This window comes from Nocardia sp. NPDC004123, from assembly GCF_053603795.1.
In genome coordinates this window covers 395,180-452,215 of record NZ_JBSGGG010000001.1, presented here as the reverse complement: position 1 = coordinate 452,215, position 57,036 = coordinate 395,180, and the positions used below count along the sequence as shown (strand labels likewise).

The window sequence follows — 57,036 nt, the reverse complement described above, 5'->3', positions numbered from 1 at the left end:
TGGCCGCGGCCTGGCTGGTCCGCTACTGGCGTACGGCGACAGTGCTCGCGGGCTCGCTGGTGACCGTCGCGATCGGCGCGGGCCTCTACTGGCTGCTGCCCACCGACCCCTCGGGCTCGGTGACCCCGTTCATCGTCGGCTTCCTGCTGATCGGCCTGGGTGAGGGTGTGGCCCTGACGGTCTCGGCCGACATGATCGTCAGCACCGCGCCCGAGGCGCGCGCCGGTAATGCCGCCGCCATCTCGGAGACGGCCATGGAGATGGGCATCGCCCTCGGTGTCGCCGTGCTGGGCAGCGCCGTCATGGCGGCCTTCCGCCACGGTCTGGACCTGACGCACGTCCCGTCCGGCCAGGCGGACGCGGCCCGCGAGTCGCTCGGCGGCGCGATCGAAACCGCCCGCGCCCTACCGCAACCCGCGGCCGGGGAACTGCTGAACTCGGCGCACTCCGCCTTCGTCAGCGGCATCCACCTGGCGGCCACCTCCACGGCGGCCATCCTGGTTCTGACCGCTGTCGTCGCCTACCGCTCGGCGACGCGGAAATCGCCGGCGGCGTGATCGAAAGGCGGTGGCATCGAACAGGCGGTGGCATCGAACAGGCTGTGGCCCGGATGTTTCCGTGTTCAACGTGAAACATTCCGGGCCACAGTGGGTTTCGGAAGGCTACTCCCGGCCCCTGCCCGGCGGCAGTTCGCGCGGGCTGCGGTAGTCGAGTTCGGGGTTGCGGCGTGCCGCCAGCGCATCGTGCTGCGCACCCGAGGGCAGGGGATAGCCGGGGTCCACCACCTGGCCCTGGGGGAGGGCCGAGTAGGAGGGGTACTGGGCGTAGGGCTGATCCACCACGCTCGCGGCCACCCGCTGGGCATGCACCTGCTGCGGGGCGCCCTGCGGGAGGTAGCCGTACTGCGGCTGGGCATAGGCCTGCTGGTGCTGCTGCTGCGCCGAATCCTGGGAATCCACCGTCACCTTGCGCGTGCGGCGCAGCGTGAAGGTGATCTCCTCCGCCTCCTCGAACGCCTGACGCACGGTGCGCAGCGGGTGGGTGGCGGTATCGATGGCATTGGCCACGAAGGACGGCACCAGCGGACGGATCCAGCGGGCGGCGGTGTCGGTGAACGGCACCGTCCCGATGATCGGAAGTTCCAGGCCTCCGCCCTTGTTAGCGGGCTGCGCGACCGGCACGGCGGGCACGAGTGCCCCGCCCTGCGGTGCGGGGGCCAGGGCCCCGGAGGTGAGCTGGGCGGGCAGGTTCGGCGACTGTGTCACGATCCCCTCCTGGGACACGGTGCTGTCCTTTCGATCCCCGGCCGGGCCGGCGGGGAGTTCATGTCTGGTGGCATTGTCGAATTCGGCGATCGCGCGCTGGGTGGGTTCGGTGATGCCGATCTCGAAATTGCCGATGGCGGCGATGATGCGGGTGCGCTGCCGTTCCCGGTCGATGGCGGTGTCGGCATGTGCGGCCAGCCGCGCGGCGGTGAGTTGTTGTTCGGCGCGCAGGCTCTCGGTCTCCACGCGCACCTCGGCCTGTTTGACGGCGATGGCGGTGGCGGCGGCCTGGTCGATGCGGTCGGTGGCGGTACGGACCGCGACGGTGCGGTCGAACGCCGTCTCACCCCGCCACCACCGCAGCAGCAGCGGCAGCAGGGCCAGCACGATCATGAGCACGGACACGGCGAGCCGCAAGACGAACGGCCCGAAATGTCCGGTGGTGTAGTCGTTCATGGCCACCCAGCGCGCCCCGAGCCCGCGGTCGCCGTCGGTGTAGGCGGCCTTGCGGGCCGTCGCGAGGGCCCTGTCCTGCTCGGTGACCTTGGCGTCGAGCCCGTCGACCTTGCCCTGCGCCGCGCTGAGCTGGTTGCGGGCGTCGTCGAGCATCTGGTTGGCGGTGCGCTCCTCGGGACCGCGCCCCGGCACGCGGGTGATCATGTTCTGCGGGCAGTCCGCCCCCGGGTTGAATTCGCAGCGCGCGATGATCAGCGCATTGGTGACGTCGTTTTGCGCCTTGGTGATCTGCTGGTCCAGCGCGGTGCGATCGGTCCTGGCCTGCTCCAGCTCGGTGCGCGCGGTGACCACGGCGGGCGCGGATTCCACTGCGTGCTGGGCGGATTCGTCGAGCAACCGGTTCACGGTGCCGGAGAACAGAATGGTGCAGGCCAATTCGGCGATCACCACCCCGGCGATCACCGCCACCGCGATGCGACCGCCGAATTCGGCTACCGCCCGGCGATTCTCCCGGCGATCGGGTGTGGCGGCGGTGGCCAGCGCCCGGGCGATGGCCCCCATCAGGACCGTCGCGATGAGCGCGACCGCCACGATGGCGATGACCGGCCAGCGCGCCGCTCCCGTCGCGGCGGCCGTGACGGCGCCCGCGGTGCCCGCGAACAGCGCCACCACGGCGCCGGTGACGGTGTAGCCGCCGCGCTCGGGCCCGTCGGTGAGCTGCGGTTGTGCGCCGCCCAGCCAGACCAGCAAGGCGCCGAGTCCGGCGGACCTGGGGACATGGTGAACGGTCATGGGAGTTCACATCCTCTGAGTCCCGGGTGATTCGGCTTCTCGAAACCGTCGCTGATTCGTTGTCTCAGCGTGACAGGCGTACACCTGTTCCATCGACCGCGGCGGCCGGGATGTGGCCAGGCTCACAATGCCACGTTTCGGGCGGGTGACGTGGTGTTGATCACGCGCGGACCGGCTCGGATGGCGCGGAAAACGTGGCCAGGAGGCGGATTTACGGTTTGCTGAACGTGTGCTGAATCCCACATTCAGGAAAAATTCCGTACGGTCCGCAGGTTACCTGCCCATGTCTCCCGGGCGGCCGCCGCGACGACGGAACTTGTCCGGAAAGTTAGCCCGCCAACGCCCGGTTTGCCGGATCCCATTGTGGGGAAATCTGATTCATTGCAGGTGAGAGGCAGTCTGGAGCTGCGCTGGACCGCCCGGCCGGAGCCCTCGCGCGCGTGCGATGCAGTGGTGAACTCAACTGAAACGCACGTGCACCCCTGCCTTACACTGGAGAACGCGCGTGTGTTGGAGGACCGATGAAGAAGCCCAGCTAGAACCTGGAATTAGTACAACCTAAGTTGGTTGGGCTCAAGTCCTGACTTATCGTTTGCTCTTACGCCGAACTACACATTTCGGCATTCTCCCCATACGGTCAGAGGCCCGATCGGTGCTCAGCCTAGCGGGCGAGACCTGCGCGGTGTGTAGCGAAGACGTAAGGGTTCCGTTACCACCGAGCACCCGACTAGGTAATCGAAGCGGGTGGACAACTGCAAAGTTGACTGCACGGAATGACCATCAGCGCCGCTGGTCTCCGAACGTCCGGACGCAGTCCAGACCGGAGGCGTTCGACGAAGGCCGCATTCTTCGAAGGCCTGTTTTTTGTGAAGGCAGAGGCATGACGCAACTTCCTGGCCACAGGTCCCCTGGACCCATCGGGCTCTATGACCCGGCGAATGAACACGACGCGTGTGGTGTCGCATTCGTCGTCGACATGCACGGCCGCCGCAGCCGCGACATCGTCGACAAGGCTATTACGGCATTGCTGAACCTGGAGCACCGTGGTGCCGCCGGTGCCGAACCCAACTCGGGTGACGGCGCGGGCATCCTGATCCAGCTCCCGGACAAGTACTTCCGTGCTGTCGTCGACTTCGAGCTCCCCGCCGAAGGTTCGTACGCCACCGGTATCGCTTTCCTGCCGCAGGCTCGCCGCGAGGCCGCCCGCGCCGGGTACGGCGTCGAGAAGATCGTGCGCGAGGAGGGCCTCGAGGTCCTCGGCTGGCGCGAGGTCCCGATCGACGGGTCGTCGCTGGGCGCGCTGTCGCGTGACGCCATGCCGACCTTCCGGCAGATCTTCATCGCCTCGCCCAAGGGTGGCGCCGAGCAGCTGTCCGGCATGGACCTGGAACGTCGCGCCTACGTCATCCGCAAGCGCATCGAGCACGAGCTCGGCAGGTCGGGTGCCGGCGAGGGCGCGACCGGCAAGGAGTCGGTCTACTTCCCGAGTCTGTCCGGCGAGACCTTCGTCTACAAGGGCATGTTCACCACCCCGCAGCTGCGGGCGTTCTACCTGGACCTGCAGGACGACCGGGTCGAGTCGGCGCTGGGCATCGTGCACTCGCGCTTCTCCACCAACACCTTCCCGTCGTGGCCGCTGGCGCACCCGTTCCGGCGCGTCGCCCACAACGGTGAGATCAACACCGTCTCCGGCAACGAGAACTGGATGCGGGCGCGTGAGGCGCTGCTGAACTCCAACGTGTTCGGCACCGACCACGCCGGCAACAACCGCCTGGAGAAGATCTTCCCGGTCTGCACCCCCGGCGCCTCGGACACCGCGCGCTTCGACGAGGTGCTCGAACTGCTGCACCTGGGCGGCCGCAGCCTGCCGCACGCCGTGCTCATGATGATTCCGGAGGCGTGGGAGCGCCACGAGTCCATGACCCCGGATCAGCGCGCCTTCTACCGCTACCACTCCTTCCTCATGGAGCCCTGGGACGGCCCGGCCTCGGTGTGCTTCACCGACGGCACGGTCGTCGGCGCGGTGCTGGACCGCAACGGTCTGCGCCCCGGCCGCATCTGGGTCACCGAGGACGGCCTGGTCGTGCTGGCTTCCGAGGTCGGCGTGCTCGACATCGACCCGGCCAAGGTCGTCTACAAGAAGCGCCTGCAGCCCGGCCACATGTTCCTGGTCGACACCTCGCAGGGCCGCATCATCAGCGACGACGAGGTCAAGTCCTCGCTGGCCGCCGAGTTCCCGTACCAGCAGTGGCTGGACGAGGGCCCGACCAAGCTGAGCGACCTGCCCGACCGCCCGCACGTGCACATGTCGCACGACCGCGTGCTGATCCGTCAGCAGATCTTCGGCTACACCACCGAGGAACTGAACCTGCTGGTCTCGCCGATGGCGCAGACCGGTGGCGAGGCGCTCGGCTCGATGGGCACCGACACCCCGATCGCGGTGCTGTCGGCGCGGCCGCGCCTGCTGTTCGACTACTTCTCGCAGCTGTTCGCGCAGGTCACCAACCCGCCGCTGGACGCCATCCGCGAAGAGGTCGTGACCTCGCTGCGCAGCATGATCGGCCCGGAGGCCGACCTGCTGAACCCGGGACCGGAGTCCTGTCGTCAGATCACCCTGACCCAGCCGATCCTGGACAACGACGAGCTCAACAAGCTCATCCACATCAACGACGACGGCTCCCGTCCCGACCTGCGGTCCGTGGTGGTCCACGGCCTGTACCCGGTCAAGAAGGGCGGCAAGGGGCTGCGCAAGGCCCTCGAGGCCGTGCAGCGTCAGGTCTCGGCGGCCATCGACGGCGGCGCGCGCATCATCGTGCTGTCCGACCGCGAGTCCAACGAGAAGCTGGCCCCGATCCCGTCGCTGCTGCTGACCGCCGCGGTGCACCACCACCTGGTCCGGGAGCGCACCCGCACCAAGGTCGGCCTGGTCATCGAGGCCGGTGACGCCCGCGAGGTGCACCACATGGCCATGCTGGTCGGTTTCGGCGCGGCGGCCATCAACCCGTACATGGCCTTCGAGTCCATCGAGGACATGCTCGAGCGCGGCGCGCTGCAGATGCCGGGCAGCACCGGCGATCTCGCGGCCGACTACAACAAGGCCGTCTACAACTACAACAAGGCGGCCGGCAAGGGCGTGCTGAAGGTGATGTCCAAGATGGGCATCTCCACCATCGCCTCCTACCGTGGCGCGCAGCTGTTCCAGGTCGTCGGCCTGGGGCAGGAGCTGGTGAACGAGTACTTCACCGGTCTGAAGTCGCCGCTGGACGGCATCGGCCTGGACGACATCGCGGACGAGGTCGCGCAGCGGCACCGGGTCGCGTTCCTGGAGAACCGCAACGAGCGCGCGCACCGCGAGCTCGAGGTCGGCGGCGAGTACCAGTGGCGTCGTGAGGGCGAGTACCACCTGTTCAACCCGGACACGGTGTTCAAGCTGCAGCACGCCACCCGCTCGGGCCAGTACAAGGTCTTCAAGGAGTACACGAAGCTGGTCGACGACCAGTCGGAGCGTCTCGCCTCGCTGCGTGGTCTGTTCAAGTTCAAGTCCGAGCACCGGCACCCGATCTCGATCGACGAGGTCGAGCCGGCGTCGGAGATCGTGAAGCGCTTCTCGACCGGTGCGATGAGCTACGGCTCCATCTCGGCCGAGGCCCACGAGACCCTGGCCATCGCCATGAACCGCCTCGGCGGCCGCTCCAACTCCGGTGAGGGCGGCGAGCACCCGGCGCGCTTCGAGCCGGAGGAGGGCGGCGACTGGCGCCGGTCCGCGATCAAGCAGGTGGCCTCGGGTCGCTTCGGTGTGACCGCGCACTACCTGACCAACTGCACCGACATCCAGATCAAGATGGCGCAGGGTGCGAAGCCCGGTGAGGGCGGCCAGCTGCCGGCCCACAAGGTGTACCCGTGGGTCGCCGAGGTCCGGCACTCGACGCCGGGCGTCGGCCTGATCTCGCCGCCGCCGCACCACGACATCTACTCGATCGAGGATCTGGCGCAGCTGATCCACGACCTGAAGAACGCGAACCCGCAGGCGCGGATTCACGTGAAGCTCGTCGCGGAGCCGGGCGTCGGCACCGTCGCCGCGGGTGTCTCCAAGGCGCACGCCGACGTGGTGCTCATCTCCGGCCACGACGGTGGTACCGGTGCCTCGCCGCTGACCTCGCTGAAGCACGCGGGTGGCCCCTGGGAGCTCGGCCTGGCCGAGACCCAGCAGACGCTGCTGCTCAACGGTCTGCGCGACCGCATCGTGGTGCAGGTGGACGGTCAGATGAAGACCGGCCGCGACGTCATGATCGCCGCGCTGCTGGGCGCCGAGGAGTACGGTTTCGCGACCGCTCCGCTGGTGGTCTCGGGCTGCATCATGATGCGCGTCTGCCACCTCGACACCTGCCCGGTCGGCGTCGCCACCCAGAACCCGGTTCTCCGTGAGCGTTTCACCGGCAAGCCGGAGTTCGTCGAGAACTTCATGCTCTACATCGCCGAAGAGGTGCGGGAGCTGCTGGCGTCGCTGGGTCTGCGGACCCTGGACGAGGCCATCGGCCGGGTCGACCTGCTCGACACCACCGCCGCGAAGGCGCACTGGAAGGCCGCCAAGCTGGACCTGTCGCCGATCCTGGACGACGTCGAGACGGCGTTCATGTTCCAGGACCGCCGCCGCACCAAGGACCAGGACCACGGTCTGGACAAGGCGCTGGACAACGAGCTCATCGCGCAGTCCGCGGACGCGCTGGAGCGCGGCAAGCCGGTCAAGTTCGAATCCAAGATCACGAACGTGAACCGGACCGTCGGCACCATGCTCGGCCACGAGGTCACCAAGCTCTACGGCGGAGTCGGCCTGCCGGACAACACCATCGACATCACGTTCACCGGCTCCGCCGGTAACTCGTTCGGTGCGTTCGTCCCGGCCGGTATCACCCTGCGGGTGGTCGGCGACGCCAACGACTATGTCGGCAAAGGTCTTTCGGGTGGCCGCATCACGGTGCGCCCGTCCGATGACGCGCCGGAGGCGTTCGTCGCGGAGCAGAACATCATCGCGGGCAACGTGATCCTGTTCGGCGCCACCAGCGGCCAGGCGTTCCTGCGCGGTGTGGCCGGCGAGCGCTTCGCCGTCCGCAACTCGGGCGCCACCGCGGTCGTCGAGGGTGTGGGCGACCATGCCTGCGAGTACATGACCGGTGGCCGCGTGGTCATCCTCGGCGAGACCGGCCGCAACTTCGGCGCCGGCATGTCGGGCGGTATCGCCTACGTCTACAACCCGAACGGCACCTTCGAGGCCAACCTCAACACCGAGCTGGTCGACCTCGAGCAGCTGTCGGCCGAGGACGCGCAGATGCTGCACGACATCGTGGTCCAGCATCGCGACGAGACCGGATCCGCTGTCGCCGACAAGATCCTGGGCGACTGGTCGCAGCAGGTGACGAAGTTCGCGAAGGTCATGCCGCGCGACTACAAGAAGGTCCTGCTCGCCATCTCCGAGGCCGAGAAGGCCGGCCGGAATGTCGACGAAGCGATCATGGAGGCGGCGCGTGGCTGATCTCACCTTGGCGGTGCAACGCAGCACCACTGTCGTTGTTCCGTGCGCGCTGCGCATTAGTCAGGAGTTCGTAAATGGGTGACGCACAAGGCTTCCTGAAGCACACTTCCCGGGAACTGCCCAAGCGCCGTCCGGTTCCGCTGCGACTGCTGGACTGGCAAGAGGTCTACGAGGAGAAGTTCTCCCACGAGACCCTGCAGAAGCAGGCCAGCCGCTGCATGGACTGCGGTATCCCGTTCTGCCACAACGGCTGTCCGCTCGGGAACCTGATTCCCGAGTGGAACGACCTGGTGTACAAGGGCGCGTGGAAGGAGTCGTTCGATCGGCTGCACGCGACCAACAACTTCCCGGAGTTCACCGGCCGCCTGTGCCCGGCTCCGTGCGAGGCGTCCTGCGTCCTGGGCATCAACCAGGATCCGGTGACCATCAAGCAGGTCGAGGTCGAGATCATCGAGAACGGTTTCGACGAGGGCTGGGTGACCCCGATCTATCCGACCCGCCTGACCGGCAAGCGCATCGCGGTCGTCGGCTCCGGCCCCGCGGGCCTGGCCGCCGCTCAGCAGCTGACCCGGGCCGGCCACACCGTGACCGTGTTCGAGCGCGACGACCGCATCGGCGGCCTGCTGCGCTACGGCATCCCGGAATTCAAGATGGAGAAGCGCTTCATCGACCGCCGCATCGCGCAGATGGAGGCCGAGGGCACCATCTTCAAGACCGGCGTGAACGTGGGCGTGGACATCACGGCCCAGCAGCTGCGTGAGCAGTTCGACGCGGTCGTGCTCGCCGGTGGCGCCACCATCGCGCGTGACCTGCCGATCCCGGGCCGCGACCTGGACGGCATCCACCAGGCCATGGAGTTCCTGCCGCTGGCCAACCGGGTGCAGCTGGGCGACCCGATCACCGACGAGGACGGCCTGCCGCGCATCAACGCGCGCGGCAAGAAGGTCGTCATCATCGGTGGCGGTGACACCGGCGCGGACTGCCTGGGTACCTCGCACCGGCAGGGTGCGGAGACGATCCACCAGTTCGAGATCATGCCGCGTCCGCCGGAGCAGCGGGCCGACTCGACCCCGTGGCCGACCTACCCGCTGATGTACCGCGTCTCCTCTGCGCACGAGGAGGGCGGCGAGCGCGTGTTCTCCGTCAACACCGAGCGTTTCATCGGCGCCGACGGCAAGGTCACCGGGCTGCAGGCGCACGAGGTGTCGATGGTCAACGGCCGCTTCGAGAAGGTCGAGGGCACCGACTTCACCCTCGAGGCCGACCTGGTGCTGCTGGCCATGGGCTTCGTCGGACCGCAGAAGAACGGTCTGCTCGAGGGCCTGGGCGTGGGCTACGACCAGCGCGGAAATGTCATGCGCGACAAGGATTGGGCCACCACCGTGCCCGGCGTCTTCGTCGCCGGTGACATGGGCCGCGGTCAGTCGCTGATCGTGTGGGCCATCGCGGAGGGTCGCGCGTGCGCGTCCGCGGTGGACAAGTACCTGGAGGGTGAGACGGCGCTGCCGTCTCCGATCACCCCGACCATGGTCGCCCAGCGGTGATCCAGCGCTGAGCTGAAACCCTGAAGAGCGCTCCCGGACTTCGGTCCGGGAGCGCTTTTTGTTATGCAGGGAAACGATCTGAAATGTGTACTAGTCAGTAACTGGGAGCAGTTTTGTCAAACCCTGGACAGGGGACCAGTTACACCTGTTTACTTACTCCCCGTGTGGAGTCCACCCTCCGAGTCGTCCGCAGCGCTCGGTAAGTATGGATCGGTCCCGGAGGATCTCGGGACACTTGGAGGAAAATATGTTCCGTAATCGCCGTGCGGCCGCGATCGCGACCTCTGCCGCAATGGTTTTCGCGGGCCTGAGCATGACCACGCTGGAGACGGGCGCCGCGTCAGCGGATACGACCTGCGCCCTGAGCTCGCATGCCACCAAGAATGACATCAGCACCGTGGGCATCACCATGACCTACGACAAGAGCGCCAACCTCGACTCGGTCGGCATCGGCACCACGGTGACCTACAAGGTCGTCGTCGGCACCACCGGTATCGGTAACCCGTACGTCAACACCATCACCGACTACCCGCCGTCGGGCTTCGGCGCGCCGGTGAAGGCCAGCATCACCGCCTACCACCTGGCGGGCGGTCAGCGCACCGAAGACGTCACCCCGGAGCCGAACGCCGGCGGCTGGAAGGTGACCAGCACGGGCTGGTTCGTGAACTCCGGCAACCCGGTGACCCTCAACATCACCTACCCGGTTCCGACCAACCTCTCGGCCGGTCAGCAGGTCACCAGCGGTGGCATCGGCGTCGCCGGCACCGTCGGTGTCAGCAACGAGCTCCCCAACCTGACCGCGTGCTTCACCGCCCGCGCCAACACCGTCGGCGAGGACGCGCTGGGCAGCCTCAACAACAACGGCCTCGGCTCGGCCGACGGCCAGCTCAGCTCGACCGGTTCGCTCAGCACCATCCTGTCGGACGCGATCCGCAAGTACATCGGCAGCTGATTTCCCGTTCCGGGCCGATTCGATCGATAGGAAAACCGTACCGATGCTCACCGGTAAGCTCTCGGCGCTCGCCGCGATCTCGGCAATTGCACTCTCCCTGGCATTGTCGTCCGCGCCCGGGACCATCGGTACGGCCACGGCGGATGATTCCACCGGATCCCATCTGGTCTCGATCGATCGGCCCGGCCAGCGGCAAGAGGAGATCTCGGTCTATTCGGCCGCGATGGACCGGGTGATCACGCTTCAGGTGATCACCCCGTTCGACAACAGTGTGCCGCGACCCACGTTGTATCTGCTGAATGGCGCGGGCGGTGGTGAGGATGCCGCGACCTGGTATCGCCAAACCGATATCGTGCAATTCTTCGCGGATAAGAACGTGAATGTTGTTTCCCCGATCGGTGGAAAATTCTCCTATTACACCGACTGGCAGAAAGACGACCCGAGTCTGGGCCGCCAGAAATGGGAGACCTTTCTGACCGCGGAACTGCCGCCGATCCTGGATTCGGTGCTGCACGCCTCCGGCGCGAACGCGGTAGCGGGCGTGTCGATGTCGGCGACCTCCGCGCTGAATCTGGCCATCGCGGCCCCCGATCGGTACCGGGCGGTCGCCTCCTACAGTGGCTGCGCCTCCACCGCCGACGAGAACAGCCGCCGCTACATCCAGCTCGTCCTCGACCGCGGTGACGCGGATTCCCGCAATATGTGGGGCGAGCCCGGCGACCCGGACTGGCAGCAGCACGATGCCGTGCTCAATGCCGCCGCCCTGCGCGGGAAGGCGCTGTTCATCTCGAGTTCGACCGGTCTGCCCGGGCCGATGGACACCCTCGATTCACCCTCGATCGGCGGGCGTCCGGCGACGCTGGCCAACCAGATCATCCTGGGTGGCGTGATCGAGGCCGCGACCAACGGGTGCACGCACCAGCTCGCAGATCGCCTCGGCCAGTTGGGGATCCCCGCGCAGGTCGAATTCAGCCCTGCCGGAACGCATTCCTGGCGGTACTGGCAGGACGCGCTGCATCGGTCGTGGCCGATGCTCGAGGCGGCATTGCAGGACTGAGGTCCGAAATGTGGCTTCCGGCACAACTTTCGGCCGGAAATCGGACGTCTTCCCCGTCTCGCCTGGCAGGGTCGAATAGGCCCCTTTATGCTTGTCGGCGGTGTGTCGCCGATCTCGTCATTCGGTCTGTTCCAGTCAGCTCAGCCGGGCGGTTACTTGGGTTAACCCTCAGTGCACCGGACTGTCATCCGGCGACCGCACCATGATCCGGAATCGGGACGCGCAACCTGTCCCGGCACAAGCGGGAACTGGAGCAGTATGCGGTTGAAGAATGTTGTCGCGGCTGCGGGGGCAGCGGCGAGCGTGCTCATGTCGGGAATCGTCCTGGGCAGCGGTCCCGCTACGGCCGCCCCCGGCGCGGGCTGCCCGAGTTTCTACACGGTCGCCGTGCCCGGCACCTGGGAGACCGGCCACGACAAGGACCCCAAGCCCGGCATGCTGGCCGCGGTGACCGACGGATTGCCCGGTGCGGTCGACTATGTCACCTACGCGGCCACCGCCTTCCCCTGGGAGGGCGACGTCTACGCCGCCTCCAAGAAGGAAGCCGTCGACAATGCCCGCGGTCTGGTGCAGGACATGGGCGCGCGCTGCCCGGGCACCAGGATCGCCATCACCGGCTACAGCCAGGGCGCCGACGCGGCCGGCGATCTCGCCGCCGAGATCGGCAGCGGTCACGGCGTGGTGCCGCCGGATCGCATCGCGGCGGTCGCGCTGATCTCCGATCCCCGCCGCTCGCCCACCGACGCTCAGATCGGCCCGATCGCCCCCGGCGCGGGTGCGGGCGGGCCACGGGTCGGCGGCTTCGGCTGGGTCAGCGACAAGGTGCGCACCGTGTGCGCCATCGGCGACCTGTACTGCTCCACCGAGGAGACCGACTTCCTCACCCGCTTCGCGGGTTTCCTGGCGCAGTCGTCCAACCCGAACAACTTCAACCTGTGGCAGACCCAGCTCGAACTCGGGTCCATCCTCAACGACCTGATGGCGCAGGGTGGTCTGCCGACGCTGCAGGCCCAGCTGGCCGACGGTCCGGACAGCGAGTACGCCCACCAGCTCGAGCAGTTCTACCGCAGCGGCAAGCACACCAGCTACGGCAGCTACGGCGTGGGCGGCGGCCAGACCGCGCTGACCTGGATGCACAACTGGATCGCGACCAACGCGTAGCGGACGGCCCGGCGGTGGGCCGGGCCCGCGAAACCTGAAAAGGCCGCTCCCACACTGGGAGCGGCCTTTTCGGTGTCCGAGCCGATGAGGCGTCGCCGGCCGGGTTACATGCCGAAGGAGCCGGTGGGCGGCAGCCAGGCAGGGGCCGGAGCCGGGTTGTTGTTCCAGCCGTTGTTGTTCCAGCCGCCGTTGTTGTTCCAGCCGTTGTCGCCGTTGTTGTTCCAGCCGCCGTTGTTGTTCCAGCCGTTGTCGCCGTTGTTGTTCCAGCCGCCATCGTGGTCGTGGCGGTGGTGGTCACGGTCGTGATCCCAGGGACCATTGTCGTCGATCTGCTGGGCGACGACCGGGGTGCCGCCGTCGTCGGGGGTCGCGGCATTCGCGGGGAGGGCGACGACGGCGAGCGGGATGGCGGCGAGGGCACCGGCCGCGGCGAGGCGCAGGGCGAGACGGCGGCGGGGCTTGATGGTGGACATCGTGGTGCCTTTCTGTCGGGATCGTGGGCCGCGGGGAAGCGGCTCTCGAGTTCCCATCGAAGGCTCCGGCGCTTGGAAGGGTGTGGGATCGGGCTGGGAGTCCGCTGAGCGTCTAGGGGCGCGGACGTTGCATGCGCGGCAACAGGTCCCAGACGTGGCCGTTCTCGTTGACGGTGGCCGCGGTGCGGCCGCCGCTGCGCGAGTACAGGATCCGGGTGATCGAGCAGTAGTCGATGGGGAAGGTGAGCGGGCGGGCCAGGCCCAGCACCTCCTGCAGCAGCACGTTGATCACGCCGCCGTGCGCGAAGACGACCACGGTGTCGGTGTGCTCGGCGGCCGCCACGATGCTCGCGATGCTGTCGCGCACGCGGCCGATGAAGGCGTCGCCGTCGATCTGCTCGGGCAGGTGCCCGGCCTTGATGCGCGCGTAGGTTTCCCGGAATTCCTGCTGGGCGTCCTCGATCGGGACGTATATCGGCAGGTCGCGGTCGTACTCGGCGAGCCCGTCGAGGATGTCGATGCCGAGTCCGAGCTTCTCCGCTGTGGGCCGGGCGGTTTCGCGGGCCCGCAGTTGCGGGCTGCTGACCACGCGGGCGATGCGGTGGTGGGCGAGTGCGGCCGGGACCCGGCCCGCCTGTTCGAGGCCGATCGCGGTGAGATCCGGGTCGGCATGGCCGGATTCGGCCAGGACTCGTTGCGGCTGGGCGTGACGGACGAGGATCAACTGCACGCCCACCACTCTGCCGCACCCCGCCCGCGGTGCGCCGCGGGGGCTAGCGGTTCTTGCGGCGGCTCATCAGGTAGACGATGCCGAGCACCAGGACCACGATGCTGATGCAGCAGACCGCGAGGAAGCCCCAGAAGCTGGTGCCGCGCCGGCTGCTGGTGCGGCGGGCGGCGGTGTTCTCGAGGGCGGCGTTCCAGGTGTCCGGGTGGGTCCACACGTGGTGGTCCAGCAGGGTCGCCTGGGTCATGAGATCTAGGTAGTGCATGGATACCCCAATCCGTGTGGCCGGTGGGCCCGCCCCGGGCCGAATCCCAGATTAACCGGGGATCCGGCCCGGGGAATCAGGGTTTTCCCTGGTCCCTATCGGGATTCGCTTGGCGTGGTGCGGGGTTTCACGAGCGGGAACGGCAGCGTTTCGCGGATGCTGCGGCCGATCAGCAGCATGACCACCCGGTCCACGCCGACGCCGAGACCGCCGGTGGGCGGCATGGCGTGTTCGAGGGCCTGCAGGAAGTCCTCGTCGAGTTCCATGGCCTCCGGGTCGCCGCCGGCGGCCAGCATGGACTGTTCGGTGAGGCGGCGGCGCTGTTCCACCGGATCGGTCAATTCGCTGTAGGCGGTGCCCAGTTCGACGCCCCAGGCCACCAGGTCCCAGCGCTCGGTGACGCCCGGAATGTGCCGGTGCGCGCGCGTGAGCGGGGAGACGGAGGTGGGGAAGTCGATGTAGAAGGTGGGTTCCTCGGTGGCCGATTCCACCAGGTGCTCGTACATCTCGAGCACGAGTTGCCCGGCGTCCCAGCCCAATTGGAAGGGCACGCCCGCCTTCTCGCAGAGCAGCCGCAGCCGCTCCTCGTCGGTGTCGGGGGTGATGGTCTCACCGATCGCCTCGGAGACGGCCCCGTGCACGGTCTTGACCGGCCAGTCGCCGGAGATGTCCACCTCGGTGAGGGCACCGTCGGGTCCGGGGCGCAGCGCCACCATCTTGCCGTTGGCGGCCACCGCGGCCTCCTGGATGAGCTGGCGGCAGGCGTGCATCATGCGTTCGTAATCGCTGTGCGCCTCATAGGCTTCCAGGATGGTGAACTCGGGGTTGTGGCTGTAGTCCACGCCCTCGTTGCGGAAGACGCGGCCGAGTTCGAACACCTTCTCCATGCCGCCCACGCACAGTCGCTTGAGGTACAGCTCGGGGGCGATGCGCAGGTACAGGCCGAGGTCGTAGGCGTTGATGTGGGTGGTGAACGGGGTGGCGTTGGCGCCGCCGTGCACCTGCTGCAGGACGGGGGTCTCGACTTCGAGGAATCCCCAGCCGTGCAAGGTGTCTCGCAGCGACCGCACCACCGCGCTGCGCTTGGCCAGCACCTCGCGGATATCGGTGTTGATGGCCATGTCGACATAGCGTTGCCGCACTCGGGCTTCCGGGTCGGACAGACCCTTCCATTTGTCCGGCAGCGGGTGCAGGCATTTGCCGATCATCCGCCAGTCCTGGGCGAGCAGCGAGAGTTCGCCGCGGCGGCTGCGGCCGATCTGGCCGCTCACCTCGACCAGGTCGCCCAGGTCGAAGAATTCGGTGAACGACTCGCTGCGGTCGGCGCCCACCCGGCCGCGGTCGATGAGCAGCTGGATGTCGCCGGACCAGTCGCGCAGCACGGCGAAGATGACGCCGCCGTAGTCGCGAATCCGCAACAGCCGCCCGCAGACTCGCACCGTGGTGCCCTGCGGGCAGCCGCGGGCGGCGGACACGGTGTGGGTGGGCGGGTAGGCGACCGGGTAGGCCTCGACGCCGGATTCCTGGAGCTTCTCCAGCTTGTCCATGCGCACCCGCACCTGTTCGGGGCGGCGCGGGCCCTGCTCCTCGAGCTCCTCCGGCGGCAGGTCGGGCGGGCTGCCGTCGGCGTGCAGCCCGGTCATGGTGGGCGGCACCGAGGGCCGCAGACCGGTGTGCGCGGAGGCGTCGTGCTCACGGCCGATGCGGGGCAGGAAGCCTTCGGCGAGCGCGCTGGCCGTAGCGACGCGCAGCAGGTGCCGGCGTTCCTCGAACAGCGAGAACCGTGGCACCCAATCCGGCTGGTACTTCACATTGGAGCGGTAGAGCGCCTCCAGCTGGTACCAGCGGGAGAAGAACATGAGCACGCCGCGCCACAGGCGCAGCACCGGGCCGGCGCCGATGCGGCCGCCCTCCTCGAAGACCGCGCGGAAGACCGCGAAGTTCAACGAGATTCGGGTGATGGCGTACTGCTCGGAGGTGAGGGCGAGCCGCGAGATCATGAGTTCCATCAGCCCGTTGGGCCCGGTGCGGTCGCGGCGCATGAGGTCGAGGGAGACACCGGTGCGGCCCCACGGCACGAACGACAGCATGCCGAGCACCTGGCCGTTGGGGGCGACGGACTCGACCAGCAGGCAGTCGCCGTCCAGCGGATCCCCGAGCCGGTCGAGGGCCATGGAGAAGCCGCGTTCGGTCTCGGTGTCGCGCCAGGCGTCGGCGCGCCGCATGACGTCGGCCATCTCCTCGGGCGGGACCTCCCGGTGCCGCCGCACCCGCACCGTGATGCCCTGCTTGGCAAGACGATTGGCGGCCTGGCGGACCGGTTTCATATCGGGTCCGGCGAGGGAGAAGCTGCGGGTCTCGAGGATGGCCTCGTCGCCCAGCCGCAGCGCGGACAGTCCGGCCCGCCGGTAGGCGGTCGCGCCGATCTCGCTGGCGCCCATGACCGCCGGGGCCCACCCGTACTGGTCGGCCAGCCGCAGCCAGGCGTCGATGGCGTGGCCCCAGGACTCCTTCTGCCCGATGGGGTCGCCCGAGGCCAGGCACACGCCGAGTTCGACGCGGTAGGTGACGGCGGCCTTGCCGCTGGGCGCGAAGACGACGGCCTTGTCGCGGCGGGTGGCGAAGTAGCCGAGCGAGTCCTCGACGTCGGAGCGTTCGATGAGCCCCCGAATGGCGGATTCGTCCAGCCCGGTGAGCGCGTTGGAGGAGCGCTGCGACCGGAACAGGGTGAAGACGGCGGCCAGCAGCGCGATCGCGCCGAACAGACCGAGCAGCAGGTTGACCAGGTGCGGCGGGTGCCCGTCGAAGTCCTCGTTGGAGACCAGGATCGCGCCGGTGACCCGGGACACCGCCCACAGCGCGCGTTCGGTGTGGTCGGGCAGGCTGCCGGGGAACAGTTCGACCAGTCCCCAGCCGACCAGGCAGCCCAGCGCGAGCCCGCCGGCCAGCACGCCGAGCGCGCGCCAGACCGCGCCGCGCTGCACGTGCGTGTAGAACTCGGACCACGCGGCGATGAGCACGCCGATGACCACGACGTGAATGACCAACGCCACCAGGGCATTGATGTCGCCCTCGGCGGCGAAGTCGAGGGCGTTGGCGAGCGCGAAGGCCGCCATGTACCCGACCAGCAGCCACCAGGCGATCCGCTTGCGGCTGGCGGTGGCGCCCGCCAGCAGGCCCACCACCAGCGCCCACACCAGTGAGGTGTCGGGGGCGTCGAAGTAGTAGGTGTCGACGAAGTGGCGTAGGTGCGAGGTCAGGAACCGCAGCCCGGGCGAGATGCTCCAGGCGAAGCAGAGGACCGAGAAGACGCCGAGCGCGGTGCCCGCGATATGCGGCACCTCGCGCAGCCGGCCGTGCCCGCGGTGTGGCACCTCGGGCGATCGCGGCTCCGGTCTCTGGTCGGAGTCGTGGGGCGGCCGGTCCTGCGTCGAAGTCACTGCACCAGTGTGAATGTTGCCGATGCCCATATGCACTCAGAACCCGGTTCGTGTCTCGTGGCCGCCGCGTGGCGGCTGGTGGTGGGGGCGGCGTTTGGTGTGGAGACGGCCGCGGGTGAGGATGTAACCCATGTCGGATCCAGTCGATGTCCCGATCGAAGACGATGTCATTCGACTCGGCCAGTTCCTGAAGCTGGCGAACCTCATCGATTCCGGTTCGGAAGCCAAGACGGTTATCGCCCAGGGCCTGGTTCGTGTCAACGACGAGGTGGAGCTGCGACGGGGTCGCCAGCTACATGCGGGCGATGTGGTGGCACTGGCCGGGCACCAGGCCCGGGTCACCAGCGGCTGAGCGCGCTTCGCGGGCAAGGTACTCCCGGATCCGTAGGGGTTCGGTCTGCGCCCCGCGCGGCCGGGCTCACCGCGTTCCCTGCGGGTTGCCGGCGGCGTGACTCCCGCGGGGGCTCGGAGGCTGGGCCCCCGGCTCCCCATTCTCGGGGGTACGGCGGCCGTTACCCCTGAGAGCTTCCCGAGAGTTGGGTCAATCCTCGCTGCGAACGACAACGCCGTCATGGTCGCTGTAGAGCATGTCGCCGGGAACGAAGGTGACGCCACCGAATTCGACGGTGACATCTTTCTCGGCATTCGCGCCGGTCTGGGTGCTCTTGCGCGGGTTGGTGCCCAGCGCCTTGATGCCGATGGGCAGGGTGCGCAGGATGGCCGAGTCCCGGACCGCGCCGTTGACGACGACCCCGGCCCAGCCGTTGTCGACGCCGCGGCCCGCGATGATGTCGCCGACCAGCGCGGTGTGCACGCTCGCGCCGCCGTCCACGACGAGCACCCGGCCTTCGCCGGGTTCGCCGAGGGTCTGCTTGACGAGCAGGTTGTCCTGGAAGGTCCGGATGGTCACGATGCGTCCGGCGAAGACCTCGTGGCCGCCGAACTGGATGAACTGGGTGTCGCAGCTGCGGATCTCGGGGCCGATCTCGTCGGCGAGGTCGGCGGTGGCAATGGCGTTCGCTGATTCGGTCACGGTAACTATCTTGTCAGGGCGAAAATGCGCAAGTCACGAGCGGTGCGATTGCGGTAGGCGGTGTACGCCTGCGTGGTCTCCTCGAAGCGTTCGAAGACCGCCTGCTGGCGGTCCTCGTCGACGACCAGGGTGGCGGTGACCGGAATGTGCTGCCCGGCGATGGCGACCTCGGCGGCCGGACTGGCGAGCAGGTTGGCGGTCCACGCCGGATGGTGGGACTGGCCGAAGTTGGATCCGATCACGTAGAGCGTATCGCCTTCGTGCACGTAGAGCAGGGGAGTGGTGCGCGGCTGCCCGGATTTGCGGCCGACGGTGGTGAGCAGGATGACGGGCGCGCCGATCGGGCCGAGCACGGTGTACTTGCCGCCGGTGCGTTCGAGCACCTTGCGATCCAGCGGCGTCAGTTTGCGGATGACCATTGAGCCGACCTTGGTGGCGGCGAACGGACTGGCCAGGCGGGACAGCAGATTGGTGCGGGAACCCCAGATCCGCTCGGGAAACTGCTCACTCATACCGCGACTCTAGTGGCCCGTGACCGGCGGTGTTGTGCCGTCGCGATGCGCTCTGCGGCTGCCGAACGATCTATCCACAAGAGTTAATCAACCGTGCAGTCGGATTCTCGGGCGCATACTGGCGGCACCCGATGGGTTCAGGTCGGGAGAGGCATGAACGTAGAACAGGCGATCGACTCGGGTGCTGTCGACGAGACCCGCTCCCTGCTGGCGTCCGTGCTCGCCGGATTCCAGGCCGCCTGGGAGGCGGCCGCGGCGCCGCCCAGCCTGGCCGAATTCCTGCCACGCACACCGCACCTGCGCCGCCTGGTGCTGATCGAACTGATCAAGGTCGACCTGGAATACCGCTGGATCCGCTACGACTTCCCCAAGCGCCTGGCCGACTACCGGGCCGAGTTCGACGAATTGCGTTCCGGTCCACTGCCGCCCGATCTGGCCTACGAGGAGTTCCACGCGCTGCGGCGCTCCGGGCCGCACGGGAATGGTCACGGTGCGGCGGTGGACGGCGGCTGCCATCCGACCGAGGTCGTCGCCACCGAATGGGCCGAGCACGACTACCGCAGCACCCTCATCGCCCGGCCGCAGGCGCAGCACGCCCTGGAGGGCATCGAGGTCGGCGATCGGCTGGACGATTTCGATCTGCTGGTGGAACTGGGCAGCGGTGCCTTCGCCCGGGTCTTCCTGGCCCGGCAGCGGTCCATGCAGCGACTGGTGGCGGTGAAGGTCTCGCAGAACCACGGCACCGAATCCGAGACCCTGGCGCGGCTGGATCACGAGCACATCGTGCGCGTCTTCGACCAGCGGCTGCTCGGCGACCGGGAGCTGAAACTGCTTTACATGCAATATCTTCCGGGCGGCACGCTGTCGAAGATGCTGGCACTGGTGCGTTCTCGCGAGCCGGCGGATCGCGACGGCGGGCTGCTGCTGGAGGCGGTGGACGCGGCCATGCGGGACCGGGGCGGCCTGGTGCCCGGCGAATCACCCACGCGCGCAGCGATGCCGGAGCGCAGCTGGCCGGAAACCGTTGCCTGGCTGGGCAGCCGGTTGGCACGCGCACTCGACCACGCGGCCCGGAACGGGGTGCTGCACCGCGATATCAAGCCCGCCAATGTGCTGCTCACCGCCGATGGCAGCCCGAAACTGGCCGATTTCAATATCAGTTTCAGCGCGCACGTGGCGGGGACCAGCCCGCTGGCCTACTTCGGCGGCTCGCTGGCGTACATGTCGCCCGAGCAGCTGGCGGCCTGTCACCCGCAGCTGCCCGAGACCGCCGCTGATCTGGACGGCCGCAGCGACATCTACGCGCTGGGGGTGGTGCTGTGGGAGCTGCTCACCGGCCGCCGTCCCTTCGAGGACGAAACCCGCGCGGGGGATTCGGAATCCTCGCTCGAACGCATGCTCCGGCTGCGCCGCCACGAGATCGAGCCCGCCCGCCTCGACGACCTGCCGCCGGACTGCCCGGCCACGCTGCGGCGGGTGCTGCTCAAATGCCTGGCCCCCGATCGCGAGGACCGCTGGGTCACGGGTGCGGCGCTGGCCCAGCAGCTGGACCTGTGCCTGGATCAGCGGGCCCGGGATCTGGTGGATCCGCCGGCGAGCAGCTGGCGGTCCCGGGTCGGCCCGTGGTCGCTGGTCGCGCTGATCACGGCGGCCAGCATGTTCGGTGACGGGCTCGGCATCGCCTACGCCAACCTGCACAATCATCCGCTGTTCGCGCTCTGGTTCTCGGCGGGGGAGCAGGCGCGGCTGCGGTTGGTGGGCAATCTGCTGTTCCTGGTCAGCACGCCGGCCGCCATCGCGCTCACCAATTACCTGTGCCGCCGGGCGTTCATCGTGTGGCGCGGACTGCGGCGCGGCCGGACCTACGATCCGGAGACCCTGGCCCGGGCGCGGCGCGACACCCTGATCGACGGCGACCGGGTGGCGCTGCTGGCCTTCGGCTGGTGGGTGGTGTCGGCCGCGATCACGGCCATCGCGCTGGTCGTGTACACCGGCCTGCCGCCGGGGCGCATTGTGAATCTGGTTGCGACGATGCTGGTTTCGGGTGCGATCGCGGTCGCGTACCCGTTCTTCGTGGTGACGTTCTTCGTGGTGCGCTGCTTCTATCCGCGGCTGCTCACCCACGGTGAGACGGCGCGCGATCACGATGCCCTGCGCGCCCTGAGCCGTCGCTGCACCCGGTATCTCGCGGTGGCGGTGGCGATTCCGTTGATCGGAGTGATCGCGAGTCTGACGTTCCTGACCGCTGAAGAGGTTTCGCTGGAGCTGATCTCCATCTACGCGCTGTGCGCGGTGGGTGTCCTCGGGTTCCTCGGCGACTACTGGCTGTTCCGCCGGACCGAGGCCGATCTGCGGGCCTTCGCGGGGGTCGGCGGCTCTGGCGACCCCGGGTGACTAGGCGGACGTGCGGGTGGTGTGGAACGCGGCGACCTGGGTGACCAGATTGTGGGTGGAGCTCTTCACCGCGAGCTTCACGAACGGCTCGATGGTCTTGCCGAGGATCTTGCCCGCGATGCCGCCGGGGACCCGGTAGTCGACGATGGCGTCGATGGTGCAGGATTCCTCGCCCTTGTCGTGGAAGAGGAAGGTGGATTCGATCTCGAAGCCCTTGATGGACTTCACCGCGATGGCGGAGCCGGGTTCGTGCCGGACGATCTTGATGGTGGAGTGCAGGGCGATCGGGCCCAGCTGAATGGTGCCGTCGAAGGTGGCATCCACGCCTTCGACCTGGTCGGTCAGCGGGGTGAAGGCACTGATCTCATTGATGAATTTCGGCAGGTGCCGGTAATCGTTGACGTAGGCGAAGGCCGATTCGGCCGAGGCGGCGCAGTCCGCGACGATCTTGACTTCGGTCATGGGCGCAACTGTAACGTGTTCTAGTTTTACCCGCAGGTCTTGTGATGCATGCCATCTATGAACCGGCACACCCGAATTCGAGAACCGCGGACCACCTCACGCGGTGACGGCCAGCGTACCGGCCAGCCCGAACACTAGCGCCATCACCAGCACTTCGGCAATCGCGCGCCGCAGCGAGTCGTCCGCGGTCATGCGGTGATCGGCGACCTTCGGCACCCAGCTGCGCCGCCACCACCAGCCCAGCCCGAGCAGCACCGCCAGCAGCACCGTCTTCGCCAGCAGGATCCGCCCGTACCCGCTGGTGAACAGCGGGCTCACCCCGCCGATCCGCACCAGCCCGTTGATCACCCCGGTCACCAGCACCGTCACCACCAGCGGCATCGCCCACGCCGAGTACCGCGGCAGCAGCACCGCCCACTCGCCCCGGGTGCGCACGGTCAGCGCCAGCGCCAGCAGCAGGCCGAACCAGGCGCCGGCCGCCAGCGCGTGCAGCGCCGCCAGTACCGAACCGAGCGGCTGCTGCGACATGTGCCCGGTGATCGGCCGCAATGCCAGCGTGACGGCGGTGAACACCAGCACCAGATCGACGGTGGCGCGGTCCGGCCGCCGGAATCCGAAGGCGCTGTAGATCGCCACCGTGCCGCTGCCGATCAGCAGCGCGATACCGATCTGCCCGCCGCTCACGTGCGCGAGGTAGTCGCCGAACTGCGCGGCGCTCAGCTGCCGCGCCGTAATGCCCTGCACCTCCGCGGCTTCCAGCGCGAGCATGGCGAATTCCATTGCCGCCCAGAGCGCGGCGAGCACGGTGAGCGGCCGCCACTGCGGAGTCAGCCGGTCCGAGAGCCGCGGCAGCGCGGCCAGCCCCAGCACCGTCGCCCCCGCGCAGTCGGCGAGGACCCGGACCGGGGCCTCGGCCTGCACGGGTTCGGCGGCGGCCAGCGCCCAGGCCAGGGCCGCACCGGCCAGGGCGATCGGGATGACCAGCGCCAGCAGCCATCTCGGTGAGCTGCCACCGCCGGTCGTCCCGCGCTCCCGGCGACGATCGGTGCGGTCGATCCGATTCACCTGCGCTGCTTGCCCCGTCCGCCGAACAGGGCGAATGCCAGGCCGCCGCCGAACAGCACCACCGCGCCCACGATGAAGATCCACAGCGGCACCCCGCCGCCGTCGGCGCCGCCGGACTTGGCGGCACTGTCGGCCCTGGGGCCCGGAGTTCCATTGCCGGGCTTGGTCAGTGTGAACGTCCGCTTACCGCTGACCGGATGCCCGTCCGCGGAGGTGACCCGGTACGCGATCGTGTATTCGCCGGTCGGCCCCAGCTCACCGACCTCGATGCTGATGGTCGGTCCCTCCACCTTCGGCTGCCCCTTCGACCACAGGTTGTGGTCCGGCCCGGTGACCGTCATGGACGGGTAGGCCGTCTGCAGGTTCTCGTTGAAGGTGATGCTCACCGACGCCGGTGAGGTGTCGATCTGCGCGCCGTTGTCCGGGCTGGAGGAGACGGGGGTGGAGTGCGCGTCGGCGACACCGCCGCCCAGCAGTGCGAATCCGGTGACCAGCAGGCCGGTGATCAGCCCGGCCAGCAGCTTGCGGTTCACGACCGCCGTCCCCGGATGACGCTGCCCAGGCCGAGGGCCGCGCCCAGCGCGCCCAGCGCCAGGCCGGCGCCGCCGAGCCAGCGGGCGGTGTCGTCGCTGCTGCTCTTGTCGCTCGCGGCGGCATCCGTGGCGGCCGGGGCGTCGTCATCGCCGCCGGTGCTCTGGGCCAGGGTGAGGCTGGGAGCCGGGTGATCGGGCTCGCTGCCGTCGGCGTTCATGGGCTGGTTCCACTCGACGACCTTGCCGTCGCTGTAGGTCTGGGAGGTGTTGAAGCTGACCTTCTCCTGCTTGGGCAGCGGGCCCACGGAGAGTGCGAAACGCTGGAACTGGCCCGGGGCGACGCCCGGGTTGCCCGGATCGGCGGTCCAGGTGACCGCCACGGCCTCGCCCTGGGCGTTCTTGTCGACCTTGGCGGTCCAGCCCGCGATGGGCTCGGTGCGTGCGCTCTTCAGATTCGGCAGCGTCACGGTCAGTTTGGTGGTGGAGGCGGTGTCGGACTCGGTCGGCACCCGGAAGGTGGCGACGGCGTAGCCGCCCTGGCTGGCGCCGGGGGCGTCCACGACCACGTGCGCGGCGGCGATGCCCGCGCCGGACAGCAGCAGGCCGGCGGCGGCCACCGACGTGACGAGGGTGCGGGAAAGGGAGGTGTGCATGACTGTATTGCCTTCTCTGACAATGGTTACGGGTAGATAGGAACGGGGGTTACGCCGTAACCGGTGGCGCGCGCGGTCCGCTCGCGCCCAGGGCGAGAAGGGTTTTCGGGGTCGGGACCGATCGCGGGCGGCGCGCCTGCGCGGCCCGCGCGCGACGTCCGCCGGGCCGGGTGAGGATCACCCGGACGGCGCTCGAGATCAGCCCGTAGAGTCGCTCGGCGGCCAGGATCAGGATCGCGCAGCCGGCCGCCGCCACCGCGTGTGCGAGCAGCATCGGCCCGTGCCCGGTGAATTCCATTGCCCCCGTGGCATGCCCGTGCTGGACGAGGCCGCTGAGGGCGAGGTGGCAGACGGGCTGGCCGGCCACCATGAGGATCGGCAGCGCGGCGGGGGGCCGCAGCGCTGCGGCGAGCGCGCCGATGACGGCCGCCGCCAGCATCAGCAGCATGAGCCCGGAGGAGCCGGGGTAGCCGCCGCCCGCGAACCCGTGCGCGCCGACCGCCAGGGCCGCCATGGCGACGCCTGCCAGTCCACCGCGCATCGGGCTCATGGGTGTCTCAGTTCACGCCGAGGCGGGCGAGCACGTCGGCCTCGATGCCGGAGAGCTCGTTGGAGATGGAGGCGTGCACGGCGCGGCGGCGCGGCACCGGCATCTGGGCGGCGGTGCGGACGGCCGCGGTCAGGCTGTCGAGCCGATCGCGGCTGGCGGTCACGAACTTCTTGGTCTCGGTGTCGGAGTTCTTGGACTCGATCTCCGACAGCGTGGACTCCACGCCCGCGATGCGCGCCTGCAGCTTCGCGCCCGGGCCGGAGAACTCGCTCAGCTGATCGAGCCCGATGCCCAGCTGCTGGGCGCGGCGGGTGTCGAGCTGCCCGCGCACGAAGGTCGCGCCGCGGTAGGCGAGCGGGGCCAGCACCGGCACCAGCACCCGGGCCACGCCCAGGTACTTGCGGATCGAGGCCGCGCTGAACGGATCCCGTTCGGCCCGGGCGGCGATCTTCTGCGCGGCCTTCTCCTCGGCGTGCAGTTTGGCGATCTCCGCCTTGGCGACCTGCTTCTGCGTGTGCGCTTCCGCCCGATTCTTCCTGCGCTCGTTGCGCGCGCCGAGCTTGGCCTCCATGCCGGCCTTGTGTTTGAGGGCTTTCGCCTCGGCCCGGCGGCTGACCCGCTTCTTGCGCTTGCCGAACAACCCCATTGATGGCCTCCGTCATGCTGGTTCGCCATGGCAGCACAGGGCCGGGGGAAATGCCTGTCCGCCCATGAAACACAGTTTGCGAATCACCCTAACGGGTGGGTTCGCCGCGCAGCGAGCGCCTTGGGGTTTCGGTGCCAGTTCGTAGGGATGTCGGGGGTGGAGGCCATACTGACTGGCGTGTATTCGGGCATCGGTGACCATGGTGAGCGTGCGGCATTCCTGGATGCGCGTGCGCTGATCGGCTGTCGGCACCGGCTGCATCTGGACGCGAGTAATCCGGGCGTGTTGACCGGGGTCGCCGAGGACGCGGGCGTGCAGCAGCGACGAGAAGCCGCCGCGGCGCACCGATCTCACGTGCGGGATACGCTGGTCGCCGCGGCGCCCGGCAGCTGGACGGTCATCGATCCGAAGCAGCCCGCGCCGCAGCGGGCCGCGGCCACCATGGCCGCCATGGCGGCGGGGGCGGACCGGATCTGGGGCGCGCTGCTGCCGCAGGAGCCCGACACCGGCCGCCGCGGCGGCTGCGAAATCCTGTGGCGCGACAGCGATCGCGGCGGATACATCCCGGTCATCGTGGTGAACCACAAGGTGACCGATCCGCGGCAGCCGGACCCGGCCGACTACCACCCGACGACCAGCGATCTGTACCAATGGAATCCGCAGCCGGACCGGCACGTCCGCACCCGGCCGCAGCCGCGGGACCTGCAGCGCCTCGCGCACCTCTACCGCATGCTGCAGCGGCACGGGCTGGCCAGCCCGGCCCTGGTCGGCGGCGCCATCGGCTATCACTTCGACCGGGTCCTGGTCCACGACCTGGGCCCCGTCCTGGCCGATTACGACATCCGCTACGCCGACCGCATCGCGGTGGTGCGCGGCGAACTCCCCACCGTCCCTTCGAAAGTCCCCGAGTGCCGCCAGTGCCCCTGGTGGAGTCGGTCGCCCGAGGAGGGCGGGCGCAGCTGTGAGCAGTGGCTGTCCGAGCACCGCGATGTGAGCCTGGTGGCGCCGGGCTCGCGCGCGGAGGTGCTGCGCCGCCACGGCGTCGAGACCATCGACGATCTGGCGTCCTGGAGCGGCGACGATCCCGACGACTGGCAGTACGAGCCGTTCACCGAGGCCGTGGTCACCGCCCGCGCCTGGGCCACCGGCGCGCCCCTGGTCCGCCGGGTCGACCGGGTGCGGGTCACCCGCGCCGACGTCGAGGTGGATGTGGACCTGGAGAGCTTCCAGGAGCACGGCGCCTACCTGTGGGGCACCCTGCTGGACGGCGTGTACCGCCCGTTCGTCACCTGGGACCCGCTGCCCACCGAGGACGAGGGCCGCTCCTTCGCCGAGTTCTGGACCTGGCTCATGCAGGTGCGCGCCCAGGCCGCCGCGGACGGCAAGTCCTTTGCCGCCTACTGCTATTCGCGCACCGCCGAGGACAAGTGGCTCTACGAGTCGGCCCGCCGCTTCGCCGGCCGCCCGGGCATCCCCACCGAGCGCGAGGTGCAGCGGTTCGTGGACGGCCCGCAGTGGGTGGACATGTTCCAGGCCGTCTCCGAGCAGTTCATCTGCCCGAACGGCAAGGGACTCAAGAAGATCGCGCCGGTCGCGGGCTTCCACTGGCGCGACGCCGAGGCCGGGGGAGAGGCCTCGATGGCCTGGTACCGCCTGGCCGTCGGGTACGAGGGCGGCGAGCCGGACCTGTCCCAGCGCACCCGCATCCTGGAATACAACGAGGACGACGTGCAGGCCACCAAGGTGCTGCGGGATTGGATGACCGACCGGGCCGACGCCGAGGTTCCGGCCATCGCCGACTTCGCCCGACGTAATATCGCGTCGTGACCGAACACGTCGAACACCTGGAGTTTCAGGCCGAGACCCATCAGCTGCTGGAGCTGATGATCCACTCGGTGTATTCGAACAAGGACACCTTTCTGCGGGAGCTGGTCTCCAATGCCTCCGACGCACTGGACAAGCTGCGCCTGGAGACCTTCCGCGACAAGGACCTGCACGCCGACACCTCCGACCTGCACATCGAGCTCGCGGTCGATCGCGACAACCGCGTGCTGACGGTCCGCGACAATGGCATCGGCATGTCCCGCGCCGAGGTCGTGGACCTGATCGGCACCCTCGCCAAGTCCGGCACCGCGCAGCTGCGCAAGCAGCTGCTGGAGGCCAAGGCCGGTGACCAGCAGGCCGAGGAGCTGATCGGCCAGTTCGGCATCGGCTTCTACTCGACCTTCATGGTGGCCGACAAGGTCACCCTGACCACCCGCAAGGCGGGCGAGAACACCGGCACCCGCTGGGAATCCGCGGCGGGCAGCTCCACCTACTCGATCGAGGAACTGGACGACGCCCCGCAGGGCACCACGGTGTCGCTGCACCTGAAGCCGGCCGACGAGGACGATCACCTCTTCGACTACACGCAGGAGTGGAAGCTCCGCGAGATCGTCAAGAAGTACTCGGATTTCATCGCCTGGCCCATCCGCATGGATGTCGAGCGCACCGTGCTCGACGGTGAGGGCGAGGACAAGACCGAGAAGACCCTGGTCGAGACCCAGACCCTGAACTCCCAGAAGGCGCTGTGGACCCGCCCGCGCAGCGAGGTCTCCGACGAGGAGTACACAGAGTTCTACAAGCACGTCGCGCATGCCTGGGACGATCCGCTCGAGATCATCCCCATGAAGGCCGAGGGCACCTTCGAATACCAAGCGCTGCTGTTCATTCCCTCGCACGCGCCGTTCGATCTGTTCACCCGCGAGCACAAGCGCGGCGTCCAGCTCTATGTGCGCCGGGTGTTCATCATGGACAACTGCGAAGAGCTGATGCCGGAGTATCTGCGCTTCGTCAAGGGCGTGGTGGACGCGCAGGACCTGTCGCTCAATGTGTCCCGCGAGATCCTGCAGCAGGACCGGCAGATCCAGATGATCCGCAAGCGCCTGGTGAAGAAGGTGCTGTCCACGGTCAAGGACCTGAAGAACGCCGAGGATCAGGCCAAGTACCAGGACTTCTGGCGCGAGTTCGGCCGGGTGCTCAAGGAGGGCCTGCTCTCCGACCACGACAATCGCGAAACCATCCTGGGCGTCTCGTCTTTCGCGTCCACGCATTCGGACAGCGAGCTGACCTCGCTGGCGCAGTACGTCGAGCGCATGCCGGAGACCCAGTCGGCCATCTACTACATGACCGGCGAGACCCGCCAGCAGATCGAGAACTCCCCGCACATGGAGGCCTTCCGGGCCAAGGGCCTCGAGGTGCTGGTGCTGACCGATCCGGTCGACGAGATGTGGGTCGGCTCGGTCACCGAGTTCGAGGGCAAGCCCATCGTCTCCATCGCCAAGGGCGAGGTCGATCTGGAGACCGAGGACGAGAAGAAGGCCTCCGAGCAGCTGCGCGAGCAGCAGGAGAAGGACTTCGCCGACATTCTCGGCTGGCTGCAGCAGACGCTGGACGCGGACGTGAAGGAGGTGCGCCTGACCAACCGGCTCACCACCTCCCCGGCCTGCATCGTGGGTGATGTGTTCGATTTCACCCCGATGCTGGAGCGCATGTACCGCGCCTCCGGGCAGGAGCTGCCGCACAGCAAGCGCATCCTCGAGCTGAATCCGGCGCATCCGCTGGTCACGGGTCTGCGCGAGGCGTACGCGGCGACATCCGGCGGGGACGAGAAGCCGGTGGAGCTCACCGAGACCGCCGAATTGCTCTACGGCACCGCGGTTCTCGCCGAGGGCGGCGAACTGAAGGATCCAGCGCACTTCGCCCGGATCCTCGCCGACCGCCTCACCCGCACCCTCTGAGGGACGTTCATGGATCGGGCTCCTGCGGTGTTTCCGCAGGAGCCCGACCCATAGCAAGCGGGAATTGGTCATGCCCGGTTTGTGGCAAGTGTGACGATCCGCATCTCCCGGTGATTTCGGGAACTAGCCACGAACGCGTACGTTGTACGTCTTGGTCGTAAGTTTTCGTGTTCGTGTTCAACATGCTCGCGCGGAACAGTGTGCGGGCGTCGCTTCACCTTGCCAGGCAAGTTGCAAGCCGCCTTCTGATCGACCCCGGGTACCGCGGCCGCGGTACCCACGCACTAAAAGAAACACCTCGTCAGGAGAAGGTAATGGTTCAGGGCACCGTCAAGTGGTTCAACGCGGAGAAGGGCTACGGCTTCATCGCCCGCGAAGACGGCCCCGACGTTTTCGTCCACTACTCGGAGATCGAGGGCAACGGCTACAAGCAGCTCGAGGAGGGCCAGGCGGTCTCCTTCGAGATCACCGAGGGCAAGAAGGGCCCCCAGGCTGCGGCCGTCCGCCCGCACTAGGGAGGCTGCGGGCGCTACCCCGCAACTCACTGAGTCGTGAATTGGCAAGGCCCGCACCGGATTCCGGTGCGGGCCTTGTTGCTGTCCGGGGGTCCGGGGGCATGGCCCCCGAGACCCAGCGTCAGCGCGGCGCCATACGCAGCGCGCCATCCATGCGGATGGTCTCGCCGTTCAGGTAGTCGTGCTCGGTGATGTACTGCGCGAGCTGCGCGTACTCGTCCGGGCGGCCCAGGCGGGACGGGAACGGCACGCCCGACTCGAGGCCCTTGCGGTACTCCTCGGTGACACCGGCCAGCATCGGGGTGTCGATGATGCCGGGGGCGATGGTGTTGACGCGGATGCCGAACTGCGCCAGGTCACGCGCGGCCGGGACGGTCATGCCGGCGACGCCGCCCTTGGAGGCGGAGTAGGCGATCTGGCCGATCTGGCCCTCGAAGGCCGCGACCGAGGCGGTGTTGATGATCACGCCGCGCGAGCCGTACTCGTCGACCGGGTCGGTCTTGGCGATGGCGTCGGCGGCCAGGCGCATCACGTTGAAGGAGCCGAGCAGGTTCACGGTGATCACCGTGCGGAACAGCTCCAGGTCGTGCGGGCCGTTCTTGGACAGGATGCGTCCCGCCCAGCCCACACCGGCGCAGTTGACGACAATGCGCAGCGGCACACCGGATTCCACGACCGTGGCGACCGCGGCGGCCACCTCGTCACCGCTGGTGACGTCGGTCGGGATGAGGGTGACACCGGCGGGGACACTGTCGCCCGCGCGCTCGATGGACTGAGCCAGATCCAGGCCGAACACGGTCGCGCCCGCGTCGGCGAAGCGCTTGGCGGTGGCGGCGCCCAGCCCGGACGCACCTCCGGTGACAATGGCGGCGGAGCCCGAAATCTCCACGGTGATTGGTCCTCTCGACTGTGGACGGCCCTCTCACTGGCCCTCCGTCAATAGGCACCATAGCCGGGCTGTGCGCACGCTTACGCAAGAGGCTCGCAAGATTTGCGAACACGGGTGTTCGTATAAGTGGTAGTTTCGCAGACATGAACGTCAGCACGGCCGGTCTTCGCCGTGGATTCCGCCGTCCGGCCCTGCGAGTGGCCGGCAAACGCATCCTGATCACCGGCGCGGCCCGTGGCATCGGGGCCGCCCTGGCCCGCCAGCTGCACGTGCACGGGGCGCACGTGGCCCTGCTCGGCATCGAGGAGTCACTGCTGGCCCAGGTCGCGGCCGAATGCGGCGACGCGCCCTGGCGCTACTGCGACGTCGGTGACCCGGCGCAGGTGGAGCGGGTCGTCAACTCCCTCACCGCCGAACTGGGCGGCCTGGACGCGGTGGTGTGCAATGCCGGGATCGCCCGGCAACTGTCCCTGCTCGACGGCGACCCCGGCGTGCTCGAGGAGACCCTCACGGTCAATGTGCTCGGCGCCTACTACACGCTGCGCGCCGCCGGACCCCACCTCGCGCACCCCGGCGGCTACGTCCTGCTCATCTCCTCGCTCGCCGCGGCCATCCACCTGCCCCTGGCCGGCGCCTACAGCGCCTCCAAGGCCGCGGTCGAGGCGCTCGGCGACACCCTGCGGATCGAACTGCGCCACACCGGCGCCCGGGTCGGCATGGCCTACTTCGCCGAACTCGACACCGAGATGACCAGCCGCGGTTTCGGCACCGAGGCCGCGCGCAGCATTTTGGGCCGCTCCACCGTCTCCGGCATCGCCCCCCTGGGCCCGGCCATCGACGCCTGTGAACGCGCCCTGGCCCGCCGCTCCCGCCGCATCGTCTCGCCGTACTGGGTGAGCATGGTGCTGTGGTGTCGACCGCTCGCCCAGCGTCTGGTGGACTATTCACTACGCGGGGGCGTGGCCGGCGGACTCGAGATCGCCCGCACCGAACCGGCGGATTTCACCACCGATCAACCGGCTCGCCCCAGCAGAATGAGAAAGCTCGCCTGAATCGCTCGAGGCCAACGGAGTCCTGCACATGCCCGAATCGGCAACCCGCCAACTGCCCCGCGGCCGCCACGGCCTGTCCCGCGAAACCGTGGTGGCCGCGCAGCGCGACCGTATCCTGCTCGCCCTGGCCGAGGCGATGGCCGAGAACGGTTATGTCGGAACGCCGGTGGCCGCGGTGATCAAGCGGGCCGGCGTCTCCCGCGAGACCTTCTACGAGCAATTCCGTTCCAAGGAGGACTGTTTCGAGGCCGCTTACGAGCGCGCCGCCGAACTCATGCTGACCGGCATCCTGACCGCCACCGGCTCGGAATTCGACGGCGAGACCCGCACCGAGCGCATCGAACGCGTGCTCGGCGCGTACCTGGATGCGCTCGCGGGCCAACCCGCTTACGCCCGTGTGTTTCTCGTCGAGGTCTACGCCGTCGGCCCCGAGGCCATCGCGCGCCGCACCCAGCTGCAGGAGACCTTCGTGGCGATGGTCGCCGATGTGCTCGGCGCGGACACCGAGGAGCAGCGCTTCGCCTGTCAGACCCTGGTCGCGGCCCTGAGCGCCATGGTCACCGCCCGGGTCGCGGTGGGCGACCTGGACGGGCTGCGGGAGTTGCGGGAACCGCTACTGGACCTCGTGCGGCGCAGCGGGGACCTGTTCGGCAATACCGTGCTCGGTGACTGAGCTCGCCGGGACAACGGTCACGGCCCGGCGGTGCAGCAGCCACAGCGCGCCGCCGGCGAGGGCCGGCAGGGCCAGCGACAGCACCGCGATGGCCGGCGTGCCCAGGCCGTGGGCGAACGCCTCCAGCAGGGTCAGCGCACCGAAGTAGAGGAACAGCAGGCCCGAGCAGCCGGCGATGAACCGCTCCGGAATGTGCTTGCCGACCGTCACGCCGATCAGGATGGCGAGCGCGCCCGCGGCCACCATGCCCGCGACCGACCCGATCCACACCGCGACCCAGCCGTTCTTGGTGGCCAGGGCCATGGTGGCGAACATGGTGCGGTCACCGAGCTCGGCCAGCAGGAAGGCCGACAGCACCACCAGGAACGCCGAACGCGACTTCGGCTGCGGCGCGATCTCTCCCTCGTCCTCGCCGGAGTTCGACGGCAGCGTTTCGCGCAGGGTCCACAGGCCGACCGCGATGAGAGTTGCTGCGGCACACAGGGAAATGACTCCGGTCGGCAGCGCCGCGCCCAGGAAGTGGCCGACACCGACGGCGATCAGATTCACCAGCACGCTGGCGACGGTGATGCCCGACAGCACCACCCACCAGTGGTAGCGCAGCGCGAAGGTCAGGGCCATGAGTTGCGATTTATCGCCCAGTTCGGCGAGGAACAGCACGCCGAAACTCAGCAATATCGTGGCGATCATGAAGGTCAGCTCCCAGGTCTCCGGCCTGTCGGCTGAAATGCGGGGACGCTTCAGCCGACACCGCACCGGTCAATCGGTTTGGTTTCTTGTCGGCCGAAGGTCTCGCCCACCGGAGAAAATCCGGTTCACGCGCCGGATCCGGGAGGATCAGTATGTCGACGGCGTGATTGGGGGCTACTCCCCTTCGCTCGGCCGCAATGCTACTCCGGCAAACCGGGCCCGGGCAAATGGCCGTTGCCCAAATCGCAATGCGCACAATAAGTTTGGCGATACTGCCGGAATGTTTCGGTTACCCTCACGCGGCCAGCAGCATGGCCAGAACCGCGGTGTCGGGATCACTGATCGGATCCACCCCCACCCGCGAAACCATCGAGGTCACCGTGCCGTCGCTGTCGGTCTCCACCCAGGCCGCCCGATGTTCGAGTCCCAGATGCGGCAGCCCCGGCAGCAGCAGGCACCCCGAGGCCGCGCCCGTGCACTCGGGCAGCGAGGGTCGCGTCTCGCGCGGCGGGTGCAACATGATCAGCGCCGGTGGCACATGACCGGCAAACATGCCCGGCTGTAATCCTTCCGTCCCCAGCACCGTGCCCTCGGCGATCACCAGCCCGACCATCGCGGGATCCGGGTCCTCGGGGAGTTCCTCGCGCGCCCCGAACACCGTCGAGGTGGGCAACAACCCCGGCAGACCGGCCACCCGCACCGCGAGCACCAGTAATTGCGCCCATTCCTTGGTGGAGTCCGGCCAGCGTCCGGAGATCACGAAACCCTGTAGCGAACCATGCGCATGGAACGGCATGACGCCGACCTGACCATTCATGATGTGCCTCCCGAACCTCCCGGGGGCGACGGTGCCCGGTGCTGCTGTTGGGAACACCAGGTTGTACCCGAACAGAACTGGCACACAAGTACCAGAGAGTGCTAGCACCCGGACCCCGCAAATGCGAAAGGCCCGCGAACCGATGCGGTTCGCGGGCCTCAGGCGTACGAGCGGGCCGGAGCCCGACGGGCATCAGCCGAAGATCAGACCCTTGCCCTGGTTGACCGCCTTGGAGTAGCGGTCCTGAATCTCGGCCCAGTTCACGACGTTCCAGAACGCCTTCACGTAGTCGGCCTTGACGTTCTTGTACTGCAGGTAGAAGGCGTGCTCCCACATGTCCAGGCCGAGCAGCGGGATGATGCCGAGCGGCACGTTGCCCTGCTGGTCGGTCAGCTGGAAGGTGAGCAGCTTGTTGCCCAGGGTGTCGTAGCCCAGCCAGGCCCAGCCGGAGCCCTGCAGGCCGTTGGCGGCCGCCGAGAACTGCGCGACGAACTTGTCGAAGGAACCGAACTCCTCGTCGATGGCCGAGGCCAGGTCACCGACCGGCTTGTCGCCGCCTTCCTTGGACAGGCTCTTCCACCAGAGGGTGTGGTTGACGTGGCCGCCGAGGTGGAACGCGAGGTTCTTCTCGTTCAGGAAGATGGCGGCGTGGTCATCCTTGGCACGCGCCTCCTCCAGCTTCTCGAGGGCCGCGTTGACACCCGCGACGTAGGCCGCGTGGTGCTTCGTGTGGTGGATCTCGTTGATCTGCCCGGAGATGAAGGGCTCCAGGGCGCTGTAGTCGTAATCGAGGTCTGGCAGCGTGTAAACAGCCACGATGTCCCTTTCCGTGTCGGGGCCGTGTGCCCTCGGCAGGTGCCGAGGCGCACCCAACCATCATTCGTACACCCGCTCGTCTCCAACCGGGCTGCGCGCCCCCACATTCCACCCGATGTATATCTTTCCCAACCTTTGGAATTCGCCTGAACGCAACATCGTCGCCGGTCGCGCCGGGGCCCGTAACATCGAGTCATGTCCTGGTACGACGAGTTCGTCGGGCGGGTGCGACTACCGGAACCGATCATGGTGACAGCCGGGCAAGCGTTGCCCGGCCGCTCCGAGCCGCTGGTCGTACCGGACAAACACTTTGTCAGCGGACATTCCCTCAAACCTCCGTTTCCGGCGGGCACGCAGCTCGCGGTGCTGGCCATGGGTTGCTTCTGGGGTGCGGAGCAGGGCTTTTGGGAGTTGGACGGCGTGTACAGCACCGCCGTCGGCTACGCGGGCGGATTCACCCCGAACCCCACCTACGAGGAGGCGTGTTCCGGCCGGACCGGGCACACCGAAGCGGTGCTGGTGGTCTTCGACCCGCAGGTGATCGACTACGCCGCGATCCTGAAGCAGTTCTGGGAGAACCACGATCCGACACAGGGCATGCGGCAGGGCAACGACCGTGGCACCCAATACCGTTCGGCGATCTACACTCTCGGCGACGAGCAGCGCGCGGTGGCCGAGGCGACCAGGGCCGGCTATCAGGAACGGTTGGCGGCGGCCGGATTCGGCGAGATCACCACCGAGATCGCCCCGCTGCCGGACCTTTCCGCCTTCTTCTACGCCGAGGGCTATCACCAGCAGTACCTGGCCAAGAACCCCGGCGGCTACTGCCCGGACCATGGCACCGGCGTGAGCTGCGCGATCGGGCTCGGCGCGTAAGCACTTCGGCGGACCATCGCGCAGGCACACCGGCAGGCCACATCGAAAGGGGTTCCGGGACTTGGTCCCCGAACCCCTCGAGCGTGTCCGCCGCTCGCTACAGCGGCGGGACGACATCCGGCCGCATGGTGCGCGGGTCGCCTGCGTCGTGCGCCTGCCACCAGCGGACGCCGCCGGCGATGAAGTCCGGCAAGGGGATCGGGTTGCCCTGCCGGTCGGTGACCTCCACGCCTTCGAACCAGACGCGCACGTCGAGTTCGCGCGGGTCGACGCCCTCCTCCTGGGAGAACTCCATCATGTGGGCGCCGGGCGTGTCGCTCAGCCTGGTGTCGAAGCTCAGCAGTTTGCGCCACTGGCTCCAGGAGGTGTCGGCGAGGTCGAGGAAGTCCCAGCCGTGCAGCGCGCCGCCGCCGAAGCTCTGGACGGCGTCGTGCAGGCCGTCGAGGGTGAGCGGGAGCACAATGGGCTCGTTGTCGTCCCAGCGCTGCCGGCGTAGCGAGGCGGCGACCCGGCTGACCCCGGTGAGGGTCAGATAGATGTCGCAGTCCGCCGGCGGGGGACCGTCCTCGGGCAGGGTCAGCACGTCGAGTTCCAGCCGTAGTGTGGCGCGCGCCGTGTCGACGTCGATGCCGAGGCATGTCGCCTCCGACAGCGCGCGGTCGAGTCCGTTGATGTCCAGGCCGTCGAGTAGCCCCCTGCTCACAGTCATAGCGCCAGGCTACCGATCTTGCCCGGCCGGACCCAGGATTTCAGTTATTCGGTAGTGTTGTCGTTTTTTTCGAGTGCGCAAGGAACCGCGCGCTCACCTGCGGCGTCAGACTGGATGGGGTCTTCTGGGACAGAGGCCCGAGGTCGGTCGCTCCGGAACGGGGAGGGGACTTCCGGATCGGCCGACCAGGACGAATCGGTCGTCTATCAACCTGTGGATCAGGTTGTGGATTATGTGGATAACTCCCGAAACCAACCCTGCGCAGCTACGGAACTCCACAGCCCTCGCGCGCGCGTGGCAGGATCGGAACCGTGACGAACCCCCACGTGCCCACGGTGCCGATCGACGCGGTTCCCGCGGAGTTCGACGCTGCGGACGGCTGGGGTTCGCCCGCGCCCGCGCCCGCCCAGCTCCTCGACGTCCGCGAGGACGACGAATGGCAGCTCGGCCGCGCGCCGGGCGCCATCCACATCCCCATCACCGACGTGCCCGCCCGGCTCGACGAACTCGACATCGACGCCGAGATCTACGTGATCTGCCGGCAGGGCGGCCGGTCCGTCCCGGTGGTGGAGTACCTGAACCAGATCGGCTACGAGGCCGTCATGGTCTCGGGTGGCATGGTGGCCTGGCAGCAGATCGGCAGGCCGCTCACCGGTGACGGTCCCGAGGCGAAGATCTACTAGGCGCGGAGAGGTGGAGCGATGAACGGGGGACAGGTGGGCCGATCGCGATCCGCCGTCGTACAGCCGTGCGCCCGCTGTGGCGCGCGCTGGGCGGTACAGGGCAAGCCGCTGCACTGGTGCCCGCGCTGCCACGGTGTCCTGCTCTCCCCCGCACCGGTGGACGCGCCCGCCGACCGGCGCAACTACCGCTGGGTGGCCCGCCCGCCCGGCCGCAGAACCAATGGCGCGCAGCCGGTCCGGCGTCCGGGTCCGCTGCAGACGCCGCGCTACCACCGGATTCCCCAGTGGGGCCTGCAGGATCGGCCCCCGGCCGCGGCCGCCGCGCCGCATCGCCCGCTGGCCGCGCTGAGTGACCGCATCACCGTGCTGCTGCCGGCCACCGCCGGTGTGTTCGTGTTCTCCGCCCTGGCCGAACTGGGCCGGTACGGCGTGTTGCTGCGCAACCGCACCCGCCTCATCCCGCCCTGGCTGCTGTGGATTTCCGATGCGGCCGTGACGGTTTCCGCGGTGGTGGCCCTGGTGCTGGCGCTGGTGTCGGCGGTGGCGCTGGTCGGCTGGCTCACCGAAACCCGCCGCGCCGCGTACGCGAGTGTCGGCGAGTCGGATCCGCGGTCGCTGCGCGCCCTGGTGCTGGGCTGTGTGGTGCCGATCGTGAATCTGGTGTGGCCGGGCATCTTCCTGACCGAGGCGGCCCGGCTGCGGTCGGCGGGCGGTGCGGATCCGCGGCTGCTGTGGGCGGTCCGGATCTGGTGGGCGGCTTGGCTTCTCAATGCGGCGCTGGTGCTGGTGGCGATCCTGTACCGGTTCACGTCCTCGCTGCAGGTGCAGGCCGACGGCGTGCTGGCGAGCATGTGGACCGATCTGGTCGCGGCCGGTGTCGCGGTGGCCTCGCTCGGGCTGGTGCACGCCTTCGCGGGCCTGGATCTGCGGGGCCGCCCGAAGACGCTGCGCCGCTGGGTGATCGCCACCGGGCCCGCGCGGCCGGTGATCGAGCCCGTGCGACGCGCGCCCGCCGCCGTGGTCGGGAATGATGCAGTGGTCGGGGATGACGCAGCTTCCGGGGATGACGCAGAGGCGTCCCCGGCCGCGGAGCAACAGGAGGTAGTGGCGAAGTGAGCCGGGCCAGTCGTGCGCCGTTCGTGGTCGCGCACCGGGGGGCGTCGGCGGCGCGACCCGAACACACCCTCGCCGCCTACGATCTCGCCCTGCAGGAGGGCGCCGACGGCGTCGAATGCGATATCCGCCTGACCCGTGACGGGCACCTGGTCTGCGTGCACGACCGCACCGTGGATCGCACCTCGAACGGATCGGGCGCGGTCAGCGAGATGACTCTCGAAGAGCTGAAGGCGCTCGACTTCGGTACCGCGGAGGAACCCGAGGGCGTGCTCACGCTGTCCGAGCTGATCGAGCTGGTGCTGGACTGGAAGAGCCGTCCCACCAAGCTTTTCATCGAGACCAAGCACCCGGTCCGCTACGGGGCGCTGGTGGAGACCACGCTGCTGACCGAGCTCACCCGCTACGGCATCGGCGCACCCGCCTCGGCGGATCACTCACGCGCGGTGGTCATGTCGTTCGCCGCCACCGCGGTCTGGCGCATCCGCCGCGCGGCCCCGCTGCTCCCGACCGTCCTGCTGGGCGAATCCTCCCTGTACCTCTCCGGCGGCGCCGCCCACACCGTCGGCGCGACCGCCATCGGCCCGTCCGTGCGCACCCTGCGCGAGCACCCGGACCTGGTCGACAAGGCCGCCGCCGCCGGCCGCGCCACCTACGTCTGGACCTGCGACGATCCCGAGGACGTCCAACTCTGCGCCGACCTCGGCGTGGATTGGATCGCCACCAACTACCCCGCCCGCACCAAGGCCGTTCTCGCCACCGCCTGAACGCCGCACCGCGGTTCGCTCGACTTCGAGCTATTACAGTCCGCGCCAACCACTTTGGATCGGAAATCTTTGGTGGTTCGCGGCGCGTCTCGTTCTGGACTGACGGAGCGGGGGAGCGAAGCGGAGGAGCGGAGGAGGGAAGAACGAGACTTTCAGCGCCGCGAACCCGCCCGGAGCGAAGCGGAGGGCATCGAACACAGTAGGTTTGCCAGTCATGGGTAAGAGCAAGCGCAACAGTCCCAAGCCGGACTCCAATCGGGCGCAGAAGCTGGCCGCCCGCCGCGCCGAACAGGAGGCGGCGGCGCAGGCCGTGACGCGGCCCTTCGAGGGCTTGGCCGCCGAATGCGATCTGGTGGCGCTACGGGAGTTCGTGCCGTCGGCGACCGCGATCTTGAAGCTGTCGCCGAATGTCGCCGCGGAGCGGGAGGTCACCCTCGCCACCGTGCTGCCGGGCGCGGTTGCCGCGCTGGTGCGGGCCGGTGACGAGCCGATCGGTTTCGTCGGCACGCAGGTGCAGTTCCAGTCCGCCGATCCGGCCGCGGATCTGGCCGCCGCCGTGCTGTGGACCCAGTCCGCCACCCCGGGCGAGTCGCTGAGCGCCACGACCGTGGATGGCACGCCGCGGCTCACCGAGGTGCTGGATCCGGGTGCGGCCCTGGATCTGACCGTGCACCAGGACTTCAACTGGTGGGTGCCGGCGGGTGTCACTCCGGATCCGCAGGTGGCCGCCACCATCGAGCAGGCCAATCAGGCCATCATGCCGTCGGCCCGTCTGGAGCTGGGTGCGGACGCCGTCGGCGCGGCCTGGTGGGTGGACGCCGGCGAGAAGGCGCACATCCGCTGGGTACGGCCGGAGGACGAGGACCAGCTGATGCTGGCGCTCGCGCGGCTGCACGCGGCCGGTGATCTGCATCTGGGTGAGGGTTCGCGCTTCGCGGGCTCGTTCCGCACCCATGGTCTGCTGGTGCCGGTCTTCGACCTGGATCCGGAGCGGCACGCGAGCGAGTGGGAGGGCCCGGCCCGCGAGTTCGGTGCGAAGCTGGCGACCGCGCTGCAGTCGGACGCCCCGCTGACCTCCGAGGAGCGCCGCTCCCGTGACGGCCTGCGGTCGCGCCAGGTCACGCTGCGCTGACATTGTCGGGCTGAGCACCCGCGGTACCGGCACGGTCCGGGCCGTTCTCCGGTGAACTGGATTCACTCGGTGAACGGCCCGGATTTTTCGCGGGGATTTTTCTGAAAAATGCCTGTTTCGCTCCGAGTGCTCGGTTAAGTTCTCTTCACCCCGGAAGTTCAGGGGATCCGGTGATCATCACACCGGATATCAGATGAGGAGAAAAACCATGGATGCCATTCTGGCCGTGGTCAAGTCGCTGTTCGGTACGTTGTCCGCCAACGCCACCGGCACCGTCACAGTGCCGCAGAAGTAAGGAAAAGGCGGGTACGTATCGCACGAGCACCGAGCACATGCAACAGGCCCGGTCCAGCGCAAGGGACCGGGCCTGCTGTGTGAATCCACCGGGCCGGGAACCGAATTACCTTCGGCCCACGGAGTAATTACAGCGAGCCGCCTGCGGCGTGCGGTGCGCCGGACGCGTCCTTCGGGCCGCTCATTTCCCGCTGCACGAAATTCTCCAGGTCGAAAAGATTCGCGCTGGCCCGCTCGGCGACGGTGAGCAGGGTATTCATGGTCGCGACTTCTTCGACCTGTTCCTTGAGGAACCACTGCATGAACTGCTCGCCCTGGTAGTCGCCCTCTTCCCGGGCGGTCCTGGCGAGCTGGATGATCTGCTCGGTGACGGCCTGCTCCTGTGCGAGCGCCAGCGCGATGGGCTCCTTGGCATTCGCGAATTGCGTCGTAGCGGCCTCGGTTCCGGGCATCTCGACGGCGATGTCGTGATCGATCAGGTACTGCGCGATCATCATCGCGTGGTTACGCTCTTCGACGGCCTGCTTGTAGAAATACTTGGCCAGAACCGGCAGATCGGCATTGTCGAACCACATCGCCACCGCGATGTACTGGTGTTCGGCATTGAATTCGTTGCGGATCTGATCCTGGAGCAGGGCCTGGAACTTGCTGCGCTTCGTCTGGGTTCGGGTGGACATGCGGATGACATTAATGCCTGGTCAAACCGCGTGTCATCCAAGTACAGCCTTATTGAGTGCAGCCTTATTGAGGCAAGTATTGCCTAATTCGGCCTAGCTGCCGACGGTGGTGATCAAGTCCTGCGGGATCTGCTGATCCTTGGCCAGCGCGTCGAAGAAAGCACTCGCTTTCGTCTTGTCCCAGAGCAGGACATTGCCACTGCCGGCCACGTCCTCGAATCCACCGACCGGGACCGTCGTGGTGATGGGATCGCTGTTCAGCGCATTGCCCAGGCTCGCCAGATCCCAGATGTGCGCGCCCTTGTCGACCTTCAGCGCCGAGGTCAGATCCCGCACCAGCGGCCAGGACCGGAACGGATTGGCCAGCGTGCCCGGGCTCGCCGCCTTCTTCAGCAGGGCACTGAGGAATTTCCGCTGGTTGAGCATGCGATCCAGGTCCGCGCGCGGGGTGGCGCGGGAGCGCACGAAGCCCAGCGCCTCGGGTCCGTTGAGTGTCTGGCAGCCCGCGGGCAGGTCGATACCGGCCAGCGGATCCTTCATGGGCGCGTCCAGGCACATCTGAATGCCGCCGACCGCGTCCACGATATTGGCGAAGCCGCCGAAGCCGATCTGCACATAGTGGTCGATGTGCACGCCGGTCGCGCCCTCCACCGTCTTGACCAGCAGCGATGCACCGCCGGCGGCGAAGGAGGCATTGAGCTTGTCCTTGCCGACGCCCGGGATGCTCACGTACGAGTCGCGCGGCAGGCTCACCAGCGTCGGCCGCCCCGACTTCGGGATGTGCACCAGGATGACGGTGTCGGTGCGCTCGCCCTCGACATCGGAGGAGTCGCCGGTGGACAGCTGCTGCTCCTGATCCTTGGACAGTCCCGAGCGGCTGTCGGAACCCACCAGAAGCCAATTCGTCCCGGGCGTGTCGCCGATCCGGCCCGAATAGTTCGCGAGGGCGTCGATCCGGGTCAGGTGGGTGTCGACATAGATGGCCGCCGCGATCGGCAGCAGCAGGAGCACCAGCAGCAGCGAGAGGGTCCAGCGGACCCAGTGCGGCTTCCTGCGGGGCCGGGAGCCGCGGGGTGGGCGGCCGTCGCCGCCGCGGCGCTGACCGGGCGGTGGTGGCGGGGGAGTGCGCGGCGGCTCCTCCCGGAAGGGGACCGGCTGCCGGGTCGGCGCGTGACCCATGGGGGCGGCGGCGCGCTCCCGCGGGGGCGGCACCCGATTGCCCGGCGGCGGCATCCGATGGTCCCCGGGCCCGCGATTGTGGTGCGGCGGAACGCGATTCCCCGGCGGCCGCTGCCGCGGGGCCGGGTTCCCGGGCGGGACCTGCGAATAGGCCAGGTCCGGACCGGATTCATGGCGTCGGATCACCTGAGTTGGTTCTATCCGGGGCCTGCCGTCGTTAACGGGCCGGCTGTCCGCGGGCGGCCGGTGAGACGAAGGTCTCTGCGGTTGCCCGGGATTCGCCGCGGGTCGAGGCGGGTACGCCGGGGGCTCGCCCGGGCGTCCCGGCGGCGGCTCCCGGCGTATCCGTGCACAGTGCTGGGGGTCGTCGCCGTTCATCACTGAAAACAGTACCGACCGCGGCGCCCGCGTGGCTCGTTCCGATCGGATTACGGCAGCCAGGAGACGTGTCCGTGCAGGAAGGTGTACCCGATGTAGGCGATCGAGTCGATGAGCGCGTGCGCCAGCAGCAGCGGCCAGAGCCGGTTGGTGCGCTGCCAGTAGCGTCCGAAGATCAATCCCATCACCAGGTTTCCGAGCCCGCCGCCCAGGCCCTGGTACAGGTGGTAGCTGCCGCGCAGGATCGCCGACGCCAGCAGCGACCGATTCTCCGTCCACCCCAGCGCCCGCAATCGCGAGATCAGGTAGGCGACGACCAGCACCTCCTCGGCCGCCGAGTTCGCCCACGCGGACAGCACCAGCACCGGCAGCCGCCACCAGTGCGCGAGCGAACTGGGCACGATGGTGACGCTCACACCCAGTGCGTGGGCCGCGAGATACAGTCCCAGCCCGGGGATTCCGATCACGGCCGTGAGCGCGAGTCCCGGGAGCACGTCCGCCCGCCAGCGCAGCCGCCGCGCCAGTCCGATCGCCCGCGGCGCGATCCCGCTGCGCCACAGCAGATAGAGGCCCAGCGCCGCCCAGCCGAGCAGACGGGCCACGCTCAGCAGCTGGAAGAGCAGGTCGATGGTCGACCGGGTGGCCCGTGGCGCGTTCAGCGCGACGGTCTGCCCGCCCACCCCGCCGGGCGCGAGGGCGCTCTCGAGCAGTGACAGTGCCGCACTGGCTCCGCTCAGCCCGAAGGTGACGACCAGCACCACCGCGATCTCGAGTTTGATCGCCCGCCGGCCCGATTCGGACGATTCGGGTGCGGGCCACGCGGGTGCGGGATCAGCCGAAACCATGCCCGCCAATCTAGGCGGGCGCCCGGCGAACTCGTCAGATGCGGTGCAGGCCGCCGTGGAAGGGGTTGCCCGCCAAAGCGTGTACCGCGCGGCTGAGGGATTCGATGTCGTGCGCCGGGGCCTCGAACGGGATGCGGATGTCGTGGTCGGCCTCGGTGGTCTCGACGCGCAGGGTGACGCCGTAGCGGTCGATGGCCAGCGGATGGATGAGGGCGCCGCGGCGCAGGGCGTGCGGCAGCCGGCGGGCCAGGCGATCCACCACATCGGGGTGATCGGCCTGAAGGTGTTGCAGCCAGCCGGCTTCCAGCGCGCAGAACGGATCGGGTCGGGCGTCGCGCAACTGCTCGCGGTCGACCGAGTCGGCGCCGGCGGTGTCGGCCACCACCGCGGAGTCGATGACCAGCCGCAGCAGGACGGCGGTGTGGCCGACGTCGAGCAGGTCCGGATGCGGATGGTCGGCGGCGACCGCGCCGGCCAGCGCGCGCTGCGCGTGCGCGGGCACGGCGTGCGCCCAGCCGCGCAGCCAGACCAGGGCACGGACGCGTTCGCGCAGCGGCAGCGGGGCCTGGTCGGTGAGTTCGAGGACCGCGGGGGATCCGTTCGCGCCGCAGCCGAGGACGAGACCGGCGGCGGTGGAGTTCATCGGGACCGCCAGCACCATGTCCCCGCACTGCCGCAGCAGGTGCACGGAGGTGGGCACCGGGTCGAGGCCGGGCAGGGCCAGGACCGCGTTCTCGGCGTGCGCGCAGGCGGTGTGCACGCGTTCGGCGGTAGTGGGTGCGACGACCTGGGCCGCGGGTGGCATACACACCTCCGGGAGTTGAATTAGGTAAACCTAAGCTAAGTGACGTGGGTCGCGTGCGCAAGGGCTTCCCGGGTGGCCGCGCCGCCCGTGTCGCGCCGATCGCTACCGTGAAGACGTGCCGCACGATTCGTCCCCCGCGCCCGAACCGGTCGCCCTCACCCTGTCCGTCCCGCCCCGCCCGGCCCGCGGATTGACCGCGGAGCTGGTCCGCCCGGTCTCCGCCGATCCGGGCGTCGAGGTGCTGGACCTGGCGCTCGACGACGAGGCGGTGTCGGAGTTCCTGGTGCGAATCGTGCACGGCGACAGCGGTTTCGTCGCCCGCACCGATTCGGGCGAGCGGGCGCTGGCGGGTGTGGCGGCGACCGTGGCCGCGCTCTGCGGTGAGAACATTCGCGGCGCGCTCGCCACACCGGACATCGCGTTCCTCAGCGGGCTGAAACCACCCGCGGTCGAGGCGTTCCGTGAGGTGCTGCTCGCCATCGAAACCGGCGAGGTCGCGGCCGTGACCACCGCCCTCGCCGTACTGGGCGCCTGAACCCACCGCGCCCGGGGGCGCGAAGTTACCCAGGAGTTGACCAAAGCCGGGGGCGACCGGGCGCACGCAAGTAATGTCGTAACCGTGCCGCGTATCGCCTACTTCGGGCCGTCGGGAACCTTCACGGAGATGGCCCTCGCCAAACTGGAGTCCACCGGAGTCTTCGATGGACCGGTCGAGCGTGTCCCGGCCCCGAGTCAGGGCGCGGCCGTCGAGCTGGTGCGGGCCGGTCAGGCCGCGGGCGCGGTGGTGCCGATCGAGAGCTCGGTCGAGGGCTCCATCGCGCCGACGCTGGACGCGCTGGCCGTCGGCCCGCGGCTGCAGATCATCGCGGAAACCGACCTGGACGTGGCCTTCACCATCGTGGGCCGCCCCGGCATCGAGCTCGACGAGGTGCGCCGGATCGCGGCCTATCCGGTCGCGGCCGCGCAGGTCCGTATGTGGCTGGCCGTCACCATGCCGCTGGCGCAGCTGTACACCTCCGCCTCCAATGCCGCGGCCGCCGAGGACGTCGTCGCCGGGCACGCCGATGCCGCCGTCTCCACCGCGCTGGCCGGCGCCCGCCTCGGGCTCACCACCCTGGCCGACGGCGTCGCCGATGTCGATCGGGCCATCACCCGCTTCGTGCTGGTCACCGCCCCGCGGCCGGCGCCGCCGCGCACCGGGGCCGACCGCACCTCCATCGTGCTGGAGCTGGCCAACGAGCCCGGCTCGCTCATGCGCGCGTTCGCCGAATTCGCCACCCGCGGTATCGATCTCACCCGCATCGAATCCCGGCCCACCCGCACCGGCATGGGCACCTACCGTTTCTACCTGGACTGCGTCGGGCACATCGACGACGCCGCGGTCGCCGAGGCACTGAAGGCACTGCACCGCACGGCCGCCCGGATCCGATTCCTCGGCTCCTGGCCGGCCACCGCGGCCACCGGCACCCCGCCGCCGCCGGACGCACCCGGCGCGGCCTGGCTGGCCGATCTGAAGAAGGGGGTGGCCGACCTGTGACCGGCAAACTCATCCTGGTCCGGCACGGCGAGACCGAGGGCAATGTCGGCAAGATCCTCGACACCCGGCTGCCGGGCCTGCCGCTCACCGAACGCGGTGTGGCGCAGGCGAAGAGCTACGGCGCGAACCTGGCCGTCCCGCCGCAGCGGCTGTTCTCCTCGGCCGCGCTGCGCGCCCGGCAGACCGGCGGCTACATCGAGGCCGCCACCGGGGTCACCCTGGATGTGCTGGAGGATCTGCAGGAGGTGCAGCTCGGCGACCTCGAGGGGTTGAACACCCCGTCCGCGCACGAGGAATTCCAGAAGGTGTATCACGCTTGGCATTTCGGTGATCTGAGCGTCCGGGTGCCCGGTGGCGAATCCGGGGAGGACGTGCTCGCCCGCTACGTCCCGGCACTGCAGCGCCTACGCGACGACTATCTGAGCCGCCCGGACGCTCACGATGTCATCGTGGTCAGCCACGGCGCGGCCATGCGGCTGGTCTCGCGCGAACTGACCGGGGTGCCAAGGCCTTTCGCCGCCAACAATCACCTGGACAATACCGAGACCATCGAGCTGCAGCCGTTCGAGGACGGCACCTGGGAGTGCAGCCGCTGGGGCCGCTATCCCGCACCGTTCGGCGACGCCATCGCGGCCGGCGGCGACGACCCCATGGGTTAGCCCGGGAATTCCGTTCGCAGCGGCAGGGATTCGATGAGATCCCGCAGCGCCGTGCGCAGCCGGGCCGGGGTGCCGCCCGCCAGCGACGTCCACTTCGTCCCGTCCGCGGCGGTGCCGGTGCTGGCGAGAAAACGGCCGCGCCGGGTGTTGTACACCGCGAGGTGGGTGCCCACCACGTCGCGCGCGCCGTCGCCGTAGCGCGCGCCGACGATCTCCGCGTGCGAATTCACCTGCACCAGAGCCGAAGCGAGGACCGGTGCGTCGCGGGCCGGGGTGCCCACCGCGGCCAGTCGCGTGGCCGTGGTGGCGGCATCGCCCGCGTCGTCGAACACGGGAGCCAAGTCCGCGGTGGGCGCGTTCATTCCGGACAGTTCCAGCGCATCGGCCGGCCCGAGCGCGGCCATCACGGTGCCCGGCAGATCGTGACCGGCCACGTCGATGACACAGGTGCCGGGGCCGCGCAGCGCCACCACCTCGATGTCGTCGCCCTTGGCCACACAGCACCGGTTGACCTGCCCCGCCACATACCAGCGCACGGCCAGCACCCAGTGTGGCCGGTAGAGCACGCGCAGCCGTTCGGCCAGTTCCGGATGCGCCTCGTCGTCGTCGAGCAGTTCACGCGCGGTCAGGGCGGCGGCCGCCCTGGACATGGCGGTGTCGTGGTCGGCGGCATTGTCGTAGCGGCCCATGGCATCCAGCACCACGGGCAGCTCGTCGATCCCCAATGTCTCCAGGAGATACTGCATTTCGTCGAGCGACAGCGTGACCGACCGCAGCGTCGACGGCCCGCGGTCCGCCCCGAGGACGGTCACCGGTCGGCCAGTGGGTCGCCGCCGATGACCGCGGGCGCGATGACCCGGCCGTCGGCGAACACCTGCACCGAGCGGCCGTAGTCGTGGCCGCGGTGGGACTCTTCCTCGTCGCTGCCCCGGGTGCCGGGCAGCGGGCTGGTTCCGGCCGAACGGACCGGCGCGGTCGCGGCCGGTGTGGTGGCCACGGTCACCGGTTCGGCGATCGGCGCCGCGGGAGCCGGTGCGCCACCGGTGTTTCCGAGACCCGCGCCCCAGCCCTCGGGCAACTGCAGTGTGCCCGCGCCATGTCCGATGTTCACCGACGTGCCGCCGCCGGTGACGGTCACCGCCTGCGTGGCCGGGGCCGCGCCGCCCGCGCCGGCGGTCGAGACACCCGCGCCCGCCGTGACCGGCAGGCCGGAGGTACCGAAGCCGGGCGTTTGCGTCACCGCATTCGCGACCGCCGTAATCGCTGTACCAGCAACGTTTCCCGCGCTGGTCACACCGCTGGTGACCACCGTTCCCGCCACCTGTGCAACCTGCGACAGGGCACTGGTGACGGCCGGATTCTGCGCCGAGACGGCGGCCGCGCCGAGCGCCGCCCGCAGCGGATCGCTGTCAATGGTAAGCGGGTCGCCACCCGTATTGGCCGAGCCCGCGCCCACGGCGATGGGCGGCGGCATCAGGAACTGGCCGGGCGTGGCCACCATCGAACTCGTTGCGGCCTCATAGGTTTCCATCACCAGCGCGGCCCGGATGTCCAGCGCCAGCTTGGCCGCCTCGGCTGCCTCCGCGGTCCCGTTGAGCGCGCCGCCGCTGGAATATGCTGCCGCACGTGCAGTTTCGACGGCCGCGATCTCCGGCAGGCTCGGCATGGCGAGGGAGGCCACGGTGTAGGCGGTGGCATTGGCGGCGGCCTTGCCCGCCATCACGCCGGCCATGACGGCCTGCTGTTCGGCCCACGCGGTGAAACCGCCCAGCCGGGCGAGCACAGTGAGCCCGTTCAGTCCTTCGAGACCGACCCCGATCTCGGCCATCACCCGCGTCACCGTGGTGGTGGCGTCCACCCAGGAGGCGGTGAGCGCGCCCCAGGCGCTGCCCGCGGCCGCGATCGGAATGGCGTGCGCCCCGGTATCGAGGCAGAGGGAATTGAATTCGGCCATCCGGGGCAGCCAGCACACCCCCGTGATTCCCAGCGTCATGCGTGCGTCTCCCCTCTACACCTGGATCGCGGCGAGACCGGCTGCGCGCTCGGCGTCCTGGGCCAGGTACTGGGCCAGCTGGCTGCGCAGGGTGGCGGCCGCGTGATGCAGTTCGAGAATGCCCTGGGCGACCGAGTGGTCGTGGGTCAGCGCGGCATTGTTGAAATGCGCTGCGGCGAGGAAGGACACCTCCTCGGTGCCGGAGGGCAGCACATGGGTGGCCGGAGCCGTCGCGCTCGCGGCCGCGGCGAGGCGTTCGGCGAGCAGATCGAGTTCCAGAGCGGCCGCGAGGATCACCTCGGGCTGCACCAGCACGTGGCCGACCATGATCGGGCTCCCTTCTCCGTTCCACCCCGGTTGTGAGGATTGGACGTGGAGGTTCGCCGATCGGTTCCCGATGCCGCTGGTCAGCCCCAGCCCAGCTGATTCAGCCCCAGCCCAGCTGATGCAGGCGCTCGTCGTCGATCCCGAAATAGTGCGCTATCTCGTGGATTACGGTGATCGCCACCTCCTCGACCACCTCTTCTTCGCTGTGACACATCCCGAGGATGGCCTCGCGATAGATGGTGATGGTGTCCGGCAGCGCGCCCCCGTAGTGGCTGTAGTCCCGGTCGGTGAGGGCGATGCCGTGGTAGAGACCGAGCAGGTGGGGGTCCTCGTCGCTGCGCGGCTCGATGAGCACCACCACATTGTCGATCGCCTGTGACAACTCCGGCGGAATCAGATCGAGGGCGTCGCCGACCAATTCTTCGAAGTGGTCGGCGGACATGGAGACGGGCATGCCTACAGCTTCCGCCGCATCACCGTGGCTGGGGGATGACCGGCGGGGCCGCGCCGGGCAGCGGCGGCGGGGTGTAGCGGCCGTTGTTGGGCGGCGGCACGGGGGCCTGGCCGTCGATCTGGATGTCGCCCTTGGCCGATCCGGTGATGGTGGCGAAGCCCTCCTGGTCGGCGCCCTTGCCGACCATGCAGTTGAGGCTGCGGGAACCGGCCAGCCAGCTGCGGGCGTCGAGCGCGTCCCAGAACAGGGTGAGGGTCTTGTTGCGCAGTGCGTCGGGGGCGCCGAGGTAGTCGCCGGCGTCCTTGGTGCACTCGTCCTCCATGAACTTGTCCTGATCGTCCTTCGAGGGCGGGCCGCCGTTGAAGTGGGTGGCCAGGTCCACGGTGGAGACGATCTCGAAGGCGTGCGGCTGGGTGCAGTCGACCGGATCGGTGGGCAGGTTGGACTTGATGCCGATGCAGGTGCCGAGGTCGTAGACCTTGGACTGGTTGATGTCGCGCACGCTGCCGGTGATGGGCTTGGTGGCGAGGCCCTGGCTGCCGGAGACCTGCAGGCCGCAGCGCAGCGTCCGCTCGCCTGCCTGCCAGCCCGCCTCACCCGGATTGATCAGGCCGACAACGAATTTGCCGCGCGGGTCCAGGCGGCCGCCGAGGTATTCCTGGGCGGCGCTGACACAGTGCTCGTCGCGCAGCTCGGAGAAGCGCAGCGAGTCCGGGAAGCGGGAGCCGGGCCCGAACTCCTTGCCCGGGTACTTGCTCAGGTCGATGTCCGCGGTGACCTCGAACAGGTGCTTGCCGGCGCAGTCGACCTTGGTGAGGTCGCCGGCATTGGCCTTGGACCAGGTCAGGCAGTCGCCCTCCCGGGCGGTGCCGAAGGCCGCGCCCGCGACCGCGCCGGTGGGCTGGGCGGCCCCCGGCGCGTGCGCCTTCACGCGATTGGAGTCGAAGCCGTTGGAGACGAACATGGTGATGAGCACGGCCAGGGTGACGCCGGCCGCCATGGCCAGCAGCCCCCACCGGACCGTCGACGCCGAGAGCGGACCGTTCTGGTCCAGCTTGGATTCCATGGCGCGGAACGGCGTCAGCAAACGATCCAGCGCTGTCGGCTTCCGACGGTTCGGCGGCCCGGGGCGCTGCGAGGACGGAGGCGCGGGCCACTGCGAAGGCATCTTTTGCTCAGGCATCGGCACTGAGCTTAATTGCCTCCGCTTCGCTCGGGCGGGTTCGCGGCCAAGGCGCAGGTCTATGGAGCCGGAAGCTCGATTCTTCCCGCCTCCGCTCCTCCGCTTCGCTCCCGTATCCGCTCCGAGCGCGGGGAGGCGGAGCGCAGTCCAGAATCGAGCCGGGCCGCGAACCTTCATGCGGGGTCAGAGTGCGTGGTGGCGCCTCACGACAGGATGAGCTCGGCCGCCTTCTCGCCGATCATGACCGCCGGGGCGTGGGTGTGGCCGCGGGTGATCACCGGCATGACCGAGGTGTCGGCCACACGCAGGCCCTCGATGCCGCGCACCCGCAGTTCCGGATCCACCACGCTGGATTCGTCGCGGCTCATGGCACAGGTGCCGACCGGGTGGTACAGCGTGTGCGAGTGGTCCTCGAGGCAGCGCTGCAGCACCTCCTCCATCGGGGTGTCGGAGGACACGGCCGGCTGCATGAGCTCGCCGATGTGCTCCTTCAGCGCCGGCTGGTTCGCCAGTTCGGTACAGATGCGCAGACCGGCGAGCAGGGCGGTGCGGTCGGCGGGCTCGGCGCAGTAGCGCGGGTTGATGCGCGGCGCGGTGAACGGGTCCGGGGAGGTGAGGGTGACGCTGCCGATGGATTCCGGCTTGAGCAGCACGGCGGCGAAGGTGAGCGCGTGCCCGTCCGGATCGCCCAGTCCCTCGGCGATATACGGCGCGGGCGCGAAGATGAGTTCCAGGTCGGGCAGGTCGAGCTCCTCGCGGCTGCGCACGAACCCGTAGGCCTCGCCGATGTTCGAGGTCAGCTGCCCGCGCCGCAGCAGCAGGTAGTTGGCGAGCTCGAGCAGGTTCTTGTCCGCGCCGTAGAGGCTGCCCCCGCTGGTGCGGTAGATGATGGGCGCGGCCAGGTGGTCGCGCAGGCCGCGCCCGACCTCGGGCAGGTGCTGGACGACGGGGATTTCCAGCTCCTGCAACCGGTCGCCGTCGCCGATGCCGGAGAGCATGAGCAGCTGCGGGCTGTTGATGGCGCCGCCGGACAGGATGATCTCGCGCTTGGCGGTGATCTGCTTGGTCTCGCCGCCGATCCGGAATTCCACCCCGGTGGCGCGCTTGCCCTCGAACAGCACCCGGGTGACGTGCGCGTCGGTGACGACGGTGATGTTGCGTCCCTGCTGGCGTGCCGGCCGCAGGTAGGCGTCGGCGGTGCTCCAGCGCGCGCCGCGTTTCTGGGTCACCATGGTCTGCGAGAAGCCTTGTGGCCGATCCTGATTCGCGCGTTCCACCGGGTATCCGGCTTCGGTGGCGGCCTGCAGGTAGGTGTGGGTGAGCGGGCGCGGGCTGCGCTGGCGGGAGATGTGCAGCGGCCCCTTACGGCCTTCACCGGGCTCGTTGGCCTCCTCGACGGCTTCCATCCGCTGGAAGATGGGGAGCACCTGCTCGAAGGACCAGCTCGGTCCGGCGTAGCGGGCCCATTCGTCGTAGTCGGCGGCGAAGCCGCGCACCCACATCATGGCGTTCATGGAGGAGGAGCCGCCGAGCATCTTGCCGCGCGGCCAGTAGACGCGCCGGTTGCTGAGCTCGGGCTGGGGTTCGGTGCGGTAGTTCCAGTCGTTGGGGCCCTGGAACAGCTGGTTGAACGCCGCGGGAATGTGGGCGAATTTGTCGCTGTCCTCGCCGCCGGCCTCCAGGACCACGACGCTGACGCCGGGTCGCTCGCTCAGTTTCGCGGCCACTGCGGCCCCCGCGGATCCGGCTCCGACGACCACGAAATCGGCGGTGTGCGGGGTGTATTGGGGCATGCTCACTCCTCGGAAAGACCACGGCGGAGCCCTGCCGGACTCCCTGCCGTCCCATGCCGCTAACCCTAGGGTGGATATCGGCCGGTCGTGGGGTGGATCGGCGGGATCGGGGGCGAAACCACGCCGATCAAGATCGAATACCGAGGCCGTGGACCTACACGAAATCCACTGGCGGTCGCCTACTAGGCTCAATGGCCATGATCGACCTTCGATTCCTGCGGGAGAACCCGGATGTGGTCCGTGCGTCGCAGCGCGCGCGTGGCGAGGACCCCTCCCTGGTGGATGCCCTGCTCGAGGCGGATGCCGCCCGTCGCGCCGCGGTCGCGACGGCCGACAATCTGCGCGCCGAGCACAAGGCCCTGGGCAAGAAGGTCGGCAAGGCTTCCCCGGACGAGCGTCCGGCGCTGCTGCAGCTGGGTCAGGAACTGTCGGCGAAGGTGAAGGAGGCCGAGGCCGCCGAGACCGCCGCGGACGCCGACCTCGACGCCGCCCAGCGCGCGCTGTCGAATGTCGTGCAGGAGGGCGCGCCCGCCGGCGGCGAGGACGACTACATCGTGCTCGACACCATCGGCACGCCGCGCGAGTTCGATTTCGAGCCCAAGGATCACCTGGACCTGGGTGAGTCGCTGGGCCTGATCGACATGGAGCGCGGCGCGAAGGTGTCGGGCTCGCGCTTCTACTTCCTCACCGGCAACGGCGCGCTGCTGCAGCTGGGCCTGCTGCAGCTGGCCGCGCAGAAGGCGGTGGCCAACGGGTTCACCATGATGATCCCGCCGGTGCTGGTGCGCCCGGAGATCATGCAGGGCACCGGCTTCCTGGGCCAGCACTCCGCCGAGGTCTACCACCTGGAGGACGACGACCTGTACCTGGTCGGCACCTCGGAGGTGCCGCTGGCGGGCTATCACTCGGGCGAGATCCTGGATCTGAGCGCGGGCGCCGAGCGCTATGCCGGCTGGTCGTCGTGTTTCCGCCGGGAGGCGGGCAGCTACGGCAAGGACACGCGCGGCATCATCCGCGTGCACCAGTTCGACAAGGTGGAGATGTTCGTCTACACCACCCCGGACCAGGCCGACGCCGAGCACCGGCGGCTGCTGGCCTGGGAGCAGGAGATGCTCGCCGCCATCGAGGTGCCCTACCGGGTCATCGATGTGGCCGCCGGCGACCTGGGCAGCTCGGCCGCCCGCAAATTCGATTGCGAGGCTTGGGTTCCCACGCAGCAGACCTACCGCGAGCTCACCTCGACCTCGAATTGCACGACGTTCCAGGCGCGTCGCCTGAATGTCAGGTACCGGGACGAGAACGGCAAGCCGCAGATCGCCGCCACTCTGAACGGCACTCTGGCCACGACTCGGTGGATTGTCGCTCTGCTGGAGAACCATCAGCAGCCCGATGGTTCGGTGCGGGTGCCCGCTGCGCTGGTGCCTTTCGTGGGCACCGACGTGCTGGTACCTCGCTGAATATTCGCTACTCGGCGTCGCTTATTCCGTCGGTTGTGTCTACTGGTGTCAGGGCTTGTGTCTAGGCTAGGCAGCGTGCGAGGAATCGGGTCCCGCGGCGATACCCGGACCCGGGTACGGGCGGCGTCGGCGCTGGCGACGGCAATGGTCATGGCTCGGACCACCGGGGCGTTCTACGTCATGGGCGGGGTCCTGGGCCTGGTTCTGACTGCGGTCGCTCCGGGTGACGAGGGCAATCGGCCGCTGGTGGGTGCGGCGGCGTTCGTGGCGCTGCTGCTGGGTATCAGTCTGCTGATCTGGGGTCCGCGGCTGCCGCATTGGGTGCATCACGCGTATGTGGCGACCGCGACCGTGCTGGTGACCATTGCGGTGCACTGGTTTCCGAATACGGTCGGCGCGATCGGTCTGGCGGCGTTCTATGTGTTCGTCGCCTGTGATGCCGCCATCTTCTTCTCCTGGCGCTGGCTGGGCGGGCACATAGCGTTCGCCATCGTCTGCTGTCTGTGGGTGGTGCCGTCGCGCGGGTTGCCGTGGTGGTCGGGCATCATTCCGGCGGGTATCACGTTCGGAATCGGCATCGTGGTCGGCATTTTGACGCGCATGGCGTCGGACGCCGATATCGATGTGCTGACCGGGCTGCTGAACCGGCGTGGTTTCGATCGGGCGCTGAGCAATGCCATCGGGCACGCCACCCGTACCGGCCAGGGCCTGGCCCTGGTGCTGGTGGACCTGGACCGCTTCCAGAAGATCAACGATCACCTCGGGCACCGGGCCGGTGACGCCGTGCTGCAGCGGGTGGCCGACTCCTGGTCGAAACTGCTTGCGCCGGAGCAGCGGCTGGCCCGCTACGGCGGTGACGCGTTCGCGCTGCTGCTGCCCGGGACCACCGAGCAGGCCGCGATCCTGCTGACCGAGGAGCTGCGCGCGGCCGTCACCACCGGCTGTTCCGCGGGCGTGACGTCCTGGCAGCCGGGCGAATCCGGGTCGCTGCTGGTGTCGCGTGCGGATGTGGGCCTGTACCGGGCCAAGCAGGCGGGCCGCAATCGCACCGTGCTGGAGTCCTCGCGGCAGCTGCCGCTGGCGGTGGAGCTGCGGGAGGCCATCGACCGCGGCACGCTGGACGTGCAGTACCAGCCGATCGTGAGTCTCACCGATGGCGCGACCCGCGCGGTCGGCGTGGAAGCCCTGCTGCGCTGGTCTTCGCACGCGCAGCCCGATGTGACCACCGAGGGGCTGATCCGGGTCGCCGAGGAATACGACCTCATCTCCGATCTGGACGAGCTGGTGCTGCGACGTGCCTGCGCCGATGCCGCCCGGTTGCAGGAGACCTTCGCCCAGCTGGATCTGACCCTGAACGTCAATGTGAGCGGGCTGGAGCTGGCCGAAACCGAGTACGCCGACCGGGTTTCCGGCATCCTCGCGGAATCCGGCTGGCCCGCCGAGCAACTCGTGCTCGAGGTGACCGAGAGCGAGCTGGCCGCCGAATCCGAGACGGCCATCGCGAACCTGCACAAGCTGCGCGAGTTCGGCGTCCGCATCGCCATCGACGATTTCGGCACCGGCTACTCCTCGCTCAGCCGGCTGGCCACGCTGCCGTCGGACATCCTCAAGGTGGACCAGTCCTTCGTGGCGTCCATCCAGTCGGATTCCCCCGCGCCGCCGCTGCTGGGCGTGATCGCGGCGCTGAGCAAGTCGCTGGACCTGCAGGTCATCGCCGAGGGGGTGGAGACCGAATACCAGGCCGCCGTGCTCACCGAGCTCGGTTTCGCGCTGGCCCAGGGCTACCACTACAGCGATTCGCACCCGGTGTCCGAGCTCATCAGCGACCTCAATGACCGGCACGGACTGGTCGGCGCGGCGGTGTCGGAGGGCGAGCCGTCGACCAATGGCTGGGTACCGCTGGACAATCCGCTTGACGGTGGGGCGCCCGGCGCGCAGGGTTGATCCCATGCGGCTGCTCATCTACGCCTGTTGATTCGTACTCCGTAGTGCGCTGCCCCGGGCTCACGCCGAGCGCGTGGGCTCTACGCACGCACCGACCCACCCGATCCGGGTACCAACCCACTCGATACGCGCACTGACGCTGCGGGCGATGCTGTTCGCCGTCACGGCGGACCTGATCCCGCTCTATGCGATCTACGCGCTGCTGTTCGCCGACCACGGCCTGAACACGGCGCAGATCTCGTCGCTGTTCGCCATCTGGTCCGCGACCTCGTTCCTGCTGGAGATTCCCTCCGGCGCCTGGGCCGACACGGTCTCGCGGCGCGGCCTGCTCGTGCTGTCGGGTGCGCTGCTGGCGGCGGGCTTCGCGGTGTGGACGCTGTACCCCTCCTACCCGGGATTCGCCGTCGGCTTCGTGCTGTGGGGTACTTCGGGCGCGCTCCGCTCGGGCACCTTCGAGGCGCTGATCTACGACGATCTGCACGCGCGTGCCGCGACGGCCGAATACCCGCGGCTGATGGGCTATGTCCGCGCCGCTACCGAATCGGCTGCGCTGGCGGGCATTCTGGTCGCGGCCCCGCTCTACGCGTGGGGCGGCTACGCGCTGGTCGCCTGGTCCAGTGTGGTGATCGCCGCCGTGCACACTGCCACCGCGGCCCTGCTGCCGACCGCACCGAAATCGGTGTCCGCGGCAGAGGTGGAGGAGCTCGAAGACACGGACGGTGGTGTCGAGGCCCCGGCTGACGATGCCGAGGACACAGATGGCGGTGTGTCCGGGCAGGAGCCGCACGTGCGAACTGATGACCGCGACCCCCCGTGCGAAACCCGCACAGCCGAATCGGAATCCATCGGCTACCTGGCCATGCTGCGCGTGGGTATGCGAGAGGCCATGCGGGTCAGGGTGATTCGGCGCGGCGTCATCCTGGTGGCGCTGCTGAACGGCATCACCGCGTTCGACGAGTACTTCGCCCTGCTGGCCGATCACGCCGGCGCCGGCCCGTCTCTGGCCGCGGTCCTGGTGGGTGTCACGGTGGCCGGAGCCCTGGCCGGCGCGACGCTGGCGGGCCGCACGGAGGGCATCCCGGCGCGAGTCATGGCTGTGGTGCTGGCCGTGGCCGGTGTCCTGTTCATCGCCGGTGTGCTGCTGGCGGGCGCGGCCGCCCATCAGCCGCAGGCAATGTATGTGCTGACGGCCGTGGGCTTTTCGGCGGTGGGCGTCGCTTACGGCATCGACTACAACGCCGACGTCATCGCCTCGGCCCGACTGCAGGACGCCATCTCGGGCCCCGCCCGTGCGACCGTGACCTCGGTGTCCGGCTTCGCCACCGAGATGATCGCCCTGCTGGTCTTCGTTTTCGCCGCGGTGGCCACGACCTGGCTGTCCTTGCCGGTGATGGTCGCTCTGCTGGGGGTGCCGCTGCTGCTGGCCGCGGCCCTGGTCCCCACCTGGCTGCCCCGGGCTGCAGCGGACTCGGATCGGGTGCCGGGGCCTG

The 57,036-nt window shown here is 68.9% G+C and carries 52 protein-coding genes (2 of these 52 only partly in view); 24 read left to right on the top strand and 28 right to left on the bottom strand.

Going from position 1 to position 57,036, the window contains the following annotated elements:
- A protein-coding gene (locus ACWEQQ_RS02020; protein WP_452346824.1) for an MFS transporter crosses the window boundary here: on the top strand, window positions 1–557 show its 3' portion. Its footprint begins 1,012 nt before the window's first position; only the last 557 of its 1,569 coding nucleotides appear in the window; the start codon falls outside the window, past its left edge; it ends in the stop codon at window positions 555–557.
- A gap of 105 nt (window positions 558–662) precedes the next feature.
- Here the strand turns inward: ACWEQQ_RS02020 and ACWEQQ_RS02015 are convergent, their stop codons facing one another.
- Window positions 663–2,513 (bottom strand): DUF4407 domain-containing protein, encoded by a 1,851-nt coding sequence (locus ACWEQQ_RS02015; RefSeq protein WP_452346823.1) that lies wholly within the window; start codon window positions 2,511–2,513, stop codon window positions 663–665.
- An 880-nt stretch (window positions 2,514–3,393) separates the two neighbouring features.
- Here ACWEQQ_RS02015 and gltB point away from each other — a divergent pair.
- From gltB to ACWEQQ_RS01990, 5 genes are all read left to right on the top strand, one after another.
- Window positions 3,394–8,043 carry a glutamate synthase large subunit gene (gene gltB, locus ACWEQQ_RS02010; protein ID WP_452346822.1) on the top strand — a complete coding sequence of 1,550 codons (4,650 nt, stop codon included), beginning with the start codon at window positions 3,394–3,396 and terminating at the stop codon, window positions 8,041–8,043.
- Window positions 8,044–8,117: 74 nt separating this feature from the next.
- A complete protein-coding gene (locus ACWEQQ_RS02005; protein ID WP_452339328.1) occupies window positions 8,118–9,587 on the top strand; it encodes a glutamate synthase subunit beta in 1,470 nt (489 codons plus the stop codon).
- Between the two features lie 247 nt (window positions 9,588–9,834).
- Window positions 9,835–10,539, top strand: coding sequence for a hypothetical protein (locus tag ACWEQQ_RS02000; protein ID WP_452339327.1), 705 nt, complete (start codon window positions 9,835–9,837; stop codon window positions 10,537–10,539).
- A 43-nt stretch (window positions 10,540–10,582) separates the two neighbouring features.
- The gene (locus ACWEQQ_RS01995; protein ID WP_452339326.1) at window positions 10,583–11,596 is read left to right on the top strand and encodes an alpha/beta hydrolase; all 1,014 of its coding nucleotides are present in this window, start codon (window positions 10,583–10,585) and stop codon (window positions 11,594–11,596) included.
- 258 nt (window positions 11,597–11,854) lie between these two features.
- Window positions 11,855–12,757 (top strand): cutinase family protein, encoded by a 903-nt coding sequence (locus ACWEQQ_RS01990; RefSeq protein WP_452339325.1) that lies wholly within the window; start codon window positions 11,855–11,857, stop codon window positions 12,755–12,757.
- A gap of 104 nt (window positions 12,758–12,861) precedes the next feature.
- Here the strand turns inward: ACWEQQ_RS01990 and ACWEQQ_RS01985 are convergent, their stop codons facing one another.
- The 4 genes from ACWEQQ_RS01985 to lysX form a co-directional block, all read right to left on the bottom strand.
- Complete coding sequence (locus tag ACWEQQ_RS01985; RefSeq protein WP_452346821.1) at window positions 12,862–13,230, bottom strand: hypothetical protein; 369 nt, start codon at window positions 13,228–13,230, stop codon at window positions 12,862–12,864.
- A 112-nt stretch (window positions 13,231–13,342) separates the two neighbouring features.
- Window positions 13,343–13,960 (bottom strand): histidine phosphatase family protein, encoded by a 618-nt coding sequence (locus ACWEQQ_RS01980; RefSeq protein ID WP_452346820.1) that lies wholly within the window; start codon window positions 13,958–13,960, stop codon window positions 13,343–13,345.
- A 43-nt stretch (window positions 13,961–14,003) separates the two neighbouring features.
- Complete coding sequence (locus tag ACWEQQ_RS01975) at window positions 14,004–14,204, bottom strand: hypothetical protein (protein WP_452346819.1); 201 nt, start codon at window positions 14,202–14,204, stop codon at window positions 14,004–14,006.
- A 113-nt stretch (window positions 14,205–14,317) separates the two neighbouring features.
- On the bottom strand, window positions 14,318–17,662 hold the full coding sequence (lysX, locus tag ACWEQQ_RS01970) for a bifunctional lysylphosphatidylglycerol synthetase/lysine--tRNA ligase LysX (RefSeq protein WP_452346818.1): 3,345 nt from the start codon (window positions 17,660–17,662) through the stop codon (window positions 14,318–14,320).
- 130 nt (window positions 17,663–17,792) lie between these two features.
- Here lysX and ACWEQQ_RS01965 point away from each other — a divergent pair, with 130 nt between their 5' ends.
- Window positions 17,793–18,014, top strand: coding sequence for an RNA-binding S4 domain-containing protein (locus tag ACWEQQ_RS01965; protein ID WP_452339321.1), 222 nt, complete (start codon window positions 17,793–17,795; stop codon window positions 18,012–18,014).
- 189 nt (window positions 18,015–18,203) lie between these two features.
- On the opposite strand, the gene rraA is transcribed toward ACWEQQ_RS01965, so the two are convergent.
- Together rraA and ACWEQQ_RS01955 are read right to left on the bottom strand one after the other, a co-directional pair.
- Entirely contained in the window at window positions 18,204–18,695 is a 492-nt protein-coding gene (gene rraA / locus ACWEQQ_RS01960) for a ribonuclease E activity regulator RraA (RefSeq protein WP_379392990.1), read from the bottom strand.
- A 5-nt stretch (window positions 18,696–18,700) separates the two neighbouring features.
- Complete coding sequence (locus tag ACWEQQ_RS01955; protein WP_452346817.1) at window positions 18,701–19,207, bottom strand: nitroreductase/quinone reductase family protein; 507 nt, start codon at window positions 19,205–19,207, stop codon at window positions 18,701–18,703.
- A gap of 153 nt (window positions 19,208–19,360) precedes the next feature.
- Between ACWEQQ_RS01955 and ACWEQQ_RS01950 the strand changes: the two genes are divergently transcribed.
- The gene (locus ACWEQQ_RS01950) at window positions 19,361–21,601 is read left to right on the top strand and encodes a serine/threonine-protein kinase (RefSeq protein WP_452346816.1); all 2,241 of its coding nucleotides are present in this window, start codon (window positions 19,361–19,363) and stop codon (window positions 21,599–21,601) included.
- Here ACWEQQ_RS01950 and ACWEQQ_RS01945 read toward each other — a convergent pair whose 3' ends face one another.
- From ACWEQQ_RS01945 to ACWEQQ_RS01920, 6 genes are all read right to left on the bottom strand, one after another.
- The gene (locus ACWEQQ_RS01945) at window positions 21,602–22,063 is read right to left on the bottom strand and encodes an SRPBCC family protein (RefSeq protein WP_452339318.1); all 462 of its coding nucleotides are present in this window, start codon (window positions 22,061–22,063) and stop codon (window positions 21,602–21,604) included.
- Window positions 22,064–22,159: 96 nt separating this feature from the next.
- Entirely contained in the window at window positions 22,160–23,128 is a 969-nt protein-coding gene (locus tag ACWEQQ_RS01940; RefSeq protein ID WP_452339317.1) for a CopD family protein, read from the bottom strand.
- A complete protein-coding gene (locus ACWEQQ_RS01935; RefSeq protein ID WP_452346815.1) occupies window positions 23,125–23,661 on the bottom strand; it encodes a copper resistance CopC family protein in 537 nt (178 codons plus the stop codon). Before ACWEQQ_RS01935 ends, ACWEQQ_RS01940 begins: the two co-directional genes overlap by 4 nt.
- Window positions 23,658–24,314 carry a YcnI family copper-binding membrane protein gene (locus ACWEQQ_RS01930; RefSeq protein WP_452346814.1) on the bottom strand — a complete coding sequence of 219 codons (657 nt, stop codon included), beginning with the start codon at window positions 24,312–24,314 and terminating at the stop codon, window positions 23,658–23,660. The genes ACWEQQ_RS01935 and ACWEQQ_RS01930 overlap by 4 nt, the downstream gene beginning before the upstream one ends.
- A 49-nt stretch (window positions 24,315–24,363) precedes the next feature.
- The gene (locus tag ACWEQQ_RS01925; protein WP_452346813.1) at window positions 24,364–24,864 is read right to left on the bottom strand and encodes a hypothetical protein; all 501 of its coding nucleotides are present in this window, start codon (window positions 24,862–24,864) and stop codon (window positions 24,364–24,366) included.
- Window positions 24,865–24,871: 7 nt separating this feature from the next.
- A complete protein-coding gene (locus ACWEQQ_RS01920; RefSeq protein ID WP_452339313.1) occupies window positions 24,872–25,510 on the bottom strand; it encodes a DUF6474 family protein in 639 nt (212 codons plus the stop codon).
- Between the two features lie 177 nt (window positions 25,511–25,687).
- Between ACWEQQ_RS01920 and ACWEQQ_RS01915 the strand changes: the two genes are divergently transcribed.
- From ACWEQQ_RS01915 to ACWEQQ_RS01905, 3 genes are all read left to right on the top strand, one after another.
- Window positions 25,688–27,337, top strand: a complete 1,650-nt coding sequence (locus tag ACWEQQ_RS01915) for a TM0106 family RecB-like putative nuclease (protein WP_452346812.1) — start codon at window positions 25,688–25,690, stop codon at window positions 27,335–27,337.
- Window positions 27,334–29,289: a molecular chaperone HtpG gene (gene htpG, locus ACWEQQ_RS01910; RefSeq protein WP_452339311.1), complete on the top strand. Its 1,956-nt coding sequence runs from the start codon at window positions 27,334–27,336 to the stop codon at window positions 29,287–29,289. Before ACWEQQ_RS01915 ends, htpG begins: the two co-directional genes overlap by 4 nt.
- 314 nt (window positions 29,290–29,603) lie before the next feature.
- Complete coding sequence (locus tag ACWEQQ_RS01905) at window positions 29,604–29,804, top strand: cold-shock protein (RefSeq protein WP_201943098.1); 201 nt, start codon at window positions 29,604–29,606, stop codon at window positions 29,802–29,804.
- 121 nt (window positions 29,805–29,925) lie between these two features.
- On the opposite strand, the gene ACWEQQ_RS01900 is transcribed toward ACWEQQ_RS01905, so the two are convergent.
- Window positions 29,926–30,693 carry an SDR family NAD(P)-dependent oxidoreductase gene (locus ACWEQQ_RS01900; protein WP_354847511.1) on the bottom strand — a complete coding sequence of 256 codons (768 nt, stop codon included), beginning with the start codon at window positions 30,691–30,693 and terminating at the stop codon, window positions 29,926–29,928.
- A 143-nt stretch (window positions 30,694–30,836) separates the two neighbouring features.
- Here ACWEQQ_RS01900 and ACWEQQ_RS01895 point away from each other — a divergent pair, with 143 nt between their 5' ends.
- A complete protein-coding gene (locus ACWEQQ_RS01895) occupies window positions 30,837–31,745 on the top strand; it encodes an SDR family NAD(P)-dependent oxidoreductase (RefSeq protein WP_452339310.1) in 909 nt (302 codons plus the stop codon).
- A gap of 28 nt (window positions 31,746–31,773) precedes the next feature.
- On the top strand, window positions 31,774–32,418 hold the full coding sequence (locus ACWEQQ_RS01890) for a TetR/AcrR family transcriptional regulator (protein WP_452346811.1): 645 nt from the start codon (window positions 31,774–31,776) through the stop codon (window positions 32,416–32,418).
- Here the strand turns inward: ACWEQQ_RS01890 and ACWEQQ_RS01885 are convergent.
- From ACWEQQ_RS01885 to ACWEQQ_RS01875, 3 genes are all read right to left on the bottom strand, one after another.
- Window positions 32,359–33,108: a TMEM165/GDT1 family protein gene (locus ACWEQQ_RS01885; RefSeq protein WP_452346810.1), complete on the bottom strand. Its 750-nt coding sequence runs from the start codon at window positions 33,106–33,108 to the stop codon at window positions 32,359–32,361. The genes ACWEQQ_RS01890 and ACWEQQ_RS01885 overlap by 60 nt on opposite strands.
- Window positions 33,109–33,403: 295 nt before the next feature.
- Entirely contained in the window at window positions 33,404–33,925 is a 522-nt protein-coding gene (locus tag ACWEQQ_RS01880; protein ID WP_354847523.1) for a peptidase, read from the bottom strand.
- 192 nt (window positions 33,926–34,117) lie between these two features.
- Window positions 34,118–34,741 carry a superoxide dismutase gene (locus ACWEQQ_RS01875; RefSeq protein WP_364608842.1) on the bottom strand — a complete coding sequence of 208 codons (624 nt, stop codon included), beginning with the start codon at window positions 34,739–34,741 and terminating at the stop codon, window positions 34,118–34,120.
- 195 nt (window positions 34,742–34,936) lie between these two features.
- Between ACWEQQ_RS01875 and msrA the strand changes: the two genes are divergently transcribed.
- Entirely contained in the window at window positions 34,937–35,617 is a 681-nt protein-coding gene (gene msrA / locus ACWEQQ_RS01870; RefSeq protein ID WP_452346809.1) for a peptide-methionine (S)-S-oxide reductase MsrA, read from the top strand.
- A gap of 97 nt (window positions 35,618–35,714) precedes the next feature.
- Here the strand turns inward: msrA and ACWEQQ_RS01865 are convergent, their stop codons facing one another.
- Window positions 35,715–36,326, bottom strand: coding sequence for a hypothetical protein (locus ACWEQQ_RS01865; RefSeq protein ID WP_452339306.1), 612 nt, complete (start codon window positions 36,324–36,326; stop codon window positions 35,715–35,717).
- Window positions 36,327–36,637: 311 nt separating this feature from the next.
- On the opposite strand from ACWEQQ_RS01865, the gene ACWEQQ_RS01860 reads away from it, so the two are divergent.
- The 4 genes from ACWEQQ_RS01860 (at window position 36,638) to ACWEQQ_RS01845 (ending at window position 40,021) form a co-directional block, all read left to right on the top strand.
- Complete coding sequence (locus ACWEQQ_RS01860) at window positions 36,638–37,009, top strand: rhodanese-like domain-containing protein (RefSeq protein WP_452339305.1); 372 nt, start codon at window positions 36,638–36,640, stop codon at window positions 37,007–37,009.
- 18 nt (window positions 37,010–37,027) lie between these two features.
- Entirely contained in the window at window positions 37,028–38,125 is a 1,098-nt protein-coding gene (locus ACWEQQ_RS01855; RefSeq protein ID WP_452339304.1) for a DUF4328 domain-containing protein, read from the top strand.
- Window positions 38,122–38,889, top strand: coding sequence for a glycerophosphodiester phosphodiesterase (locus ACWEQQ_RS01850; protein WP_452339303.1), 768 nt, complete (start codon window positions 38,122–38,124; stop codon window positions 38,887–38,889). Before ACWEQQ_RS01855 ends, ACWEQQ_RS01850 begins: the two co-directional genes overlap by 4 nt.
- 214 nt (window positions 38,890–39,103) lie before the next feature.
- Window positions 39,104–40,021: a DUF5926 family protein gene (locus ACWEQQ_RS01845; protein WP_452339302.1), complete on the top strand. Its 918-nt coding sequence runs from the start codon at window positions 39,104–39,106 to the stop codon at window positions 40,019–40,021.
- A gap of 422 nt (window positions 40,022–40,443) precedes the next feature.
- On the opposite strand, the gene ACWEQQ_RS01840 is transcribed toward ACWEQQ_RS01845, so the two are convergent.
- The 4 genes from ACWEQQ_RS01840 to ACWEQQ_RS01825 form a co-directional block, all read right to left on the bottom strand.
- Window positions 40,444–40,992, bottom strand: coding sequence for a ferritin (locus tag ACWEQQ_RS01840; protein WP_379384686.1), 549 nt, complete (start codon window positions 40,990–40,992; stop codon window positions 40,444–40,446).
- Window positions 40,993–41,085: 93 nt separating this feature from the next.
- On the bottom strand, window positions 41,086–42,357 hold the full coding sequence (locus ACWEQQ_RS01835; RefSeq protein WP_452346808.1) for an LCP family protein: 1,272 nt from the start codon (window positions 42,355–42,357) through the stop codon (window positions 41,086–41,088).
- 242 nt (window positions 42,358–42,599) lie between these two features.
- Entirely contained in the window at window positions 42,600–43,394 is a 795-nt protein-coding gene (locus ACWEQQ_RS01830) for a CPBP family intramembrane glutamic endopeptidase (protein ID WP_452346807.1), read from the bottom strand.
- 34 nt (window positions 43,395–43,428) lie between these two features.
- Window positions 43,429–44,199, bottom strand: coding sequence for a DUF2470 domain-containing protein (locus ACWEQQ_RS01825; protein WP_452346806.1), 771 nt, complete (start codon window positions 44,197–44,199; stop codon window positions 43,429–43,431).
- A 115-nt stretch (window positions 44,200–44,314) separates the two neighbouring features.
- Between ACWEQQ_RS01825 and ACWEQQ_RS01820 the strand changes: the two genes are divergently transcribed.
- The 3 genes from ACWEQQ_RS01820 to ACWEQQ_RS01810 all read left to right on the top strand — a co-directional run bounded on the left by ACWEQQ_RS01820 (window position 44,315) and on the right by ACWEQQ_RS01810 (window position 46,395).
- A complete protein-coding gene (locus ACWEQQ_RS01820; RefSeq protein WP_452346805.1) occupies window positions 44,315–44,734 on the top strand; it encodes a hypothetical protein in 420 nt (139 codons plus the stop codon).
- Window positions 44,735–44,818: 84 nt separating this feature from the next.
- Entirely contained in the window at window positions 44,819–45,736 is a 918-nt protein-coding gene (pheA, locus tag ACWEQQ_RS01815) for a prephenate dehydratase (protein ID WP_452346804.1), read from the top strand.
- Window positions 45,733–46,395, top strand: coding sequence for a histidine phosphatase family protein (locus ACWEQQ_RS01810; RefSeq protein ID WP_452339295.1), 663 nt, complete (start codon window positions 45,733–45,735; stop codon window positions 46,393–46,395). The genes pheA and ACWEQQ_RS01810 overlap by 4 nt, the downstream gene beginning before the upstream one ends.
- On the opposite strand, the gene ACWEQQ_RS01805 is transcribed toward ACWEQQ_RS01810, so the two are convergent.
- The 6 genes from ACWEQQ_RS01805 to ACWEQQ_RS01780 form a co-directional block, all read right to left on the bottom strand.
- Window positions 46,392–47,207 (bottom strand): ESX secretion-associated protein EspG, encoded by an 816-nt coding sequence (locus tag ACWEQQ_RS01805; RefSeq protein ID WP_452346803.1) that lies wholly within the window; start codon window positions 47,205–47,207, stop codon window positions 46,392–46,394. The two genes, ACWEQQ_RS01810 and ACWEQQ_RS01805, sit on opposite strands and share 4 nt — an antisense overlap.
- Window positions 47,204–48,388 carry a PPE domain-containing protein gene (locus ACWEQQ_RS01800; protein WP_452346802.1) on the bottom strand — a complete coding sequence of 395 codons (1,185 nt, stop codon included), beginning with the start codon at window positions 48,386–48,388 and terminating at the stop codon, window positions 47,204–47,206. The genes ACWEQQ_RS01805 and ACWEQQ_RS01800 overlap by 4 nt, the downstream gene beginning before the upstream one ends.
- 15 nt (window positions 48,389–48,403) lie before the next feature.
- Complete coding sequence (locus ACWEQQ_RS01795) at window positions 48,404–48,715, bottom strand: PE domain-containing protein (protein ID WP_452346801.1); 312 nt, start codon at window positions 48,713–48,715, stop codon at window positions 48,404–48,406.
- Between the two features lie 100 nt (window positions 48,716–48,815).
- Window positions 48,816–49,169, bottom strand: a complete 354-nt coding sequence (locus ACWEQQ_RS01790) for a metallopeptidase family protein (RefSeq protein ID WP_452346800.1) — start codon at window positions 49,167–49,169, stop codon at window positions 48,816–48,818.
- A gap of 19 nt (window positions 49,170–49,188) precedes the next feature.
- A complete protein-coding gene (locus tag ACWEQQ_RS01785) occupies window positions 49,189–50,235 on the bottom strand; it encodes a septum formation family protein (RefSeq protein ID WP_452346873.1) in 1,047 nt (348 codons plus the stop codon).
- Window positions 50,236–50,555: 320 nt separating this feature from the next.
- Entirely contained in the window at window positions 50,556–52,145 is a 1,590-nt protein-coding gene (locus tag ACWEQQ_RS01780) for a GMC family oxidoreductase (protein ID WP_452346799.1), read from the bottom strand.
- Window positions 52,146–52,342: 197 nt separating this feature from the next.
- Here ACWEQQ_RS01780 and serS point away from each other — a divergent pair, with 197 nt between their 5' ends.
- From serS to ACWEQQ_RS01765, 3 genes are all read left to right on the top strand, one after another.
- The gene (gene serS, locus ACWEQQ_RS01775; protein WP_452339289.1) at window positions 52,343–53,602 is read left to right on the top strand and encodes a serine--tRNA ligase; all 1,260 of its coding nucleotides are present in this window, start codon (window positions 52,343–52,345) and stop codon (window positions 53,600–53,602) included.
- 75 nt (window positions 53,603–53,677) lie between these two features.
- The gene (locus ACWEQQ_RS01770; protein ID WP_452346798.1) at window positions 53,678–55,546 is read left to right on the top strand and encodes a putative bifunctional diguanylate cyclase/phosphodiesterase; all 1,869 of its coding nucleotides are present in this window, start codon (window positions 53,678–53,680) and stop codon (window positions 55,544–55,546) included.
- A gap of 148 nt (window positions 55,547–55,694) precedes the next feature.
- Window positions 55,695–57,036, top strand: partial view of an MFS transporter gene (locus ACWEQQ_RS01765; protein ID WP_452346797.1) — the 5' portion only. Its footprint extends 26 nt past the window's final position; 1,342 of the gene's 1,368 nt are visible here — the first part of the coding sequence; the start codon lies at window positions 55,695–55,697; its stop codon lies off the right edge, out of view.

Coding starts and splice junctions, on each gene's coding strand:
- ACWEQQ_RS02015 (WP_452346823.1), bottom strand. CDS start 2,513: ATGACCGTTCACCATGTCCCCAGGTCCGCCGGACTCGGCGCCTTGCTG.
- gltB (WP_452346822.1), top strand. CDS start 3,394: ATGACGCAACTTCCTGGCCACAGGTCCCCTGGACCCATCGGGCTCTAT.
- ACWEQQ_RS02005 (WP_452339328.1), top strand. CDS start 8,118: ATGGGTGACGCACAAGGCTTCCTGAAGCACACTTCCCGGGAACTGCCC.
- ACWEQQ_RS02000 (WP_452339327.1), top strand. CDS start 9,835: ATGTTCCGTAATCGCCGTGCGGCCGCGATCGCGACCTCTGCCGCAATG.
- ACWEQQ_RS01995 (WP_452339326.1), top strand. CDS start 10,583: ATGCTCACCGGTAAGCTCTCGGCGCTCGCCGCGATCTCGGCAATTGCA.
- ACWEQQ_RS01990 (WP_452339325.1), top strand. CDS start 11,855: ATGCGGTTGAAGAATGTTGTCGCGGCTGCGGGGGCAGCGGCGAGCGTG.
- ACWEQQ_RS01985 (WP_452346821.1), bottom strand. CDS start 13,230: ATGTCCACCATCAAGCCCCGCCGCCGTCTCGCCCTGCGCCTCGCCGCG.
- ACWEQQ_RS01975 (WP_452346819.1), bottom strand. CDS start 14,204: ATGACCCAGGCGACCCTGCTGGACCACCACGTGTGGACCCACCCGGAC.
- ACWEQQ_RS01965 (WP_452339321.1), top strand. CDS start 17,793: ATGTCGGATCCAGTCGATGTCCCGATCGAAGACGATGTCATTCGACTC.
- ACWEQQ_RS01955 (WP_452346817.1), bottom strand. CDS start 19,207: ATGAGTGAGCAGTTTCCCGAGCGGATCTGGGGTTCCCGCACCAATCTG.
- ACWEQQ_RS01950 (WP_452346816.1), top strand. CDS start 19,361: ATGAACGTAGAACAGGCGATCGACTCGGGTGCTGTCGACGAGACCCGC.
- ACWEQQ_RS01945 (WP_452339318.1), bottom strand. CDS start 22,063: ATGACCGAAGTCAAGATCGTCGCGGACTGCGCCGCCTCGGCCGAATCG.
- ACWEQQ_RS01930 (WP_452346814.1), bottom strand. CDS start 24,314: ATGCACACCTCCCTTTCCCGCACCCTCGTCACGTCGGTGGCCGCCGCC.
- ACWEQQ_RS01925 (WP_452346813.1), bottom strand. CDS start 24,864: ATGAGCCCGATGCGCGGTGGACTGGCAGGCGTCGCCATGGCGGCCCTG.
- ACWEQQ_RS01920 (WP_452339313.1), bottom strand. CDS start 25,510: ATGGGGTTGTTCGGCAAGCGCAAGAAGCGGGTCAGCCGCCGGGCCGAG.
- ACWEQQ_RS01905 (WP_201943098.1), top strand. CDS start 29,604: ATGGTTCAGGGCACCGTCAAGTGGTTCAACGCGGAGAAGGGCTACGGC.
- ACWEQQ_RS01895 (WP_452339310.1), top strand. CDS start 30,837: ATGAACGTCAGCACGGCCGGTCTTCGCCGTGGATTCCGCCGTCCGGCC.
- ACWEQQ_RS01890 (WP_452346811.1), top strand. CDS start 31,774: ATGCCCGAATCGGCAACCCGCCAACTGCCCCGCGGCCGCCACGGCCTG.
- ACWEQQ_RS01885 (WP_452346810.1), bottom strand. CDS start 33,108: ATGATCGCCACGATATTGCTGAGTTTCGGCGTGCTGTTCCTCGCCGAA.
- ACWEQQ_RS01880 (WP_354847523.1), bottom strand. CDS start 33,925: ATGAATGGTCAGGTCGGCGTCATGCCGTTCCATGCGCATGGTTCGCTA.
- msrA (WP_452346809.1), top strand. CDS start 34,937: ATGTCCTGGTACGACGAGTTCGTCGGGCGGGTGCGACTACCGGAACCG.
- ACWEQQ_RS01865 (WP_452339306.1), bottom strand. CDS start 36,326: ATGACTGTGAGCAGGGGGCTACTCGACGGCCTGGACATCAACGGACTC.
- ACWEQQ_RS01855 (WP_452339304.1), top strand. CDS start 37,028: ATGAACGGGGGACAGGTGGGCCGATCGCGATCCGCCGTCGTACAGCCG.
- ACWEQQ_RS01845 (WP_452339302.1), top strand. CDS start 39,104: ATGGGTAAGAGCAAGCGCAACAGTCCCAAGCCGGACTCCAATCGGGCG.
- ACWEQQ_RS01840 (WP_379384686.1), bottom strand. CDS start 40,992: ATGTCCACCCGAACCCAGACGAAGCGCAGCAAGTTCCAGGCCCTGCTC.
- ACWEQQ_RS01830 (WP_452346807.1), bottom strand. CDS start 43,394: ATGGTTTCGGCTGATCCCGCACCCGCGTGGCCCGCACCCGAATCGTCC.
- ACWEQQ_RS01825 (WP_452346806.1), bottom strand. CDS start 44,199: ATGCCACCCGCGGCCCAGGTCGTCGCACCCACTACCGCCGAACGCGTG.
- ACWEQQ_RS01800 (WP_452346802.1), bottom strand. CDS start 48,388: ATGACGCTGGGAATCACGGGGGTGTGCTGGCTGCCCCGGATGGCCGAA.
- ACWEQQ_RS01795 (WP_452346801.1), bottom strand. CDS start 48,715: ATGGTCGGCCACGTGCTGGTGCAGCCCGAGGTGATCCTCGCGGCCGCT.
- ACWEQQ_RS01790 (WP_452346800.1), bottom strand. CDS start 49,169: ATGCCCGTCTCCATGTCCGCCGACCACTTCGAAGAATTGGTCGGCGAC.
- ACWEQQ_RS01785 (WP_452346873.1), bottom strand. CDS start 50,235: ATGGAATCCAAGCTGGACCAGAACGGTCCGCTCTCGGCGTCGACGGTC.
- ACWEQQ_RS01780 (WP_452346799.1), bottom strand. CDS start 52,145: ATGCCCCAATACACCCCGCACACCGCCGATTTCGTGGTCGTCGGAGCC.
- serS (WP_452339289.1), top strand. CDS start 52,343: ATGATCGACCTTCGATTCCTGCGGGAGAACCCGGATGTGGTCCGTGCG.